The sequence below is a fragment of the Mucilaginibacter sp. SMC90 genome (assembly GCF_022811725.1).
GTDB lineage: Bacteria > Bacteroidota > Bacteroidia > Sphingobacteriales > Sphingobacteriaceae > Mucilaginibacter.
Genome location: NZ_CP094527.1, coordinates 3,688,846 through 3,744,671 on the forward strand (window position 1 = coordinate 3,688,846; position 55,826 = coordinate 3,744,671).

General features: G+C 43.1%; 67 protein-coding genes (2 of these 67 only partly in view). 55 read left to right on the forward strand and 12 right to left on the reverse strand.

Translation table 11 applies throughout. From position 1 onward, the window contains the following. The 15 genes from MTO98_RS15705 to MTO98_RS15775 form a co-directional block, all read left to right on the forward strand. On the forward strand, positions 1-1,039 hold the 3' portion of the coding sequence (locus tag MTO98_RS15705; RefSeq protein ID WP_243487570.1) for a GlxA family transcriptional regulator. The gene continues 44 nt to the left of window position 1, outside the view; the window shows 1,039 of its 1,083 coding nt (coding positions 45-1,083); its start codon lies beyond the left edge, outside the window; it ends in the stop codon at positions 1,037-1,039. An 18-nt stretch (positions 1,040-1,057) separates the two neighbouring features. Further along, positions 1,058-1,414, forward strand: coding sequence for a DUF3817 domain-containing protein (locus MTO98_RS15710; protein ID WP_243487571.1), 357 nt, complete (start codon positions 1,058-1,060; stop codon positions 1,412-1,414). Positions 1,415-1,437: 23 nt separating this feature from the next. Continuing rightward, positions 1,438-1,917: a hypothetical protein gene (locus MTO98_RS15715; RefSeq protein ID WP_243487572.1), complete on the forward strand. Its 480-nt coding sequence runs from the start codon at positions 1,438-1,440 to the stop codon at positions 1,915-1,917. Position 1,918: 1 nt separating this feature from the next. Beyond that, complete coding sequence (locus MTO98_RS15720; protein ID WP_243487573.1) at positions 1,919-2,557, forward strand: SCO family protein; 639 nt, start codon at positions 1,919-1,921, stop codon at positions 2,555-2,557. A 71-nt stretch (positions 2,558-2,628) separates the two neighbouring features. Next, positions 2,629-3,684, forward strand: a complete 1,056-nt coding sequence (locus MTO98_RS15725) for a cytochrome-c peroxidase (RefSeq protein ID WP_243487574.1) — start codon at positions 2,629-2,631, stop codon at positions 3,682-3,684. 47 nt (positions 3,685-3,731) lie between these two features. After that, positions 3,732-4,280 (forward strand): biliverdin-producing heme oxygenase, encoded by a 549-nt coding sequence (locus MTO98_RS15730; RefSeq protein WP_243487575.1) that lies wholly within the window; start codon positions 3,732-3,734, stop codon positions 4,278-4,280. Positions 4,281-4,375: 95 nt separating this feature from the next. Further along, positions 4,376-4,837, forward strand: a complete 462-nt coding sequence (locus tag MTO98_RS15735) for a hypothetical protein (RefSeq protein ID WP_243487576.1) — start codon at positions 4,376-4,378, stop codon at positions 4,835-4,837. A 59-nt stretch (positions 4,838-4,896) separates the two neighbouring features. Beyond that, entirely contained in the window at positions 4,897-5,220 is a 324-nt protein-coding gene (locus MTO98_RS15740; protein ID WP_243487577.1) for a DUF3817 domain-containing protein, read from the forward strand. 70 nt (positions 5,221-5,290) lie between these two features. Continuing rightward, positions 5,291-5,581 carry a hypothetical protein gene (locus MTO98_RS15745; RefSeq protein WP_243487578.1) on the forward strand — a complete coding sequence of 97 codons (291 nt, stop codon included), beginning with the start codon at positions 5,291-5,293 and terminating at the stop codon, positions 5,579-5,581. Between the two features lie 29 nt (positions 5,582-5,610). Continuing rightward, a complete protein-coding gene (locus tag MTO98_RS15750; RefSeq protein WP_243487579.1) occupies positions 5,611-6,210 on the forward strand; it encodes a DUF4202 domain-containing protein in 600 nt (199 codons plus the stop codon). Positions 6,211-6,279: 69 nt separating this feature from the next. Continuing rightward, complete coding sequence (locus MTO98_RS15755; protein ID WP_243487580.1) at positions 6,280-6,672, forward strand: rhodanese-like domain-containing protein; 393 nt, start codon at positions 6,280-6,282, stop codon at positions 6,670-6,672. Positions 6,673-6,758: 86 nt separating this feature from the next. Continuing rightward, positions 6,759-7,256: a nuclear transport factor 2 family protein gene (locus tag MTO98_RS15760; RefSeq protein ID WP_243487581.1), complete on the forward strand. Its 498-nt coding sequence runs from the start codon at positions 6,759-6,761 to the stop codon at positions 7,254-7,256. A 60-nt stretch (positions 7,257-7,316) separates the two neighbouring features. Continuing rightward, positions 7,317-7,703, forward strand: coding sequence for a nuclear transport factor 2 family protein (locus tag MTO98_RS15765; protein ID WP_243487582.1), 387 nt, complete (start codon positions 7,317-7,319; stop codon positions 7,701-7,703). Positions 7,704-7,916: 213 nt separating this feature from the next. Continuing rightward, entirely contained in the window at positions 7,917-8,381 is a 465-nt protein-coding gene (locus tag MTO98_RS15770) for a hypothetical protein (RefSeq protein WP_243487583.1), read from the forward strand. A 157-nt stretch (positions 8,382-8,538) separates the two neighbouring features. Continuing rightward, entirely contained in the window at positions 8,539-9,156 is a 618-nt protein-coding gene (locus tag MTO98_RS15775; protein WP_243487584.1) for a TetR/AcrR family transcriptional regulator, read from the forward strand. A gap of 291 nt (positions 9,157-9,447) precedes the next feature. Here the strand turns inward: MTO98_RS15775 and gap are convergent, their stop codons facing one another. From gap to MTO98_RS15800, 5 genes are all read right to left on the reverse strand, one after another. Next, positions 9,448-10,425 (reverse strand): type I glyceraldehyde-3-phosphate dehydrogenase, encoded by a 978-nt coding sequence (gap, locus tag MTO98_RS15780; RefSeq protein WP_243487585.1) that lies wholly within the window; start codon positions 10,423-10,425, stop codon positions 9,448-9,450. A 91-nt stretch (positions 10,426-10,516) separates the two neighbouring features. Then, a complete protein-coding gene (locus MTO98_RS15785) occupies positions 10,517-11,581 on the reverse strand; it encodes a GlxA family transcriptional regulator (RefSeq protein WP_243487586.1) in 1,065 nt (354 codons plus the stop codon). Between the two features lie 222 nt (positions 11,582-11,803). Next, the gene (locus tag MTO98_RS15790; RefSeq protein WP_243487587.1) at positions 11,804-12,535 is read right to left on the reverse strand and encodes a hypothetical protein; all 732 of its coding nucleotides are present in this window, start codon (positions 12,533-12,535) and stop codon (positions 11,804-11,806) included. Positions 12,536-12,832: 297 nt separating this feature from the next. After that, positions 12,833-13,591, reverse strand: coding sequence for a LytTR family DNA-binding domain-containing protein (locus MTO98_RS15795; protein WP_243487588.1), 759 nt, complete (start codon positions 13,589-13,591; stop codon positions 12,833-12,835). Then, positions 13,572-14,186: a sensor histidine kinase gene (locus MTO98_RS15800; RefSeq protein ID WP_243487589.1), complete on the reverse strand. Its 615-nt coding sequence runs from the start codon at positions 14,184-14,186 to the stop codon at positions 13,572-13,574. The genes MTO98_RS15795 and MTO98_RS15800 overlap by 20 nt, the downstream gene beginning before the upstream one ends. 238 nt (positions 14,187-14,424) lie before the next feature. On the opposite strand from MTO98_RS15800, the gene MTO98_RS15805 reads away from it, so the two are divergent. From MTO98_RS15805 to MTO98_RS15865, 13 genes are all read left to right on the forward strand, one after another. Next, a complete protein-coding gene (locus MTO98_RS15805) occupies positions 14,425-14,571 on the forward strand; it encodes a hypothetical protein (protein ID WP_243487590.1) in 147 nt (48 codons plus the stop codon). Positions 14,572-15,109: 538 nt separating this feature from the next. Beyond that, complete coding sequence (locus tag MTO98_RS15810) at positions 15,110-15,511, forward strand: single-stranded DNA-binding protein (protein ID WP_243487591.1); 402 nt, start codon at positions 15,110-15,112, stop codon at positions 15,509-15,511. A gap of 68 nt (positions 15,512-15,579) precedes the next feature. Then, complete coding sequence (locus MTO98_RS15815; protein ID WP_243487592.1) at positions 15,580-15,945, forward strand: hypothetical protein; 366 nt, start codon at positions 15,580-15,582, stop codon at positions 15,943-15,945. A 3-nt stretch (positions 15,946-15,948) separates the two neighbouring features. Beyond that, positions 15,949-16,194, forward strand: a complete 246-nt coding sequence (locus MTO98_RS15820; protein ID WP_243487593.1) for a hypothetical protein — start codon at positions 15,949-15,951, stop codon at positions 16,192-16,194. Further along, positions 16,175-16,798: a PRTRC system protein E gene (locus MTO98_RS15825; RefSeq protein WP_243487594.1), complete on the forward strand. Its 624-nt coding sequence runs from the start codon at positions 16,175-16,177 to the stop codon at positions 16,796-16,798. Before MTO98_RS15820 ends, MTO98_RS15825 begins: the two co-directional genes overlap by 20 nt. 10 nt (positions 16,799-16,808) lie before the next feature. Further along, positions 16,809-17,024 (forward strand): PRTRC system protein C, encoded by a 216-nt coding sequence (locus tag MTO98_RS15830; RefSeq protein ID WP_243487595.1) that lies wholly within the window; start codon positions 16,809-16,811, stop codon positions 17,022-17,024. 52 nt (positions 17,025-17,076) lie between these two features. Continuing rightward, positions 17,077-18,174 (forward strand): hypothetical protein, encoded by a 1,098-nt coding sequence (locus MTO98_RS15835; protein WP_243487596.1) that lies wholly within the window; start codon positions 17,077-17,079, stop codon positions 18,172-18,174. Between the two features lie 12 nt (positions 18,175-18,186). Beyond that, positions 18,187-18,939, forward strand: coding sequence for a prokaryotic E2 ligase family D protein (locus MTO98_RS15840; protein ID WP_243487597.1), 753 nt, complete (start codon positions 18,187-18,189; stop codon positions 18,937-18,939). Beyond that, positions 18,936-19,757, forward strand: coding sequence for a PRTRC system ThiF family protein (locus MTO98_RS15845; protein ID WP_243487598.1), 822 nt, complete (start codon positions 18,936-18,938; stop codon positions 19,755-19,757). The genes MTO98_RS15840 and MTO98_RS15845 overlap by 4 nt, the downstream gene beginning before the upstream one ends. Before the next feature lie 11 nt (positions 19,758-19,768). Beyond that, positions 19,769-19,966 (forward strand): 3-isopropylmalate dehydratase, encoded by a 198-nt coding sequence (locus MTO98_RS15850; protein WP_243487599.1) that lies wholly within the window; start codon positions 19,769-19,771, stop codon positions 19,964-19,966. Then, positions 19,959-21,095, forward strand: coding sequence for a hypothetical protein (locus MTO98_RS15855; protein ID WP_243487600.1), 1,137 nt, complete (start codon positions 19,959-19,961; stop codon positions 21,093-21,095). Before MTO98_RS15850 ends, MTO98_RS15855 begins: the two co-directional genes overlap by 8 nt. A gap of 45 nt (positions 21,096-21,140) precedes the next feature. Further along, on the forward strand, positions 21,141-21,593 hold the full coding sequence (locus MTO98_RS15860) for a macro domain-containing protein (protein ID WP_243487601.1): 453 nt from the start codon (positions 21,141-21,143) through the stop codon (positions 21,591-21,593). 348 nt (positions 21,594-21,941) lie between these two features. Continuing rightward, on the forward strand, positions 21,942-25,856 hold the full coding sequence (locus tag MTO98_RS15865; protein ID WP_243487602.1) for a hypothetical protein: 3,915 nt from the start codon (positions 21,942-21,944) through the stop codon (positions 25,854-25,856). 138 nt (positions 25,857-25,994) lie between these two features. On the opposite strand, the gene MTO98_RS15870 is transcribed toward MTO98_RS15865, so the two are convergent. Further along, positions 25,995-26,273: a helix-turn-helix domain-containing protein gene (locus MTO98_RS15870; protein ID WP_243487603.1), complete on the reverse strand. Its 279-nt coding sequence runs from the start codon at positions 26,271-26,273 to the stop codon at positions 25,995-25,997. Between the two features lie 375 nt (positions 26,274-26,648). Here MTO98_RS15870 and MTO98_RS15875 point away from each other — a divergent pair, with 375 nt between their 5' ends. The 4 genes from MTO98_RS15875 (at position 26,649) to MTO98_RS15890 (ending at position 32,212) form a co-directional block, all read left to right on the forward strand. Further along, entirely contained in the window at positions 26,649-26,927 is a 279-nt protein-coding gene (locus MTO98_RS15875; RefSeq protein WP_243487604.1) for a hypothetical protein, read from the forward strand. Positions 26,928-27,067: 140 nt separating this feature from the next. Further along, a complete protein-coding gene (locus tag MTO98_RS15880) occupies positions 27,068-27,625 on the forward strand; it encodes a TlpA disulfide reductase family protein (protein WP_243487605.1) in 558 nt (185 codons plus the stop codon). Positions 27,626-27,633: 8 nt separating this feature from the next. After that, positions 27,634-30,831, forward strand: a complete 3,198-nt coding sequence (locus MTO98_RS15885; RefSeq protein WP_243487606.1) for a SusC/RagA family TonB-linked outer membrane protein — start codon at positions 27,634-27,636, stop codon at positions 30,829-30,831. Positions 30,832-30,841: 10 nt separating this feature from the next. Further along, the gene (locus MTO98_RS15890) at positions 30,842-32,212 is read left to right on the forward strand and encodes a RagB/SusD family nutrient uptake outer membrane protein (protein ID WP_243487607.1); all 1,371 of its coding nucleotides are present in this window, start codon (positions 30,842-30,844) and stop codon (positions 32,210-32,212) included. Between the two features lie 46 nt (positions 32,213-32,258). On the opposite strand, the gene MTO98_RS15895 is transcribed toward MTO98_RS15890, so the two are convergent. Continuing rightward, complete coding sequence (locus MTO98_RS15895; RefSeq protein WP_243487608.1) at positions 32,259-33,641, reverse strand: MFS transporter; 1,383 nt, start codon at positions 33,639-33,641, stop codon at positions 32,259-32,261. Positions 33,642-33,717: 76 nt separating this feature from the next. After that, on the reverse strand, positions 33,718-34,464 hold the full coding sequence (locus MTO98_RS15900) for an SDR family NAD(P)-dependent oxidoreductase (protein ID WP_243487609.1): 747 nt from the start codon (positions 34,462-34,464) through the stop codon (positions 33,718-33,720). A 13-nt stretch (positions 34,465-34,477) separates the two neighbouring features. Between MTO98_RS15900 and MTO98_RS15905 the strand changes: the two genes are divergently transcribed. Continuing rightward, positions 34,478-34,936 (forward strand): helix-turn-helix domain-containing protein, encoded by a 459-nt coding sequence (locus MTO98_RS15905; RefSeq protein ID WP_243487610.1) that lies wholly within the window; start codon positions 34,478-34,480, stop codon positions 34,934-34,936. A gap of 55 nt (positions 34,937-34,991) precedes the next feature. Here MTO98_RS15905 and MTO98_RS15910 read toward each other — a convergent pair whose 3' ends face one another. The 3 genes from MTO98_RS15910 to MTO98_RS15920 all read right to left on the reverse strand — a co-directional run bounded on the left by MTO98_RS15910 (position 34,992) and on the right by MTO98_RS15920 (position 36,575). Further along, the gene (locus tag MTO98_RS15910; RefSeq protein WP_243487611.1) at positions 34,992-35,315 is read right to left on the reverse strand and encodes a hypothetical protein; all 324 of its coding nucleotides are present in this window, start codon (positions 35,313-35,315) and stop codon (positions 34,992-34,994) included. A gap of 131 nt (positions 35,316-35,446) precedes the next feature. Next, complete coding sequence (locus tag MTO98_RS15915) at positions 35,447-35,875, reverse strand: MauE/DoxX family redox-associated membrane protein (protein WP_243487612.1); 429 nt, start codon at positions 35,873-35,875, stop codon at positions 35,447-35,449. 133 nt (positions 35,876-36,008) lie between these two features. Then, positions 36,009-36,575, reverse strand: a complete 567-nt coding sequence (locus MTO98_RS15920) for a Crp/Fnr family transcriptional regulator (protein WP_243487613.1) — start codon at positions 36,573-36,575, stop codon at positions 36,009-36,011. Between the two features lie 177 nt (positions 36,576-36,752). On the opposite strand from MTO98_RS15920, the gene MTO98_RS15925 reads away from it, so the two are divergent. After that, positions 36,753-38,021 (forward strand): aminotransferase class I/II-fold pyridoxal phosphate-dependent enzyme, encoded by a 1,269-nt coding sequence (locus MTO98_RS15925; protein ID WP_243487614.1) that lies wholly within the window; start codon positions 36,753-36,755, stop codon positions 38,019-38,021. A 67-nt stretch (positions 38,022-38,088) separates the two neighbouring features. Further along, entirely contained in the window at positions 38,089-39,270 is a 1,182-nt protein-coding gene (locus tag MTO98_RS15930) for a hypothetical protein (RefSeq protein WP_243487615.1), read from the forward strand. Here the strand turns inward: MTO98_RS15930 and MTO98_RS15935 are convergent. Next, positions 39,267-39,500: a hypothetical protein gene (locus tag MTO98_RS15935; protein WP_243487616.1), complete on the reverse strand. Its 234-nt coding sequence runs from the start codon at positions 39,498-39,500 to the stop codon at positions 39,267-39,269. The two genes, MTO98_RS15930 and MTO98_RS15935, sit on opposite strands and share 4 nt — an antisense overlap. 261 nt (positions 39,501-39,761) lie before the next feature. Here MTO98_RS15935 and istA point away from each other — a divergent pair, with 261 nt between their 5' ends. The 20 genes from istA to traM form a co-directional block, all read left to right on the forward strand. Continuing rightward, the gene (istA, locus tag MTO98_RS15940) at positions 39,762-41,285 is read left to right on the forward strand and encodes an IS21 family transposase (RefSeq protein WP_243487617.1); all 1,524 of its coding nucleotides are present in this window, start codon (positions 39,762-39,764) and stop codon (positions 41,283-41,285) included. 50 nt (positions 41,286-41,335) lie between these two features. Beyond that, on the forward strand, positions 41,336-42,085 hold the full coding sequence (gene istB, locus MTO98_RS15945; RefSeq protein WP_243487618.1) for an IS21-like element helper ATPase IstB: 750 nt from the start codon (positions 41,336-41,338) through the stop codon (positions 42,083-42,085). A gap of 644 nt (positions 42,086-42,729) precedes the next feature. Further along, complete coding sequence (locus MTO98_RS15950) at positions 42,730-43,662, forward strand: hypothetical protein (protein ID WP_243487619.1); 933 nt, start codon at positions 42,730-42,732, stop codon at positions 43,660-43,662. Between the two features lie 157 nt (positions 43,663-43,819). Next, complete coding sequence (mobC, locus tag MTO98_RS15955) at positions 43,820-44,197, forward strand: plasmid mobilization relaxosome protein MobC (protein WP_243487620.1); 378 nt, start codon at positions 43,820-43,822, stop codon at positions 44,195-44,197. A 275-nt stretch (positions 44,198-44,472) separates the two neighbouring features. Continuing rightward, positions 44,473-45,429: a relaxase/mobilization nuclease domain-containing protein gene (locus MTO98_RS15960; RefSeq protein ID WP_243487621.1), complete on the forward strand. Its 957-nt coding sequence runs from the start codon at positions 44,473-44,475 to the stop codon at positions 45,427-45,429. A gap of 11 nt (positions 45,430-45,440) precedes the next feature. Then, on the forward strand, positions 45,441-46,082 hold the full coding sequence (locus MTO98_RS15965; RefSeq protein ID WP_243487622.1) for a ParA family protein: 642 nt from the start codon (positions 45,441-45,443) through the stop codon (positions 46,080-46,082). Continuing rightward, entirely contained in the window at positions 46,066-46,380 is a 315-nt protein-coding gene (locus tag MTO98_RS15970) for a hypothetical protein (protein WP_243487623.1), read from the forward strand. The genes MTO98_RS15965 and MTO98_RS15970 overlap by 17 nt, the downstream gene beginning before the upstream one ends. Next, on the forward strand, positions 46,377-46,658 hold the full coding sequence (locus tag MTO98_RS15975) for a hypothetical protein (RefSeq protein WP_243487624.1): 282 nt from the start codon (positions 46,377-46,379) through the stop codon (positions 46,656-46,658). The genes MTO98_RS15970 and MTO98_RS15975 overlap by 4 nt, the downstream gene beginning before the upstream one ends. Before the next feature lie 29 nt (positions 46,659-46,687). Further along, entirely contained in the window at positions 46,688-46,948 is a 261-nt protein-coding gene (locus MTO98_RS15980) for a DUF4134 family protein (RefSeq protein ID WP_243487625.1), read from the forward strand. A 132-nt stretch (positions 46,949-47,080) separates the two neighbouring features. Continuing rightward, complete coding sequence (locus tag MTO98_RS15985; protein ID WP_243487626.1) at positions 47,081-47,386, forward strand: DUF4134 domain-containing protein; 306 nt, start codon at positions 47,081-47,083, stop codon at positions 47,384-47,386. Between the two features lies 1 nt (position 47,387). Beyond that, positions 47,388-47,675, forward strand: a complete 288-nt coding sequence (locus MTO98_RS15990; protein WP_243487627.1) for a plasmid transfer protein — start codon at positions 47,388-47,390, stop codon at positions 47,673-47,675. Next, positions 47,653-50,070: a TraG family conjugative transposon ATPase gene (locus MTO98_RS15995; protein WP_243487628.1), complete on the forward strand. Its 2,418-nt coding sequence runs from the start codon at positions 47,653-47,655 to the stop codon at positions 50,068-50,070. Before MTO98_RS15990 ends, MTO98_RS15995 begins: the two co-directional genes overlap by 23 nt. 1 nt (position 50,071) lies before the next feature. Beyond that, a complete protein-coding gene (locus MTO98_RS16000) occupies positions 50,072-50,737 on the forward strand; it encodes a hypothetical protein (RefSeq protein ID WP_243487629.1) in 666 nt (221 codons plus the stop codon). Next, entirely contained in the window at positions 50,734-51,396 is a 663-nt protein-coding gene (locus tag MTO98_RS16005) for a hypothetical protein (RefSeq protein ID WP_243487630.1), read from the forward strand. Before MTO98_RS16000 ends, MTO98_RS16005 begins: the two co-directional genes overlap by 4 nt. Then, on the forward strand, positions 51,393-52,052 hold the full coding sequence (locus MTO98_RS16010) for a hypothetical protein (protein WP_243487631.1): 660 nt from the start codon (positions 51,393-51,395) through the stop codon (positions 52,050-52,052). Before MTO98_RS16005 ends, MTO98_RS16010 begins: the two co-directional genes overlap by 4 nt. Continuing rightward, positions 52,049-52,828, forward strand: a complete 780-nt coding sequence (locus MTO98_RS16015; protein WP_243487632.1) for a hypothetical protein — start codon at positions 52,049-52,051, stop codon at positions 52,826-52,828. The genes MTO98_RS16010 and MTO98_RS16015 overlap by 4 nt, the downstream gene beginning before the upstream one ends. After that, a complete protein-coding gene (locus MTO98_RS16020) occupies positions 52,825-53,976 on the forward strand; it encodes a plasmid transfer protein (RefSeq protein ID WP_243487633.1) in 1,152 nt (383 codons plus the stop codon). Before MTO98_RS16015 ends, MTO98_RS16020 begins: the two co-directional genes overlap by 4 nt. 61 nt (positions 53,977-54,037) lie before the next feature. After that, entirely contained in the window at positions 54,038-54,652 is a 615-nt protein-coding gene (traK, locus tag MTO98_RS16025; RefSeq protein WP_243487634.1) for a conjugative transposon protein TraK, read from the forward strand. After that, on the forward strand, positions 54,630-55,037 hold the full coding sequence (locus tag MTO98_RS16030; RefSeq protein WP_243487635.1) for a hypothetical protein: 408 nt from the start codon (positions 54,630-54,632) through the stop codon (positions 55,035-55,037). Before traK ends, MTO98_RS16030 begins: the two co-directional genes overlap by 23 nt. A 1-nt stretch (position 55,038) precedes the next feature. Continuing rightward, positions 55,039-55,826, forward strand: the 5' portion of a protein-coding gene (gene traM, locus MTO98_RS16035; protein WP_243487636.1) for a conjugative transposon protein TraM. Its footprint extends 358 nt past the window's final position; 788 of the gene's 1,146 nt are visible here — the first part of the coding sequence; the start codon lies at positions 55,039-55,041; its stop codon lies beyond the right edge, outside the window.

Genomic DNA, 55,826 nt, shown 5'->3' on the forward strand with positions numbered 1-55,826 from the left:
AAAAGTTGTAATTATTGCGATGTCCGGTCGAATGATGATGGATTTTGTCGGGCCTTCTGATGTTTTTACAACAACTAATCTTTTCTTAAAGCGCTCAGGTCTTGCCGAAGGTTATGAGGTACATATCGCGGCGCCAACTGCTAATAAGCTAATTGTCACCGGCTCGGGTGCTGATATATCATGCCATCTAAGTGCTGTAGAGATCAGATCACGGATCGATACCCTGATCATTTCCAATTATGAATCAGAAGATTCGATACCTGAAGATTACGACCCATTTTATAAATGGCTATCAAAAAGGACGGATAAAACTACAAGGAGGATCGCGTCGGTCTGCGCAGGCACCTTCGCACTGGCAAAGGCAGGTCTGATCAACAACCGTAAAGTGACGACCCATTGGACATTGAATGAAATACTTCAGCAAAGTTATCCTCAGCTAATTGTGGATACCAATCCTTTTTACACGAAGGACGGACATATATACACTTCGGGCGGTGTTTCTTCCGGGATCGACCTTGCATTGGCTATGGTAGAAGAAGACTATGGAAAGGACGTAGCTATACAGGTTGCGCGTGAACTTGTCGTCTATTTATACCGTCCAGGAAATCAAAGTCAATTTGGAAGCCTGCTTCCTTCTGTTGAGAGAACAGGTCTGAGTCAAAAACTGCGCAAATGGGTACTTGAAAATTTAACCGAATCACTGGATGTCAAACGCATCGCGGATCACCTGAACATGAGTCCACGCAATTTTACCAGGGTATTTCATAAACAAACCGGTATGCCGCCGGCAAAATTTGTAGAGAAGGTAAGGGTAGAGCAAGCCAGGAAATTACTGGAGGACACGGATAGTACGCTCGAAAATGTTTCAGAAACCTGTGGGTTCGGAGCCCTCAGTTCCATGCGCCGGACATTTCTGAGATTACTAAATACAACCCCTTCGGATTATCGCCGCGCCTTCCGCTCGACATTAAATGATCTGGGTCTTGGAGAGCATTATCCCATCAATGTGAATTATATTGATCATACTGACAATCATTAATTATAACAGAACACATTGATGGAAGATATTTTTGGATCACCCCTTTTACGTTTGAAGATCAGCGCCTACGCGGTAGGCTGCTCTCTATTACTTTTAATTGGTATCGCTCTTCCGCTTAAAATATTTTTAGGACAACCCAGTATGTTGTGGTTCATTTCTCCGTTTCATCTCGCACTGACCTGCTGGTATTTTATGAATAGTTTTCAGGTCGTAGAAGAATTTCAGTGGAAATTTAGCAAAACAACCTGGACAATTCTGATCGGTTGCCTTATACCTTTCGGCACCTTTATCGTTGTCCGGAGTGTGCTCAATAAAAACAAGCTATTGTCCAGGGAGGAGCGTTCCTCAATAAGTTCCACTGCTGAGCAAGTATAAATGAAATTAATTAATTAGATGAAATGCATAAACTTAGAACATACTACCTGGTATCTTCCGTGATCGTAGCCCTGATACCGGCCTGTAAAGGATCAACTAATGAACAGGATCCCCGGCAAAGTATCCTTTCTAAGCATGATGAATTGATGCAAAAAGGCGAACAGGCCATGACGATCAAAATGCAGCTTGATACCTTGCAATTAAGTCACTTTACTTCCGGCGGTCTTGGAGAGGATACCATTCCATTAGCTCAACAGAAGAAAGACGTCAGGTCTTCATTGATAAAGGCGGATGAGACCATGGAAGATTGGATGCATCACTATAAGGCGGATTACAAGGGAAACTCGACCAAACAGACCAGAGCTTATTTTGATACAGAGGCCGAAAAGTTAAAAAAATTGGACGGGTTATACGACAAAACTATTACCGAAGCCAATACACTGTTGCAAAAGCTCCATGTCCCTGTAGCAGGCGCAGATCATAGCAAGAAAATAAGTAAATAATATGAATAAAGCATACTACTTGTTCGCCTTGGCCATCGTTTTTACAGCATGTAAAGAAAGACGCCGAACACTTCCCATTTTTGGTCCCCACCAACCAGTAGAACGTGTCGTTAACGGAGCTAAGATCGTCGATACCGTTTACCAGACCATTCCCGCGTTCAAATTTATTAACCAGGACAGCGCCGTAATTTCTAACCATGATCTCGATGGTAAGATCTATGTGGCTGATTTCTTCTTTACTTCATGCCCTTCCATTTGTCCGGTGATGCACCGTAACCTGATGAAAGTATATGAAAAATACAAAGGGAACGACCAGGTCATGCTGCTGTCTCATACTATAGATTATAAATATGACCTTCCACATGTCCTAAAAAAATATGCATTGAAATTAGGCGTTGATGGCCCGCAATGGCAATTCGTGCGTGGCACAAAAGACAGCGTTTACACGCTCGCTAAAAAGAACTACCTCGTTTCCGTTGGCGAGGACGGCCAAGCACCTGGCGGGTATGTACACCAGGGCTATCTCGTGCTAGTGGACAAACAAAAACGTGTGAGAGGTGCCTATGATGAAACTGATGCGAAGCAGGTTGAGCAGCTATTGAACGACATGGACATTTTGATTGCGGAAGAAAAAAAGTAAGTGATCAGCGCTTTGCAGGCCTGCTGAGACGATCAGGACCTGCGCGCGATCTTTAGTTACGTCGGGGATTAATGAAGAAAAAATTGATAATTATCATCGTACTGATCAATGTGATCATCGGCTATTTTGCATTTAATCTCAAGCCGGCTGAGGTCAACTTTGATGCTAAAGAGGAAGATGTTCAACTTAAGGTGCCTGCTAATTTTCCGAAACCGGTCTATGATGTAAAGGGAAATAAATTGACGCCGGCCGGTTTTAAATTGGGCCGGATCCTGTTCTATGACCGGCAGCTATCGCTTGATCAATCGATCTCCTGCGGATCGTGCCACCAGTCAAAAGCGGCATTTGCAAATTTTGCGCGCCCGCTGAGCAGGGGGATCAAAGGTTGTACAGGAGCACGCAATGCACCTGCGCTATTCAATCTTGCCTGGCAACGGGAATTTATGTGGGACGGACGTTTGGACCAATTAGATCTGACCTCCCATAATGCACTGACCAATCCATGCGAAATGGCCAATGATATGAACCAGATCATAGCCAGGCTTCAGGACTTACCGATGTATCCTCCGCTTTTTAGAAAGGCATTCGGCGATCCGACGATCACGCCGAAAAATATGATGAGGGGCCTGGCGCAATTTATGGCGGCGATGGTCTCAGCAAATTCCAGGTACGATAAACATATCAGAAATGATCCGGGAGGCACTTTTTCAAAGGAGGAAGAATTAGGATATGCAGTTTTTAAACTAAAATGCAGTTCGTGCCACCGTGAGCCGCTTTTTACTGACCATAGTTTTCGCAACAACGGATTGGAGATATGGTCGGCTGATAAAGGCAGGGATAGCCTGACGCATAGGAAAGGCGATATAGGGAAATTTAAAATACCATCCCTAAGGAATGTTGAGGTTAGTGCGCCTTATATGCATGACGGACATCTTGAAACTCTGGAACAGGTGCTGGCGCATTATGCTCATGGCGTAAAGGCAAATCCAAATCTTGACCCTGAATTAAAAAAGAACGGGCGGTTAGGCATTTTGCTTAATAGCCGGGAGCAGCAGCAAATAATTGTTTTTTTAAGGACCTTAACGGATAAAGATTTTATTAGTGATAAACGTTTTCAAAACCCATGATCAATACTTGCCTGTACGAGCGTTGATCCTGATCTAATTTAATACAAATGATACAAGATGTTTTAAGAGACCGGTCTGCTGTGGCGCACCGGCAATTGGAAAAAATAGTTGTTAGTCGATTAAAGGCCATAAAAAACAAGGAAGATTACGCCGATCTATTGAAATATTTCTATGCGTACTTTTCTCGTCTGGAGCAGGTGATCGAGCCATATTTAAATGAAGATATCTTACCCGACAAAGCAAAGCGCCGAAATTCTAAATTCCTGGCCGATGATATTGTTAGTCTTGGTCAGGATCTAGATGAGTTACCGATACCGGTAGTACCGGAGATATCCAATGTATGCCAGGCACTGGGCGCTTTGTATGTGATGGAAGGTTCGGTCATGGGTGGTTCCGTTATTGTCCAAATGCTGGCTAAATCGGGCATAACTAAAGGAGTTTCTTTTTTCTCCGGATACGGTCCCGACACAGGTTCCATGTGGGAGTCATTTGTAGCGGTCTTAAATCAGAATGTTCCGGCGTCTGAACAATATCTGGTCGTTGAAACGGCCATGGATACTTTTCACTGCTTCGCTTTATCATTCAATGAGATTTAATAATTTATTTGAACCTATATCAGCAAGTATGCAAGACAACAATGTCATTTTTTTTGTCTAAAAGCATACTACCTGGTATGCAAATTATATTGAACATGTTTCCTATACTTATATTTCTTCATTCTTTATGGCGCTGGCTCGTTTTAGGTAGCCTCGGCTATTCTATATATATCGGCTACCGCGGGAAAACCGGTAAATTAAATTACAATGCATCGGTCAACCAATGGCGGCATTGGACGGCCACCATCGCGCATGTGCAACTTTTGCTCGGCATGTCTTTGTATTTTCAAAGTCCGGTGGTGATGTTCCAAATGCTGGATTCCCCTGGAAAGCTACTCAACGAGCAAACCTTTTTCCGCTATTATCATCTCGGCATGATGATGCTGGCTGTCGTATTGATCACGATCGGATCAGCTAAGGCAAAACGGCAAAAGACCGATGCTGAAAAATTCGGAATGATGCTTACCTGGTTCACCCTCGCATTGGTGATCATTATTATCGCTATACCCTGGCCGTTCTCACCTTTGGCCAGCCGGCCTTTCGTGAGGCCGTTATAAAAGATCGTTTTCATGCTTATAACTGATAATTGAACAATAACCCCTTAAACATACAGAACATGATTAAGAACCTCTTAAAAACCCCGGTCGGCAGATTGCGACTCTTAGGCTATCTCGAAGGCACCACCCTTATATTCTTAATATTTATTGCCGTGCCATTTAAATATATCGCAGGTGATCCAGTATTGGTTAAAGCCGTTGGGCCGATTCATGGCCTTTTATTCCTGGGGTTTATATTTATTACCCTTAGCGTTGGCGTAGAACAGCAATGGAAGTTCCAGCGAACCACCTGGAAGGTGCTGCTTGCGTGTGTGATCCCATTTGGCACTTTTTACATCGACCGTTTGATCACGAAGGATCAGGCATCTGAAACCGGTGGGTGAGGTGATGAGGTTCAGGAGATCGAAGTATGCGGTCGTTTTAGCCTGGTAACAATAATTATTTCTATACATCATGAAAAATTATATAAAGATCATCAGAAAATATTTAAGTATCCTGCTCTTATTGCTTATGACCGGAACGGTTAAAGTGGCTAGTGCGCAATGCGCCCAATGTGTGGCAACGGTGGAATCGAACAGGCAGTCAGGAAACGATGCACTCGCAAAGGGTTTAAATAACGGCATCATTTACCTGCTTTGTATGCCTTATGCCGCGATTGCTATCGTTGGATTTGTATGGTACAGAAAATTCCGCAAAAAAGCGATCACCTTAAGCGTACCCAGCGAAAAACTAAATCTTAACTAACGTCATAAAGGGTTTAAAAAAGTATTTATATGAATCGACTGCAACACGCTTTTAACCTGTTTGATGAGTACAACCAAAAAGACCCTCGTTGGATCATCTGGAAAAATGAGGTATATCCCCAGGAATACGCTTATGCATTGATGCTGAATGAATGGATTTTATCCCTTCAGCCGGCTTCTGGTGAAGAGCTGTTACTGGCATCCCGTTGCCAACATATCGGCAGATGGGAAATTCCTCGTAACTCTTATCCGGATGGCAGGGAGGCTTATCTCAAGTGGAGAAAAGACCTGGCACTTCATCATGCTCACATAGCGGGTTCATTAATGCAACAGGCGGGTTATGACAGGAGGAAGATCGACCGGGTAGGAGAGATCATTCTAAAAAAAAGGATCAAGCAGGACGATGAAGTGCAAATTATGGAGAACGCTTTGTGTTTGATATTCCTGGAACACCAGTATGAAGAGCTTCGGCAGAAATATCTTGATGAGCCGGAAAAAATGATCAATATTCTTTACCGGTCTCTATTAAAGATGAACAAACACGGCCACGCCGTAGCAAAATTGATCACTTATTCTAACGCTGGACTTGATCTGGTAATGAAGGCCCTGGAAAGGGTCGGGCATAACTGAGTCCCTGGACTTTTCAGCGGTCTTCGTTCTGATCTAATTTGACTGAGCAAAACCATTTAAATTTTTAATATGAAATATTTCGTTTTTTTTGGCATGGTTGCCCTATGTGTGTTTTTTATATATAGAATGTTCACTACTTCCACGGATGACCACACCATGGAGAACATTCTCGCTAAAGATCCGGTGATCCTGGATGTTCGTACACCCGAAGAATTTGCCAGCGGTCATCTGGAAGGTGCGGTGAATTTTCCATTAAATGACCTGGAAAAAGGTACACCGATAACCCTTGATCACAAACGCCCGATCCTCACTTGTTGCTCGCATGGTGTGCGAAGTGTTCAGGCTGCCGAATTATTGCAGGCCAGGGGATATAAAAATGCAGTAAATGGAGGTGCCTGGACCAATCTACAAATGATCATGGATAAGGGACACTCTACGGCGACCGCGATCAAAAACGAGTGATCACATCAACACATTAAATAATAACTAAATAAAAGATCATCCAGAGGGAAATAGCCCTCTGGTGCTAGAAAACAATAATAGAAAATATGAAAAAGGCATTTATAGTATTACTTAGCATTTGCTCAACAGTTGTTTTGGCACAGGATAAAGCCAAAAAACCTAAATTCTTTGTTTCTTCACTTACCCATAAAAAAATGGATAAAATTCAAGCAACTGACGCGGCGGATAAAAAAGCCATTTTAACAGTGATCCAGACTTATATTGAGGGGTTGCGATCAGGACGAACAGATCTCTTAAAGAAAAGCTTTTACAAGGACGCCATCATGTACGGCTTTTCGGCTGAGAATGAGATCACAGAAGGAAGCGTTCAGCATCTTTACGAACTGATCCAAAAAAATGGAGCGCTTGCGAAGGTAACTTCGGTAAACAGCATTTTGCACCAGACCTCCAATACTGCCTCCGTTCTTGCCGAATTGAAAAACACTTCTCCCGATCACAATTCAACAGATTACCTATCCCTAATGAAGATCAATGGTGAATGGAAGATCATTTCAAAGGTCTACCACCTGTCGATCGCCAAATAATAAATTTCTTAACTATTTGATCATCTCACAAGGTCCAAATGGCCTTTATACATTTTAATTATGCCAGCTAATAAAAATAACAACGCTATTCTTGATTATAACAACATACTTGATGTTGCGCGATCGTATGTTGAAGGTTTAAGAACCGGTAATGTGGATCAGCTAAAGGACACCTTTCATTCTAAAGGCCTCATGGCAGGGTTTATGCCGGATGGTCAGTTGATCACCGAGCTACAATTTCTTTATGATTTTACGGCGGAAAGCGGTGAAGCGCCTGAGGTAAAAGCACATGTGAGCATTTTGCATAAAACCGATACGGCAGCTGTTGTGCTGGTCGAACTGGAAAACTTACAAGGCGGTGTGGGCTCAACTGATTACCTTTCTATGTTGTTGATCGATGGTAAGTGGAAAGTGTTATCAAAAGTTTTTAACCTGTATTGGGGATGATCACCATGGTAAGATCAGGCGCGGTATTTTGGTTCCATCCGGTTCCGTTCCTGATCGTCGCTTTGCTTGGAGAAGGCTGATCTCAGCCTTCTTTATTCATTTGTCGATCTTTTAAATTCTTTGACGTCTGGCGTTAGCAGGCCATAGGAGTTGCTGACCTGCTTTCGGGTCGTTGGAATTTAAATTTATGGTTTTACATCAAATTGCTGTATTATGCTATTTCAAATATTGTTGATCTGTCATTCCCTGCTGAGGTGGTTGATCCTTGCAGGTTTGCTTTATACTTCCGGAAAGGCCCTACTTAACCTGATCACGGGTATTCAACCTACTCGATTTCAGATCAGGCTTGCGAAATTGACCCAACATTGGATATTACTCGCGACAGTAATAGGGGTATTATTATACTTAAATAGTCCGCTCGTGCATGATTATTTACATCACAAAAATGGTTCGCAGAACACCAGGGAATCAAGTTTTTTTGGTTGGATGCATCCACTCGCCATGTTGATGTTGCCTTTGATCACCTCCGGAGCTATGTTCATTATAAAAACAAGCAGAACAAATGATTATACCCAATATATCCTGATGAGGTATTTTGGCGTGGCATTTATGCTTGCAGCGGTCAGCATACCATGGCCGGTATTTGATCTCGTACATCGACCATTGCTCCGTATATAATATGCACGACCCTGTGCTATCGTTTATGGGCTAAAGCTATGTGAAAGTTTATTAAAGCCTCAGATCAACTTTTGCTGATCAGATGCCGGTAAACGCGTATCTCAACATATAAGATAGCTGTGTTCCACTGATCATAAGTAACAACTAACACCTTATCATGAAAGACAAAGAATTAACAAAGCGTAAATTAATAGATGCTGTTGGCGCCATTATTAAAACCAGAGGGTTTGGTGGCATTCGCATCAGCAAAGTGGCCCGGCATGCGGGTGTCGACCGGAAATTGATCTATCGGTATTTCGGTAATTTGAATAATCTTACAGAAGCTTACATCGTTGAGAACGATTACTGGATGCTTTTCGCAGAAAACCTAAAGAAAATGGCAAACGACATCGATGACAGCAACGCTCAATCGCTAATCATAGAAATCTTGCAAAACTTGTTCAAATATTTCTCCAAAGAACCCAAAATGCAAAACCTGATCCTTATGGAACTTACTGGTTCCAGTCATGTCTTGCGCAGTATTCATAACGTACGCGAATCCATAGGCCAAGATATACTGGAAAAGACCGATCGCCATTTTGAGAATTCAAATGTAAATTTCCGGGCCGTTGCGGCGTTACTGATCGGCGGCATCTATTACACCATATTGCATACTTTAGCAAATGGCTATGATTTCGCGGACGTAAACATGGCAGAGGAGGATGGCATGAAAGCGATCTCAGATGCGCTTGGCAAAGTGATCAACTGGGCCTTCGAAGCTGCAGAAAAAAAATAAATTTACCCCGCCCAACGGTTCGAATTTTTACCAGGGCATTCCCTGCGGTCGGGCTTTTCACTATATCTTCTGGCGAAGGATGCCGTTTCAATCCCTAATGCGATGCCACCCTAGCCGATCCGGGTATTTTGCCAAGGCATGTTGCATGCGTTCTTTGATCGTCCTCTTTTGATAACGAAGTAGAAGCAGGTCATTAGCAGCATCAAGACTTGGATGAAATTTAAAAAGCCCATAGTATTTTTTTACTACGGGCCTGTAATTGCTGGTCAGTATTGAAAACTCAATAACCGATTACAATTCGGAGATCAGTTCGGAGATTCTGTTGGAAATTCCGACTTCGTTATCATACCAGGCGACCACCTTAACCAATTTGCCGATCACCTTGGTCATGGTTCCATCAACGATCGAAGAATGCGTGTTGCCTAAAATATCTGATGAAACGAAAGCCTCCTCCGTATACTGCATAATTCCTTTTAATGAAGTGTCAGCATAACGCTTTAGTACTTCATTGATCTCTGCGGCTGTCACTTCCTTTTGTAGGTTTATCGAAAGGTCAACGATAGAACCATCGATCACCGGAACGCGATAGGAATAGCCATCCAGTTTTCCTTTCAGATTAGGCAATACTTCGCCTATAGCTTTAGCGGCACCGGTGGTGGTGGGAATAATATTAGATGCTGCAGCTCGTGCCCGACGCAGATCTTTATGGGGCGCATCCTGAAGATTCTGGTCAGCGGTAAAAGCATGCACCGTTACCATATATCCAGATTCTATGCCGAACTCTTTATCCAGTACCTGCAAAACAGGTGCGATACTGCCGGTTGTGCACGAGGCTGTTGAGTAGATCTGATCATTACCGATCAGTTCGTTATTGACCCCGTGAACGATCGTTTTTACACCGCCGGTAGCGGGTGCTGTGATCAAAACTTTCTTTGCTCCGGCCCGGAGGTGTGCCTCAGCCGATGTTTTGTCGGTAAACCTGCCGGTTGACTCGATCACTGCATCAATATTCAATTCGCCCCACGGCAATTTTTCAGGATCTCTTTCACTCAATAATTTAATGCGCTTTTCACCAACGACTATATCGCCTTTATCGGCTGTTACTTCTCCTGGAAAACGGCTGTGTGCAGTATCATATTTCAGTAGATGTACAAGGGTTCCAATATCGGTCAGATCGTTGATGGCAACGACTTCTATATCTGATTTATCCTGCAATGCGCGCAGGGTCATTCTTCCGATCCTGCCAAATCCATTAATAGCGATTTTCATGTTATTGATTTTATTTTGTTATTGGATAGGGCATAGAGATTCCATGACGTCAGATCTCATATCTGAAGTTCGGTTCAATGCCCGTTTTTAATTAAACTGTTTCAGCAATCTCATTGGCCTCATTGGAAAGCATGCTTTCAACACTGAAGTCCTTCAAAGAGGTCCGAAAGGCGCGGCGGTAATCTGACGGTGTGGTATTCAGGTGTCTTAAAAATATCCTGCGCATACTGACCAAGCCACCCAGTCCGCAAAGTTCCGCTATCTTTTCTAATGATACATCCGAATCTTCCAGGTATTTCCTGGCTGACTCGATCCTGATCTTTTCTACAAATTTTGCCGGTGGCATACCGGTATCGCGATGAAAGACCCTGCTGAAGTTCCGTGTGCTCATATTCAGTTGAGCAGCGATCTGATCAACATCCAATTTTTCAGTAAGATGCTCTCCGATCCAGCTTTGGGTTTTTTGACCAATATGTTCACGCTCGTAGATAGGCAAGAGGCTGCCAAACTGCGACTGGTAACCTGGTCGGCTTAAATAAAAAACCAGTTTACGGGCCACACTGATGGCTATATTTTTATTATGATCTTCTTCTACAATGGACAAAGAAAGGTCGATTCCCGATGAAACACCTGCTGAGGTATAAACATGACCATCCCTTGTAAAGAATGGGTTAGCATTGACTTTCACATCCGGATAGGCTTTCATCAGGCGCTCGCTGGCTTGCCAGTGAGTGGTGGCTTTTCGCCCGCTTAATATCCCTGCTTTTGCAAGGACGAATGCTCCGCCACAAATTGACGCGATACGACGGGTATTATGCTCATTGCGGGTCGTTAACCATTTATAAAAAGGTGCGAGGGTTTCCTGCTTGCACTCTCTTGAATCATTTCCTGCTACGATCAGTGTATCAATATAGCCTTGGATCTCGCCAACGAACAGATCACAGGTAATGGTCATCCCGGCAACACTTTCCAGCTTTTTATCTGGAAATGGAGCCACAACTTTTACATCATAACCTCCCGGTGTACCACAACTTTCGAGGTACTTATCAGCATTAGTAAATACGTCCGTTGGTCCGGTAAAGTTTAGCAGCATGCCGCTCGACATAGCAACGATGATGATCAACTTTTTTTCCGTTTTATCAGCTCCCTGATCCATATTTCAAATTTAGGTCTTTTATAGTTTGTCACAAAGGACATAAATTATACAGTTTCGGCCAAATTTAAGAAGTACTCAACTGGAGTTTCACTTTGTACGCTGGTCAAAGTTTAGTGATGCTTTAAACTCAGATAAAGATTTAAAGCGGTTAATGATCTGCTATGGTCAGAAAACAAAAAAAGCAACTTCATTGAAGTTGCTTTTTGCGTGAAGTTTTAATTGTTATTTTTTTGAGTAGTTTGAATATTCAGTTGCCGTTTGTACACTAACTGCTTGGCCTAAAAATTTAGAATCCATGCTGACGCTCTCACTGGCGGGAAAGTAACGCGCTCCGGGATCTTTCTTGATGAAATTTGTAACGACCTCAAATCGATCTGCTTTGAGCGGGCCAAGTTTAACGGGTTTTTCGTTTTTGATTTGTTGGCGCTCAGGTTGTTTGGTGCCGGTATTGATCGTCACAAACACCCTGCAGTCTTTTAGAAATTCGGCATCTTTCGAAATAGAAGAAGCATCTGCTTTATAGCTGAAAACAATTTGATCAGCAGCATCTTTTTCAATTTTAAAGCTGGCATCATCTGTTTTATTTGCTGATTGCTTTTTAGCTTTATTCTTACGAAAAGAATTGATATCGGATCTCGATGGCAGATTATTATCTACCGAAATGACCGTCCATTGTTCATCTCCTTGCTGCGAAGGATCAAATTTGGCCACGACCTCTTTGGTCTTGCCATTTGTCGTGGTACTCTCTTTTACTGTATACGAATAATCGTCCGGAACCCGGAGATTGGCTGGTTCAAGTACGCTTTGATCAATGCCATGTTTGGACAGTACATCAGCTACCACCGATTTTTGGGCTGAAGCGATCATCCCCGAGCTGATCATCACTAAAAGTGTAACAAGGCTTCTTTTTGTAAATCCGCTGAATCTGATGTTTTCAATTTTGTTGTTTTCCATTGTCTATTTATTTTGAATTATCTGTAGGTTCTTTATTGAAAAGCAACGTTAACAGGTAGTTCTGGTCGCTTTTCATTAACCTTTCGGGGACAAAATTAGTCGTCAATTGATCTCTTGAAATACGAGTGCGGATGAATACGCCAATCAGCCTGTCGAAGCATCCGATCAGCGTTTTTAATCGTCAAATAAGATGATTTAAAATAGAAAAATAGGGTTCAACGTTTTATTGGATATGCTTTTATCTTTATAGTCTACAATTGCAAAGCCAGCCTATCGGCAAGTAGGAGACTTTGATAGTTATTGCTCTAACCATCTTAAGAATTCTTGAGATCGCTCGCGGCTTACAATTATCTTTTCAGGTGTATCGCCAATGGTTTTGATCAGTAACCTTCTATTAAAATAATGCTCTAAATCTTGTATGATCTCCCGATTGATAATGAATTGCCGGTTTGCCCTGAAGAATATTTTCGGATTCAGCCATTCCTCGATCTGATCTATGGTGTAATTTGCAGCGTAACTACCACCGTCAGCCTGCTGAAGCGAAACCTTGCCGTTTGCCACGTAAACATATTTGATCTCAGATGTCTTGACAGGAATGATCTTTTCACGAAAATGTACCAAAATTGACTGCTTATAATTCGTGTCAAGCAACCTCATAGCATTTTCCAATTTTTTGGATATATCACCATTTGCAAAATGCGTCTTTACGCGCTGGTATTTTTCCAGGCTTTTTTTGACCATTGTTTTATCCAACGGTTTGAGGAGATAGTCGATCCCATTACTATCGAATGCCTGAATGGCAAATTCATCATAAGCTGTACAAAAGATCACCGGAGTAGCTAATTGAACCTTTTTAAATATTTCAAAACTCAATCCGTCACCTAGCTGGATATCGGCAAATATGAGGTCAGGTAGGTCGTTGTTATCCAGCCATTTAATAGCGGCGGTTACAGATGTGAGTATGGCCGAAACATTTATCGATCTGTCAAGACTTTCTATAATAGCTCGCAATTCCGTGGCGGTCGTTAATTCGTCTTCAATTATTATTATTTTCATGAAAGGTCAATGGTAAAAAAACGGTAAAACGATCAGGTTGGGCTTTAACTATGATCTCAGCATTAAGTAGCAATTTGTAACGCTCCCGGATATTCTGTAAACCTAAACCCAACCCCTCAGGCGGTGTGATCTTTTCCCTTCGGTCATTTATTACGGCAAGGTAGTTATTGGTGTCAATATGCAGAACTATTTGTAATGGCGACTCATGAGAAAATGCATTATGTTTTATGGCATTCTCGATCAGCAATTGCACTGATAATGGGGGGATCTTTACACACGAATATCGTTCAGGAATTTCCATCTGAATTTCAAGTGCTTTACCAAATCGCTTTTGTTGTATAAATACATATGCTTTCACAAATTCCAGTTCTTCACTAAGTGTAACGATCTGCCGTTCGCCGCTGACCAACAGGTACCGGTAGATAGTTGACAAATGCATAATAAATTCTTTACTGGTCTCATCAGGTGTCAATCCTTTAAGTGTGCTCAGGGAATTGAATAAGAAATGAGGACTTAATTGTTGCTGTAGACCGATCACCTGCGCCCGTAAATTGACCTGTTTCAACTGTTCGATCTCCAGACGGGACCTTTGCAATATTTCGCTAGTAAAAACTACATGGTACACAACATAACAAATAATGCTGACGAGGATGCAGCCAAGGAATCGGGTCTGGAAACTGGATCGCTGTGCCGGGACGATCAAATGTTTGGGAATCAATAATTCCGCGAGATAATCTAGGATCAGGACTGAAAAGGCCGCAATAGTTATACTAATGACAAATTTGTAGTATCCAGGCCAGGATTCCGGGGACCTGATCTTTATTTCTGCCTGAATGATCCAACAGATCAGCAACGAGATCGACGAATTAAACATCAAGGTGATCGCTTGCGGCAATGTTGGCACTTTTGAACTGTTGTATTGTGTGTACAAGACGGTGAGGTTCAATATCAGAACAAGAAGCAGCCAATATTTAAGATGATATCGCTTGATCATTGCAACTAGCATTGGAAATAAAATAGATCAAAAATACGAGATTTTACGTGTGCTATCCGCCTTTTCGGTTTCTATTTTGCTCGTTTTAACGTCCATTTTGGACGGTTCATGGATAATAACACTTTTTAAAATATAAAGGGGTCTTTCAAATGCCTCCGTTTGATCGATGCAGGCGCAAATATTGAAATGAAGATGGAGAAGTTATTTCTCATTTCTGTAATGGCTATAATTTGTAAATATTGAATGGAGGATATTCTATAAACATTTTTAGTCGAAACGGGTAAAAAGCGCAGCTAAGGTCTTGCCGTATTCCTTTTTTGGAGTACGCCAAAAGACTACGGCATAATGGCTTGGCTCGTACCTCTCCAATCCACCCTTCGGGACTTATTCCGTTTCCTTTTGGCTATGAGCCGGCACTTCCTATGGCTTTCTTTTTTCCCTTTTTCTTTTAAAAATGATCAAGAAAGCAAAGCGAGATAAGGAAAGCGAAACAAACAGATTTAATCATTTAATTAAAAAAAGCCATGTTATTCACAGGAAGAATTACCGCAGACGCTCAAACAAGGACAGTTTCAGGCGACAAACAAGTGACCAATTTTACCGTAGCCCTGAACCAACGCTACAAAACTAAGGCAGGTGAAAAAAAGGAAAAGACCGCATTCGTCAATTGCGCTTACTGGGTAAACCCCGGCCTTGCTGTTTACCTGACCAAAGGCGCAATCGTTGAAATTTCAGGATGGGTGGAAGCCCAGACCTGGGAAACCCGTGAGGGCAAAGTACAAGCTGATCTCGTTTGCTCGGTAGATAACGTAAAATTGTTCGGTTCAAACGGCACTAAAGCCGAGGATAAACCCGCCGACAAAAAGAAAGCAGCTAAGAAAGAGACCGCTGCTGCGGGTGCAGATGATGATGACCTGCCATTCTAAGATCGGTCACAGCACCCCTTATCGGGGTGCTGCTTTTGACCCATTAATAGCATTAAAATTAGCAGATCATGGAAAACGCATTTGATACCAACGCACTTTTACCCGTTTGGGAAGCCATCGGCAAAAGCAACCCTTGGATAGCCCAGGCCAATGACCCCGCATTTGACCGCACCTTACTCAAACAGGTTGATGACCTGACCCAACTGGAACTCCTGTTTCAGTACGGTAACTGGTGTTTGGGTCAGGGTTTCTATTATCAAAATCTCTGTTTCATCAACCAAGTAGATGGCGGTGACGAGTGGCTGACCATCAAGGATGATTACGCCTTTGAAAGTATTACGTTCTCACGCATTATCGGGGACGGCAAGTTTACGGAATACATCGACCGTCTACTGAATGCGACCAAAGAACAGTGTATCAACTTAACCTATTAAGCCATGAGTGTACTAAGTGATAAAACAGAACGCAAAGCCATCAAGGTACTGGCTAATACCCTGCGATTTTTTCAGGACACCGACCTGCTGTTCGTCAGCGCAGCCGATGCTTTTGCCATCAGGCATGCCGAATACATGCTTCGGGCGGTCATTGAAAGCAACGGCTATAAAGCCCGCTACCAAAAAGGAAAAGGAACAAAAATTTTAAAGAACAGGAAACCAAAATATTATGAAAACGAACTTTTTTGAACATATCAGCGCCCTCGAATTTCAGGGCGCACTCAACCTCAATCTGCTTAAAAATACGGAGGGCTTACTGACCGTATCCGTGTACCTGCCCAATGCTTCGGCTGATACCGCAGGTAACGTGATACCGCCTATGATACTCAAAGGCATGGCTTCAGAACTCGATGAAGGCTTTTTTGAAGCCATCGCTGTGCCTGTCAAACAGACCGCAGGGCTGTTCGCCAACTTGGATGCTTATCAGCAGAGCCTGAAAAAGGCGGGTGATCTTTCTAAAGCGGAACAGGATAAAAAGAACAAAGCCAACAAAGGCAAGGCTACACCTAATGCAGCCACCGATAGCGACGATGATGATAACGAGGAGGAAACCGAGAACCTGTTCACCGCACAGGTGAATGAGCAAAAGGCTTTGGCTGAAAAGAAAAAGGCTTATGATAACGCCATCGCTCAGGTATTGGAATTGAGCAAGCAGTTCAAATACGAGGAAGCCATCAGCCTCATGGAGACCTTTGCAGATTACACCGTAATGGCTGACGAGGTAACCGCCAAGATTGCGGAACTGCAAAAGCATCAAGCCAAATACGAAGCATTTATTAAAGAATTAGCCTAATTCAAACGTCATGGAAATTACCAAAATAAGCAGGGTATTCCTGCACAAACAGAACGGTCAGGAGGTGCGTTTGGCAGACCCCGGTGAACAACTGACCAAAGAGGATGTACGGAACTTTTACGCCAATATTTACCCCATACTCACCACCGCCAAAATACGTGGCCCCGAGTTCAGGGACGACGAAATGCAGTACCATTTTGAAACAAGTATGGGAACGAAAGGCTGAATATGAAAAACAAGGTGATCAAAAAAAACAAAATAGATAAGGAGAGTGACTTATGGAGGGTGTACGCACAAATTGGCAGCTTCGCCATCAGACTGGACAGGCTGCCCGACGCAGTAGAAATACAACGAAACCCGCCAAGAAGCGCTCCCCCCGAATTAGTGGTCATGGTTTTCTGAACCATAGCTTTAAACCTTTTTGGCTATTCAATGGCAATATCGAAAGAGCGGAAACGGAGTTTTTCCGCTCTTTACAGCACCTCTGTAACTACTATGACCTGCTGCTGCCCCAAACGGGTGACCTGTCGTTTCCGCAGAATATCTACAGGTCATGGGAGGTCGTAGCCGAAAGGGTCAAAGCCATTGATAAGAAGCTGAACTGCATCATTTTAAATGATGCTGAACATGAAGCGGTTTTGGCAACCACTACCCAATTCGATACGGGCAGGACACTGTATTACATTCCTGTTAAACCGCTATCCAAATGGACTGCGGATGCAAAATACAAGCAAGTCGCAGAGGTGGTGACCGCCATCTTCGCTTACCTGTACCAAGTAGCGCAGATACCCATGTATTCAGAGTACGGCACGTTCCTTTCTGACCAGTACAATTATGTAGAAGAGATGATCAACGAGGATATGAACGAGGATGATAAGGAGGAAATGGTCTACAAGGAAGAACAACTGGACGAACTCTTTACCCTCAAAAATACGGGCATCCATATCGGGCGGTTGATAGGGGACAAGGCGAAACTTGACGCAATGGAGGATACGGTGTTGGCTTACGCCAATGCGGACGAGCGGGACAACGATCTGGCCATCTTGGCCATCGAGTTCGTGCAGTTATACAAGGCTTATCCCGACCGCAGCATATTTGATGCCATTCGCCCTGACCTTTATTATCCCGAAGTGAATGAACGTATCAAAGCGGAAGAATACATCAGTTTTTATTGGAGTGGCAGCGACAGCATTATCGAAACGGTCATGTCGATGATCGATTGCAGTTTTCAGGAAATGGGTATCACCGACGAACCGATCGATGTAGTGATATTCGACCAAACCGACATCGACACGACCGAAAGTTTCGGTTTCGAGAGCCGCTTTTTTCCTTTGCTTGACAGGCTCTGCACTTTCCTCAACCCCTACGATAATTAAAAACGATCCATCATGACCAACATCAGCGAGAATTTTAATGACCAGTATGCCCCTGTAAAGGCGATATTGATATACCAAAGCCAACTGAACGTTAAAGACGAATATGGCTACGAAGCAGACCGCAATGCACAGGTCTATGTCGAAAGCTATGATATCAGCAAACAGGGCAAACCCATCAATGCCCACCCATTAAGCCTGACTGAAATGGTGTCCCTTAGCAAGCTTTTTCAAAGTACCGAAGAACTGAAAAGCCTGTACCTCAAACCTAAAAGTTTATTACCCGCCAACATCCTGTATTTGGATGCGCAGACCGAGGGTTATGCAGTTTGGTACACACCACCAATGGAGACAGAATTATTCTTTATACAGGACTTGGGCATCCCGTCAGGCAAGGCTCATATCCCTGCAATGGTTTGGAAAGCAAGCAAAAACAGCCTGAACATCTATGCGCTGAAAGGCAAAGGCAAGCCGACGGCCAACTCATCCCTCTATCATGCACCGTTCTTTAATATTTATGAAAATGGTAATGTCTGTATGGGTACGGTGAATATCGCCATCGATCGCTACACCCGATTGGAGGACTTTATCAACCTGTGGCAGTTATATTTCTTCAATAGTTATTTCAGCCACACCATCGGTAGCCATCAGGGTGCGAAGTCGGACTTGGTTTTGCTATGGCAGCAGCAGGTCGCTTCGGGCAAAACCTTTCCATCTGACCAACTCAATAAACACAGGAACTTAACCTTACAATCCATTATCAAATGAAGAAGCAAGCCACCGTCGCTACACCGCTAATACCCGTACACATCGTCCAAAAGGAATTGTTACAACCTTATAACCCGATCGCTGTCAATCTGATCGGGGCGGGGGGAACAGGCAGCCAAATGCTGACCGCCCTCGCAAGAATGAGCCAGGCATTAAATGGCCTGAACCATCCCGGTTTTATGGTTACCCTGTTCGATGATGATACCGTACAAGCCCCGAACCTCGCAAGGCAACTGTTTACCACAGGGGAATTGGGGCAGTTCAAGTCAGTTGCACTCATTAATCGGGTGAACCGCTTTTTCGGTCTGAACTGGAAAGCGGTAACGGAACGTTATGATAAGGATTATTGTTCCATCGCCAAGGGTATGGCACCCCTGACCATATCCTGCGTAGATACCGTAAAGGCTCGTTTTGAGATAGCCGATATATTGGATATTTATAAAAAGAATACCGCAGGTCATCGGGACAAACCCCTTTACTGGATGGATTTCGGGAACAGTAAGGAAACGGGGCAGGTACTGCTGTCTACTATCGGTGATATCAAACAGCCATCATCCAAACAGTTCAGCCCCACAGCTAACCTGCCCTATGTGACCGATGAATACAAAGACCTGCTGATAGCTTCCGAACAGACGGACAATACGCCAAGCTGTTCGCTTGCCGAAGCTTTGGCTAAGCAAGACCTGTTCATCAACTCGGCATTAGCCAATTTGGGTGCATCACTGCTTTGGCAGATGTTCCGTGAGGGCATCCTTTACCATAAGGGCTTTTTTCTAAATCTGAAAGAGTTCAGGACACAACCACTTAAAATAGCTTAAACCCTTTTGCAATGCACATCATAGATTCAGAAGGAAAGAAGATCGAAGTGACCGATCTCGATTTGGCCATTATGCAAGCCGATGATTATCGGCATTACAGGTTCAGTGATCCAGCCTTGATGCAGCACCCGCTGTATGATTATTGGGAAGATTTCTATCAAAAGTTGCTCACCCTGCAAACGCAGGTCAATTCTCAAATAGATGGTTAAGATCAAGGAAGGGTATGTGATGAACGCGCGGGAAAAAGCGGAGTTCGAAAGGGTGGATGCGCTGCCCCGCAAAAAGTCGGGAACGGTCGCCTACTATTATAAACCGCAAACCAAGTACCCGCCAAGGATATATGTCTTTATGCACGCTGAAATTTGGTGCGACCGAAACCGCCGTCCGATGGGTTTGCAATACGCTTTTCCATTCCTGACCCGCCCCATGAACCATGAAGAAATTGAGTATCATCATTTCGATATTCGGCTGTGTTACCACCAGTACGAGGATTGGGGCAAACTTATTTACGCAGAGGAGCAGGAAGCGGAACGATTGGATGCTGAAAGGGCAGGATCGGGAACAGCTTTCTTAGCGGAACTAAAAGGTTATCAACCTAAATATCCGCTTGCAGGGGCAACAGCATTACCCAAGCAAAAAACAGTCGTTAATGTGCCTGATGAGGAAACCCAAATGATCAGAAATCTGATCGAAAATGGTCAACACTATTCAGTTGCCGAGGTCGGCAGGTTGTTGGATGAGGAACAGCATGGACAGAAAAGATTGCCTGTTTTGATATTACTAAGGGAGTTGTACAAGAACTTGGCTACCCCTGACAGCGAACCTCTGCAAATTACTGCCGAGCAGGTGGAGCAGAAAGCAACTTTATCTTTTAACCGCACACGCAGAAACTTGGCAAGGCGGGTTTTCAAACGCAACCAGCTTTTCGCCTTGTCAGAAATTCAACGGTACTACCCCGATTACACGCAAACCCAGTTGGAGGCTGACCTTAAAACCAAGCGTAGAAAGGAGCGGGGAAAAAAACATAAACCTGTTGTCGATTACAGGCGCTGTCAGTTGGAAAAACTGGCCAAACACCTTAAACATGATCACTTATCGGAAAGAGAATATCAACAGACCTGCTGCCGTATCGTGATCTTACAACAAGCGCATGATTTGCGTCTGCCCATTCCCAAAACGGTTAGCTACAACAAGCGGTCGGAGGTATATTCCTTCCATTGGAAAACAAGGGAAACCGTTATCAAATCATTTGTGCAGCAAGCCAATTCCGAAGGCATGACCCATGAGCGACTGGCAGTCATCCATCAGCAAATGACCAGTTCCAATTATAGCTTTTAACACTCATGGCAATTATATTATCTTCACAACCAAAATCAGCAAACGATGCTCACTTATCACAAAGGAGATCTATTAAAGGACAATGCTGAAGCATTGGTCAATACCGTCAATACGGTCGGTGTAATGGGTAAGGGTGTTGCCCTTGCATTCAAAAATGCTTTCCCGCATAACTATCTGGTGTACCGAACTGCTTTTGCTTCCAAACAACTGGCCATTGGCAGGTTACTTGTCGTTCATGACGAAAATCTGTTGTTAGGAAAAAAGATCATCATTAACTTCCCGACCAAGACCCATTGGAGGTTGCCGTCCGAATATACCTATATCGTTCAGGGATTGACCGCCCTGCGTAATTACCTGAATGAAAATTCGGTGGCTTCTGTCGCCTTACCTGCGCCCGGCTGTGGTAATGGCGGTTTGGATTGGGGAAAGGTCAAACCGCTGATCGAGGAAAATATGGGTGACCTGAACGTTGATATCAGGGTTTACGAACCATTGTAAGTGGGTGTAAAATTCCCGGCGCGCCGTTCCGCCATATTCTCAATAGATCGAAAAAGGCGGCCCGGCTGACTAAGTATGCTTAACTTTCACAGGAATCCAACCTGCTGCGCTACGTTGCTTTCTTGTGAAATAAAAGCGTTAGAATTAATTTGGTGATCTGTGCTTTACTTTCCTGAATTGATAAAGGTTTTAATTTGAAAAAGACGCTGTCTTTATGACATCTAGCTTAACATTATTAAGGTGATTTTGTCGATATTTCTGCCTTTGAAATTAAATATTTGGCACTGGCATTTGCATTGACATTGGTTAACGTCTATGCTTTTTGTATCATCATTTTAAACCTATTGCATGAATTCAACCGATACCAGAATTGTTACCTTAAGCAACAAGATCGCTTCTTATTCTAAGGAATCGCTGAGCTTTCCAAAATATACTGACCCGCATAAAATGGGTGACGATCTGCGATATAATATAAGCGCATCGATTACAGACCTTGCGATTGCTTTAATGCCGACGCCCCTGACCGCTGAACAGATCACTGGTATTATAGATATTTTTAACGCAGCCCATAAAACCAATTTCACCATCCAGACATTTATGGGCAAAGGTTGGCTAAGACTGATTAATGAAACATATGTTATCGTTTCAGCAGTAGACACCCATTTACTCCGTTTGAACAATCCGAAATTGTTTAAGGAAACAGTTACGCCGGATGAATATAGAGTGGAGATTAACTGCTTACTTTCCATATATCAGGCTAACAAAGCCAATATTAAAAGGTCGCTTACTATCCGGCAGGTAAATGATATTATTCATAAACACAATCCGGGACTGAATGCTGATTTTTTTGTTTCTAGAAAGATACTGGCCGTCAATGGTCAAGGGAACTTTTATATTAATGATGGGAACAATTATATCGACCATCTAAAAAATAGAGTGATCAGCCTGGCTTGGTTCAAAATTACGGCAACAGGTGTCACGATGGATTCCTTCCGGAAATTTCTGAGGTTTATAGACTTTATTCATCGCTGGCCTGATAAATTGGCCGATTTCATTTCTTATGAGCACATCCAAAAGATAAGTCAGTTCTCTGAGGATCTGTTAAATAGCGAGGAAGATCTTTCAGATCCTGAAAAAGAGATCCTTAATGACCATTTAGACCGCGAATCTTATAAGCAAGATTCATTTACACCGCTTATCCCCAAATTCCAGTTTGTTGATCAGGGACCCTATGAATTTTTTCAGCAATTGGAAGACTTCAGTGGTTACCATCATGACCTGTTCAGCCATGAAGAATCACGATCAACCTATTTATTGTTGCTGAGGTTCATCCTACAGTTTGAGCATTCCCAGGAACCTTATCACCGGGTAAAACGGTTGCTTATAGAACATAAGAATCCATTCATTAAATACCAATTACTGCATGTGATCAAAAATAATTTTCCGGAAGTGTTGGCTTATTTCTTAGACGATCAGCAATTAGCACCACTGTTTTTTCAGGAATTAGATGATATCACGATAAAAGAGGAATGGTTAAAAACGCACGCATCCTATGACGAAAATTTCGCCGTGGCCAACCGTATCAAAAATGATTTATGGATGGAAGCTTTTGATCTCTATGTTGACATGGCATGTCATGCATCCCAACCGGGTGATTTTGCAAAGGGTTTGTTGGTTGCGCTGACCTACGTATCAGGTAAAGTGTTCAGCTTTAATATTCATAATTATCAGCGCAGTTCGGAACTACACAAGATGTTCAGGCAACGCTACGGTGATGTAGTTAAAATATTAAAGAATGCCCGCATCCTTTATTCCAACAGTTATCCTAAACCGATCAATACCCCGTTGCTTTCCGCTTTGGTACTACCGGAAATGCTTGATCTGATGAACAATGCCCTAACATTTCCACAACAGAATGAGTTTCTTCATATAGAGGCTGCTACCCTAGACGCTTATATTGAAATGCTGCGTTTGTCTGACGAGGATTTTACCAATGATGATCTTTATAACGATGAGAATGGCAGGTTATCTAAACTGAATGAACAAATAACGGAGAAGCTCTATAAAAAGCTGGTTTATTATTTCAGCGTCCGAGAAGTAGAGGTGTATAATTATATCGATGATCCTAAAAAAAGGGTAGTAAAACGCGGTGTTGGCGACTTCGGCTTAGAAATAATCGATTTCGCCTTGCTGTTCCTGCATTTCCAGCGAGATGGGCTGATCTCTAAATTGGATGATGCCTTCAGAGGGCATCTTTCTTTTAACCTGGATAGTGCGAAATATTTTGAGCATGATCGCGCGGAGGCGCACAAAGTTGCCATTTACCTCAAGATCCTTTTGGTCGCATACCTGAGTATCAACAAACGCAAGGATACTTCCGAATTACTCAATTACCCTATCGCAGAAACACTCCGAAGCCTGGAGACTTTGATCACACATTATGCACTGGCATATAATAAAGATGATGAAGGCCAGGGAAAACACGATATTTTTTCGTCAAGCCGTTATTACTTTTACAGTGATATTTACAGCCAGTCGCTGACGGTGTTGCTTAATCTGGCATTAAATAATTTCCCTTTAAAGGAGGCAAAGACCTTTATCGATCAGTATTTCGACGCCAGCGAAGATCTGAGTAAACTTTTTGTAGCGGTTAACCGCATCGAAGACAAAAATATTAAAGCTGAACTTTCCGCAAAGATCGAGAAGGTGGATGCAGCAGCTTTCGTTGACAAAGTATTTTCTATCACTCAGTTAGAGTCAATATTAATTGAGATCGTTAATTCCCGCACCCTGTATAAATATGCAGCGCCATTTTTGAAGGTGATCGAAGATCATGCCGCCAAAAGAAATGTTAACACACCGGAAAAGCGTTCATTCCTTTTTACCATGAAACTGTTGCTGGCATTGAAGCAAAAAGATACTGAAGGCATCAAAAATCTTCCGTTGCCAAAGAACCCCTTTAACGGGGCGGATAACAACGCGAAAGAACAGGCACGTAAACAATTTTACCTGGGCCTGGATCAATTCTATAATCATAAAAACTATATAGAAGCGGTCAGGATATTTACTAATTTGTCAGCCCAATACCCAAAAAACGCAGAATACGCCTTTTATCTTTACCAGGCCAGCGCATTCAGGGACCTACATAATGATCAGGCCAGCGATGCGAAAACCCGATGGGATGCTTTCAAAGGATCATTAACAGAACAGGAAAAACCACTCCTGAACCCGTTCAGTGATCAGGGTAGCGGCATAGACATTTTATATTTTGCGTGGAACCAGGACGATATCAAGTTTGATCAGATCGTCAATACCTTAACACCTATATTCCTATATCAGGAGGAACTGATCACTCCTGTCTATAAAAATTATGTTCGTCGTGGTATGCCGGATGTGGCATATGCATATCTAAATAACGCTATTTCATATATTAAAGATTCCGGTGAAGAGGTTGCCGCCGATATCGAAGAACTGAAAGATAATGCGGTCGATGATAAGCTGATCGAGAAAATAAGAGCCACACTTTCAGATCTGAGAAACTTGCCGGCGATAAAACTTCCGCTTGTGCTACCGCCGATATTGAACAGTAAAAGAAAACTCGGTGAATTCATTTTAGGTGAAGTTATCGGCGGTATGCGGATCATGCGCAAAAAGATCAAAGCCGTCGAAAGTATCGTTAAGGAAGATCACTACAATGATGTTTTTTTGGCGACGCTCAGATTGAGGTTGCCAGTTTACGGTTGGGAAATTGCCGACCAGGAACGGACTGGCCAATCAGGTTCGGGAAAGGATGCCGGTGAAGCGGATATTGTTATCAAAGCTGCGGGGCATGAGCTGGCTTTATTGGAAGCTTTGAATATGAAAGGCAAGAACGTAAGTAACCTGGAAAAGCACGTACTGAAATGTGTTGAATACTCCCGGGATCTCAGTGCTTATTACATCGTAGTATATTACCTTGGTAAACGAAGTGATTTCAAAGACTTTTTGGACACTTACAAAGCCGATATCTCAGCGATAAATTACACCGCACCTTGGGAACTCGATAAGGCTAAAGGATTTGTTGATATGACCGATGATTTTGAAAATTCGGAAAACATGTATATCGGCAGAACCCATCACAGAACCAAAAAGGAATTATATCATGTAGTGATAGATTTAAGCAAGCCGGATAAAGTGGTCAAACCTATAAAAGCTCCTAAAACCGCTAAGCCACCCAAAGGACCAAAACCAAAGAACGGAACTTCTACGGTAGCTGTTTTTTAATTCACATGTTCATTTCTGAACAAATGCTAAAATTATAAGCACTCAATAAAGTTATATTGCACAAAAGGCCGCTGAAAAAGCGGTCTTTTGTATTAGTGATTTATCATGATCAGTATTCTTCAGCGATCAAAAAGCATTTTATTTACCTTTTCTTTCTTTTCGAGTAGGTGGATTTTTCGAAATATCAAAATCAAAATCTAAAAGTTCTTTTGGATGAACTTCTAAGGCATTTGCAAGTGCTTCTAAATTGGATATGGTAAAATTACTTTTGCCATTCAGCATTATCCAAATTTGCTTTAATGTAAAACCGGTACGATCGACGATATCTTCCTGAACTATACCTTTTTGTGCACGTATCTCATCAATTCTCTTAGTGACTTTATTAATAAATTCTTGATTTCGATACTTTTCTGTCATGCTCACGTAAAGCAAGCATCAAACACTATTTTTTATTACGTTGATTTCGACTAATAAAATATTCTTTTTATTATATTTGGGAAAGAATAAAAGCTAAATAAATCCATAGGCGATTAAATCACTTATGTTATTTTTGCGAATACTTCGAAAATATTGAAGCATTCGCTTTGAGTCTTGCTCCGGAAATTACGACTTTCTACAGAGCGCAAGATGAGAAGCCGGAATGCCCATGCTACAGGCATGGGATTCCCTTCTTGTTCGTGCTCATGGGCGTCGTAACCCTCCGGAACGATAAGTTGGGAACCATGCCTGTAGTATTATCCAGAAATTAATCTCTCTTGCAGACTCCTGATAATGAATTTTTAAATCATTAAAATGGACGCGAATAACGCACTTCCTAAAATGCCAGAATTCAATTCCCTGACGGAGATCATGGAGCGGTTCAACACCGTGCCTTATGATCAATTCCAGGCTGAATTGAATGATTGGTTTTATAGGAATCTGGCTAAAGACCAGTGCGCCAACGAACTGCAATCTTCTGAAAACTCCTGCATTGAAAAGCTCCCAGCTTTAGTCTCTGAAATTTACCATCACGCTGAATTACTTGGCGCATTGTCAGAAGCTAAAATCATATCTGGGAATGAGATCAAGTAAACACATCGTATGGCGATTGGTCATCTGTCCACCAGAATGACCCGAGGATAATGGCGACCCGGCAGTTAATAGTTAAAAATCCGGGTTGCCGTTATCCTGTGCACTTGTCTTATTTCTAATCATTTACAACGAATTTCTTAATGAAAAAATTAACGATCTTGATCGTATGGGCATGCTATTGCCTTTACTTTCCGGCTTTTGGCCAAACAACTACACTTGGTCCATATCTTCATGTAGGCGATAAAATGCCGGATATGGTAATATCCAATGTATTAAACGCTAGGGAAAAAACAATTGATCTGGCAAAGCTTAGGGGCAAAGTTATACTATTGGATTTTTGGAATACATTCTGTTCATCCTGTATAGAAGGGTTTAGTGACCTTGATTCTCTTCAGCACGTTTATCCTGACAAGCTAAAAGTCATTCTTGTCAATCCGGGAAATGGCGATACCCGAAAGGGTATTGATATCGTGATAAAGCGTACCAAATCATGGTCGAATTACGGATTTGATCTGCCTATTGTTTTTCCAGGCTCATCAGTGACATCCTTATTTAAATTCCGTGGCGTCCCACACACCATTTGGATCGGGGAAGATGGGACTATCATTGCCATTACCGGTAAAGAGGATGTAACCTCTAAAAATATAGCATTAGCTATAAATGGATCCAAGTTGAACCTTAAAGAAAAACAAAATTAACCATGATTATGAAATATAGATTAATCATGTCTTTTTTATTCATGTGCGCCTGTTCTTTTTCCAGTCAATTAAAGGCCCAAAACGTTTTTCTTTATGGAGAAGTACGTTCAGAGTCAGGACAACCGATAGCCGGGGCAAATTACTCTTGGACAAGGAATAAGGGCGGTGCTGTAACAGATGCAAAAGGACATCTTAGAATATATCAGTTTTTCGAAACTGATACTTTACAAGTATCGCATGTTGGTTATCAAACGGTATTAAAAGTTATAAATCATGCAACACCGACGCCATTTATCATAACGCTTAAATCATCAACAACCGAACTTAAGGAAGTTAATGTAAGTACCGGCTACCAAGTGATTCCTAAAGAGAGAGCCACAGGGTCATTTTACCATCTAGATAATAAGATTCTTGATCAGAGGGTAAGCACCAACATTATTGACCGATTGGATGGGATAACTAGTGGGCTGATCTTTGACAATCACGATGTCAATCAAAAAACTATTCAAATAAGAGGATTGAGTACGCTTAATTATGACGCGGCTTCTCCCTTGATCGTTTTGGATAATTTTCCTTATTCGGGTGATATAAACAATATCAATCCTAATGATATAGAAAGTGTTAGCGTGTTGAAAGATGCTTCTGCAGCATCCATATGGGGAGCGCGGGCAGGTAACGGTGTTATCGTGATCACCACAAAAAAAGGCAGACTGGGGCAGTCGTTGGCCATTAATTTCAATGCAAATTTGACCATTTCCCCAAAGCCAAATCTTTTTAAGGCCAACCAATTATCGGTCCCTGATTATATTGATCTTGAAAGGCAATTATTTAAGGAAGGTTATTATGATAACGCGCTGAATGATCCGTCTTATCCTGGTATCTCAGAAGTTGTTGACCTTTTGAATAAACAGGGCAATGGAGAAATAAGCGATGCGGATATATCATCGCGCTTAGATAAACTTCGATCACAAGACGTAAGAACTGAAATGCAGCGATATCTATATCGTCCGGCTGTAAATCAGCAGTATTATTTAAACTTTTCGGGATCAGGTACAAATGTTCGCTATTTATTCTCAGCAGGATATGACAGGAACTTGGCTTCACTTCGAGGTAATAGCGGAGATCGAATTACGCTTCGCTCCAATCAGCAGATCAGTTTAACATCAAAATGGACATTGCAAACAGATATCTTATTAACCAGATCGACAGGTCAAAGTAATAGTCCCGGTGGTTATGGTAATTACAGGACATTTAATTCAACGATTTCACCCTACGCGAGTCTGATCGACGCTCAAGGAAATCCGCAGTCTATTGATATCTATCATAGCAGAGCATTTACCGATACTGCCGGTAACGGAAAATTGTTAGATTGGAAATACAGGCCATTACAGGAGTTAGCCAATAATGACAATTCGAACAGCAATAATGATGTGCTGATGAACATCAATACTAATTACAAAGTCTTTAAGTGGTTAACTGCAGATCTTAAAGTGCAGCATCAGCAATCATGGAATAATAGCAGGCAGTTAAACAATATAAACTCTTATTATGCCAGAGATCTGATCAATACCTTCACGCAATTAATAAGTGGGCTTCCTTCGTATATTGTTCCCAAAAACGGCATTTTAAATTCTATCGAGGGAAATAGCAGGCAGGATGCGATCCGTGGTCAATTAAATTTTGATCAATCGTGGAGTTCTGACCACCGTCTAACAGGAATTATTGGTGCTGAGATCAGGGAGACAAAAAGTATTAGTGCCTATCAGACGATTTATGGCTATGATCCCTATACACTGACAACCCGTGCAGTGGATTACGCGAATTTATACCCAACCTACGATGAGATAAACGGTGATAGCTATATACCATATGGTACGCGTTTTTCATCTTATAATAATCGCTTCGTATCCTTATTTGCCAATGGAGCTTATACGTATCGCGATAGGTATACTTTATCAGCCAGCGCGAGACGTGATGCATCGAATCTGTTTGGCGTTAATACTAACCAAAAATGGAACCCTTTGTGGTCAACAGGTCTACTTTGGCATGTCGATCGTGAACCATTTTACAAAATCGGATGGCTTCCTCAATTGGCAATTCGTTTAACCTATGGTGTTGCCGGTAATCTTTCTCCAAATGAATCTGCTCTGACCAGAATCACCTATTTCGATGCGTCACGGTCACCAATAAGATTACCTTACGTCGGCGTTAATTCACCCGCGAATCCTTATTTAAGTTGGGAACAGGTAAAGACACTAAATGCTGGTGTAGATTTTAGCTTGTTCAATTACAGAGTTACCGGCTCACTGGAATACTATACCAAACATTCCGATAATCTGATAAATGGTGTAATTACCGATCCGACCACTGGATTTTCAAATGTTAACCGCAACTCAGCTGCCATTTTTACCAAAGGCGCAGATGTGGTCATTAATAGCGTAAATATTGATGGACCGGTCAGATGGAATAGCTCATTGCTTTTCAGCTATGTCAATTATAAGCTTACAAAAAACCTTTCGCCAACCAGTACCGAAGGTTTGGTCAGTGATGGTACCTACATATTTTCTGTCCTTGGTTATAATCCCTACGTAATCTCCAGCTATAAATGGGCCGGGCTGGATCCAAAAACAGGAGATCCAATGGGGTACGTCAATGGTCAGATCAGCAAAGATTACTCAGCTATCGCCAAGAATCCCATTGAACAGCAAATCGTGAGCGGATCCGCCGTGCCAACTATTTTCGGCTCCTTAAGAAATACCGTCGGCTATAAAGGGATATCGATCGCGGCAAATATCACTTATCGTTTCAATTACTATTTCAGAAAACCTGTTTCAAGTTACTCAAATCTGTTAAGTACCGGAGTCGGATATCAGGATTATGGAGATCGCTGGCAAGTCCCGGGAGATGAACAGAAAACAAATGTGCCGTCTTTTATTTACCCTGCTGATGGCATTCGTGACCAGTTTTATCACTATGCAGATGTCAACGTTGGAAAAGCTGATAATATCAGGCTGAAAGATATCTACATAAGTTATGACGTGCCTTTACCTAATAGGAAACACATAAAAAAATTACAGGTGTATCTGTTTGCCGACCAATTAAACCTGATCATTTGGAAAGCCAATAAATTCGGTATCGATCCTGACTTTATCTATGGGATCAAAACACCTGCGGCTTATTCGATTGGGCTGAAAACTAGTTTATAAACTTATCAATATGAAAATTTTAATCAACCTTGCAATGGGCCATTCCCGGCTATTACTGCTCATCATATATTTAGGCCTGACCGTTTCCGGGTGTAAAAAATATCTTGAAGCGAAACCTGATCAATCCATTGCTACACCTAGCACTGTTGAGGATTTGGAAGGTATCTTGAATAATTACGCATTTATCAATGCACGATATCCATCAGCCGCCGAGGTGAGCGCAGATAATTATTACCTTAAAGGAAGTGATTGGTCTTCACTGATCGACATTCAGCGCAATTTGTACACGTGGCAAAAATATGATTTAATAGGAGGGGACTATACTGCCCCATATTCTGCTATCGAGTACGCAAACATTGTGTTGGATGCGGTGCCTAAAATTCCTCTGGGTGATCGGAACCGTTTAAATATTGTGAAAGGAAATGCCCTTTTTCTACGGGCGTCCTATCATTATGCACTTGCACAGCTATATTGCAAGGTATACCTAAGTTCTAGTGCCTCAAAAGACCTTGGCATACCACTCAGGTTAAATTCTGATGTAGCGATGAAACCAAGCCGTTCCAGCGTCTCTCAGACATACACTGCCATTATTGCTGATCTTCAGGCGGCATTACCTTTATTACCATTACAGGCAGATGCAAAATACCACGCAGGTAAGCCAGCAGTGTTCGGTCAGTTAGCTAGAGTTTACCTTTCCATGAGTGACTATGATAACGCCGGAAAATACGCTGATTCGGCAATTAATCTTTATAGTAAACTTATCGATTACAATACCGTCAGCAAAACTTCTGCTATTCCATTCGTCCAATTTAACGATGAGGTGATCTATGATGCACGAACCGCAGCGCCACAGGCGCTCGCCAATTCACGTGCGAAGATTGACACCAGCCTCTATAGATCCTATGCTGCTGACGATTTGAGAAAAGTTGTGTTATTTAAGGCCAATGCGGATGGAAGTTATGGCTTTAAGGGAAATTATACAGGTCAAAACAATGCGGCCGTTTTCACAGGAATCGCCACTGACGAATTGTTTTTCATCAAAGCAGAATGCGCAGCAAGAAATGGAAAGACCAGCGAAGCATTGGTCGCATTAAATAAAGTGTTATCGACACGTTGGAAAAAGGGAACTTTCGTTGACATTACAACCACCGACAAGGATCTTTTGCTTGAAACAATTCTGAGCGAACGTCGAAAAGAGTTGGTATTTAGAAATCTTAGATGGACAGATCTCAGGCGGTTTAATCTCGAACTGACATATAATAAAACTTTAGTGAGAAATATAAATGGAACAGTTTATTCGCTTTCAAAAGGAAGTGACCGCTACGTATTGCAATTAGACAGGTCGGCTGTAGAGATCAGCGGATTGCAACAAAATCCCTAAAAAAAAGGCCGTATCATTGCAATACGGCCTTTTGCATTCTCTTCAGTTATTTAACTTTCCAACATAATATCGCTGCTATACTTAAAGATAACCCAATCGCTCCGGTAGATAAGCCGAAACTGAATTGAATCCCAGCTGCATTTGCGTTATCTGGTGCAAGTGTAAAGAAAAGTCCACCTATTACCGCAACGAAAACAGCTGCGCTGATTTGCAGCGTGGCACTTACCAGTCCAGATGCCAAACCGGAAAAACGTGGATCAACCTGGTCTACGTTTAATCGTACCAGTGCAGGAACCGCAATACCTTGTCCAAGTCCTATGATAAACAGCGGTAGATAAAGGATCGATGTAATACCGTTCAGGGAAAGCGTGGCGGCGAATAGTAATCCGGCGACTTCAAGGATCATTCCGAAGGCTGCCGCACGGGACCCCAGCCTACTAACGATAAGCTGGGTGCACCAGGGGCCAATGAAGAAACCGATCCCAAGTGGCAGAATGGCTAAACCTGTCGCGAGTGTATTATGTCCCAGCGCTCCCTGTTCATAAACTGCGAAGATCAGGAAGAAGGAGGCGAGAGCATAAAAAAAGAAAGCTGCCGTCAGGCTCTTTCGTAATCCGCTTTTCTTAAGTAAAGAAGGATAGATCAATGGCGAGGCACCGTTTGATTCCATCTTTTTCTCGTAATACCAGAAAGCTGTTAACAAAGGAATACTGGTTGTCAAAAGGATGACGCACCACCATGGCCAATGATTTTCGCGGCCTTCGATAAGCGGAAGGACGAATGCTAAAAGTCCGGTTGCGAGCAATATGGCACCGGGAACGTCCAACTTATCATATCGGTCCGCACGGTTTTCCCTTAATAAAACAATTGCGGCTGGTATCGCAAGAACGATCACCGGCAAATTAATGAGGAACACGCTTCGCCAGCCAATTTCAAAAAGGTCTGCTGATACCAGCACGCCTCCTAATAACTGACCGGCCGCAGAAGCCAGTCCGAAAGTCGCCCCATAAAAGCTAAGCGCCCTGTTCTTTTCTTTCGCAGGGAATATAGCATGAATGGATGCCAGAGATTGTGGACCCATGATGGCTGCCGAAACACCTTGTAGCAATCTGCCTGCTACTAGTATAACGGCCGATGGTGCAAATCCGCATAAGGCAGAGGCAATTCCGAAGCCAAGCATCCCTATAATGAACACACGCTTTCTGCCATATATATCTCCTAAGCGGCCTCCAAGTATCAATGTAACGGCGTATGCAGCAGCGTAGGCGGAAACCACCAATTGCGAATCAGCGGGTGAGGCATGAAGGTCTTTACGTATAGCAGGAAGCGCTACATTTACAATAAAGAAATCCAGCGGTGGTAATAATGTACCCGTCAACAATACAGCCAACGCCATCCATCGACGGGAATCTACATCAGTCTTTTCCATAGTCTTATTTGAGAAAGAGCCTCCTTCAGGCAAGGACGACTTTATTATTTTTGATCGCCAGTGACGATTTAGGGTATTAGGCGTTAAAACCGCTATCAGCTGTGATAAATGAGCCGGTGATGTATTTACTTTCGTCACCAGCCAAGAATGCTACGAGAGCGGCAATACCTTCAGGGGTTCCATATTCGGGTAATGCCATTCTTGTCCGAAAGTAATCTGCAAGCTCTGTGTTATCAGGGTTCATATCTGTTGCTGTCGGCCCGGGCTGAACAAGAGTTACTGAAATACCTTTAGGTCCAAGGTCGCGTGCTAAAGCCCGGGTAAATCCCTGGAGAGCTGATTTACTCATGGTATATAATGTAGTTTGCGGCATTATGGCATTATCACCCATATTGCTTCCGATCGATATGATCCGACCGCCTGATTTAAGATGTTTGACCGCTTCTTTTGCAGCTACAAATACAGCCTTTACATTAACATCCATAAGTTCGTCGTAGTCTGCGATGGTCAGCTCGCTAATGTCTTTTAGAGTTAAAATGCCCGCATTGTTTACTAAAATGTCAAGTCCACCGAATTCAGAAACTGTTTTACCTACGGCATTGATCACATCATCTGCATAACGGCTATTTGCTTTAATTGCCAGTGCCTTGCCGCCGCCATCTTGAATTTTTGACACCATGCTAGCTGATTTTTCAGCGGAACTGTCACTTGTGTAGGTAAATGCAACACTTGCTCCGTCATCGGCTAAACGGTTTACGATCGCAGCACCGATTCCTCGGCTTCCGCCTGTTACTAATGCGATCTTATTTGCTAATTTTTTCATTTAATATCTGTTTTTGAAAATTATTGGCAAACGTACACGCAAACTTTTACTTTTGTATGTTAAGCATAAATTGTTAGGTACTAACAAAAAAGTAAGTATGAGAAAAGAATCTTCTACGAACGCCCTTAATGAAAGGCGAATTACTGATAGCTGCGGAATGGCTAATACATTACACGTCATGGGTGGCCGTTGGAAGCCAGCTATATTGTGCCGTTTAATGCATGGAAAAATGCGTTACAATGAACTCAAAAAATCTATAGAAGGTATATCTGAACGAATGCTGGTTGCCCAATTACGTGAATTAGAACAGGATGGGATCATCACAAGGGTTATTTATCCTGAAGTACCACCGAGGGTGGAGTACCATACAACGGAGTTAGGAAAAACGATGCATGATGTTATAAATGCTATGGCTGACTGGGGAAACATGTATCGAAACGTTACGGAACCGGTGGATGCCGGGGAGAGATGACCCATGTTTCATCTTAAAAAAAGGCTGCCATAGTATTCTAGGGCAGCCTTTTTTATTAATTTTTCATATCAATGCTGGCATTTGCAGGTGAATGTGCCTGCTGTGAAGACCAAAGATTGGCCTTTTCGGCATTGAATTCGGTAGCTACCGGTGTTTGTCCGGCAGGGCGGCTAGTGGTGAGCGTTACACCGCAAACGTCAGTTGCGCCGCTGCAGGGAGTTAATGTCGAGCTCTGATAATTGCTGGCATTTTGTATATCCGCTTGCAAAGTGGAGGCAGAGGTGTAAACATAAAAGTTACTGTTTGCTTTTTTGGTTGTAAATGCACTTGCACTAACAGCGATAACGATGGCTAATACGCCTAAAAGTTTTCTTTTCATTTTGATGTCCGCTTTTATAGATCAAAAAGCGATAAACTTAATTTATGATAAATTGAATTGATTCAAGATCTCTCGGGATCCAACCGTGTTCAAGCCTAAACTATCAGGAATTGAACAATTTAAGCATGTGCTTATTTGCCAATGAACCTCCTTTCTTTCAGATCTATTAGTAATCCATATATGCTGACGGACAGAAATAGTAAATTGAAAATAAAATGCTGTTGCCAGTTCAATTTGCTGATGATGCCGCCACAGGAACATGGAACTTTTCCAAATGCGCCAGTCATAGCCAACCCCACATATCCTGTGAATATGAGCATCAATACAGTTGCTGAATAATAGCCGAAGGTTCTGGTTATTTTAAATAACAAGCTTATAACTGTGGTTAGTTCTGCTAATGGAATAATGATAATCAAGGTATTTATCGACCAGCCTGGGAAGGGCTGACGAATCATTTCAAGCTTATAAGTGTCGATGTCTGACAATTTGCTTATCGCAGCATAGGAAAACATCAGGATCAGTAAAAAGGAAATAAGGTCAGGCAGATCGGAGCGTTTCATTGGTTTGAATTTTAAATCAAATCTCTGTAGCTTGAAACTAAACGGCGATGAGATAACCTACAAAACAGTTGATTATATGATACAATCTGAGGGAATTAATTCACACAAGTTTGTGATAATGATCACATAATGATTAGTGTTTACCCATTAACCTGGCCAAAGTCTCCCTTGACATGTTGAGATAGGAGGAAATATACTTTGCCGGACTTTTTTGGAAAATTACTGGATGGTTCTTGAACAGGCGTTCATAGCGTTCGTTGGCTGGCAGGGTAAGAATATGCTGCCTTTCATGTTCTTCTATGCGGCTTTTTAGTAAAGCATATTTGATCAGTAGCGATGTTTCAGGTAATCGCCTGTTCAATTCTATCAGATCGACATAACTCAAGGCGATGGCCTGAGTTGATTCCATAAACTCTGTGTAATAAAAGGAGGGGACCTTGTAATACCCTTCATACGAAAACAACAGGTCTCCACTGTTCCAAAACCTGACGGTATGGTCCTTGCCTTTCCGGTCGTAATAATATCCCCGGGCAAAACCGCTTTGGATCAGGTAAAGGTTTAACTCAACCTGACCGGCAGCGTGAATGATCTGCTTGGGCTTATAAATTTCCAAATGCGTCATTGCCGTAAGTTCGTAAGAATAGCTTTCGGAAAAGGTTCCGGCTTTTTTTAGTATAGATTCTATTGCATCATTTATCATCGTGTGAAGCATCCGGGAAATTAGGTTCAGGATCGCTCTAACCATCAAAATTATGGGACAAAAAATCTAAACTTGGGACATGACTTATATATATTAACTAATTGTTAATGAATTATTTCCATGTCTCATTTTTACAAAAAATCGGGACTTACATTTATTCCATAAAATCGATAGAGAATGAATGTAAACTTTGAAAATGCTAGTTTTAAGGACTTTGAGAATATACCCGGTCAAAGCCTGTATGCCACCACAGATGAATTCCATAATTACTTAAATTTCTTAAGAAGCAACGGACATCTTAATTACCGGATCGAATCCATATCCCCGGTCGGACCGGAGATGGACCTTTTATTGCCAGGTGATCAACACACTACCAGATCTGTCTGCCTGGTTTCTAACGATTACCTAGGTTTTAGTCAGCACCCTAAAATTAAAGAAGCGGTTATAAAAGGCATCACCAAGTTTGGAACCGGATCAGGCGCTTCTCCTGCGATCGGCGGGCATTTTATTTACCATAAAATATTGGAGGAAAGAATTGCACAATTCTATAAAAAGAAAGAAGCTATTCTTTACACCACTGGTTATACAGCGAATAGCGCTACCCTACAATGCCTTTTGCATAAGGAAGACCTGCTCATATTGGATATGGCCGTTCATGCCAGCGTTTACGAGGGCGCGCTCAACACCAATGTCAAAACGTTTCTGCACAACAACCTGGACATGCTGGAACAGGTCCTTAAAAATGCGCAGGAAAAATACCGCACAAAAATGGTGGTTATTGACGGCGTGTATAGTCAGGATGGAGATATCGCACCAATAGGTGAGATCGCCGACCTGGCCCATAATTATGGTGCTTATTTAATTGTTGATGATGCCCATGGGATCGGTGTTTTGGGAAAAACCGGGAGAGGTGTGATCGAATTGGATAACTCCTTCGATAAGGTGGATATTATAACCGGTACTTTCAGCAAGGCTCTGGGAAATATCGGAGGATATGTTTTGGGGGAACCTAATCTAATAGAATACCTAAAATATCAATCGAAGCAGCATCTTTTCTCAACGACCGCAACACCTGCCATTTACGGAATTCTTAGGGCGATCGAGCTGGTTGACGAAGAACCGGAATGGCGCTCAAGGCTTTGGGCCAATATCAACTATTTGAAAAACGGTCTGATATCAGCAGGTTTTGATGTTGGCACAAGCGCTTCAGCAATAATTCCGGTAAAGATCGGGGACATTCACAAGACCTTAGAAGCCGGAAGATTGTTGCTGAAAGCAGGAATATATACTAACCCAATCATGTATCCTGCTGTATCGAAGAAAAATGCCAGGATACGCATGAATGTTATGGCTACGCACACTTTTGAGCAACTCGGCCGCGTTTTGGAGGCCTTTATTGAAATTGATAAAAAACTTTCCATTTCGATTCACAAGACCACAGTTTAAAAGATCAATCTTATCGTCGTTTGAAAACGACACTTCTGATGTACGATGGTTAAAACACATTTATTTTATGAAAAACATTTCGGTTCGTCTGCAACAATTCGTTACCGAATCGCTTCACCCGAAAGCAATAGTCGGACAGCGGTTTACTTTCAACGAATTTGAAAAGTGGAAGCAATTTATAACCAAAGAAACCAATGCACTATACTTAAGTTCTTCTAAAATACAGTTTACAAACCGGAAGAGAAAAGAGGCATACATTATAGATATATTGAATGAACTCATTTCAATAAGTAATACGGTTAATGGGTATCTTTTCAAACAATCCCGTATTTGGAAAAATATGCCCGAAGCATCAGAGATCAGGCAAGGCTATGTATTTACATGCCTTGCCTTTGAAAACCTGATCGATAAGCTCGTTATTAAATATCCTGAGATTGCTGAAAATACCAGGCTTTCGGACTATACAATACGTAGTGTCAGAATAGATTTAAAACTACTACTGACAGCAACACAGAAACATCTGGTTGGGCATTTTATTGAACAGGATATTTTAGCGGTATTATTTGAAGGGATTTCTGATCTCATAAATCTACAACCGCTCGACCAAGCTCACGTCTCATACTTAAGAAAATTGATGAGTAGCATAACGGCCAGAAGGTTTGAATCTGCAAAAGTCTTGATGGATTACCTGATCATTAATGACTTTAACGTGCCAAGCTTTTTTCTTTTTTGCGTGAATAATTGGTCTGACCAGCTTTCAGACTTGGATGGTTTATTGGAGCAAAGAGAAATGATTCTGGAAACCAAAAGCCATCTTTTCGATCTTACACTTACCAAAGGCCTTAAATTTCCTTTTGCCAAACAGCGTTTCTATAATGAACTTAATAATTATTTGTCAGAGAAATACTCACTGGTAAAGGAAAGATTAAAGATCAGAACACAATTTGTGGCTGCTGAAAATGCAAGACCCCGAGCTAAACGGGTACTGATCAACTTATCTGTAGCACAACTCGGCTTATTTATCAGGTTACAGGTTGAAAAGGGTATTTTGGCAAAAGAACATATCGGTGAACTCTTTGCCTTCTTTGCCAAACATTTCTATACACCTAATACGGATATTATATCAGCTGATAGCCTTCAGAAAAAATCATCGGACGTGGAACACGCAACAGCCGTTAAACTGAAAGGACACTTGATCGCTATGCTTAATTGGTTGAATACTCATTACAACCTCTCAAACTTTAATTAGGTTTCCAGCGTCCGTTTTTGAAATTCTTTTAGTAGTCCCTGGCCTTTTAGCATGTTCAGCATTTCGGCATACCAGGAATAGGTAAAATCCCGGTGGGATTTCAATTTAGCTAGATTTACCGTCATCAGATCATTCAGATCAGATAATCCCAACTTTTCAGCGCGCTCGACAAACTCACTCGCCATTCCGAGCTTGAAAAATGAAAATTTAAGTTTTTTGTCTTCCGTCATGAGAAAAATCTCTGATCCGCAATGCGTAATCAAATTTGCATTTTTTATGGCAAAATCAAAAATCAATATTTAAAACGTGGAGATTCTGATGAACCTGACCACCTTATTCCGGATTTAGCTGACCACCTGTTCCGCTCCCTGTTGACCAGGGTATTCCGGCGGAAGCTGACCACCCCGATGTTGTAGCAAATGTTGTCCTGGCGGCCCATGCTGGAGGTGGTATAACACCCCTCGATAAGCATGGCTAACCCAACGATCAACATGAGTAAGATTAGAAAGATACTGAAGCTGTATAGCCAGGAACGGAGCATCATGGCGATCTCCGCGCAGGCGGACGCTTCCCGCAACACCGTCAAGAAGTATTTGGCGGCTTTTAAGACCACCGGCTTTACTTTCGATGAAGTAGATGCCCTGAATGATAAAGAGCTCGAGGAGCTCTTCGGAAAGGCCAAGGAGGCCAAACCCAACGCGCGTATGCAATCCATGCTGCGCTGCTTCCCCCACGTCGATAAAGAACTTAAACGCACGGGCGTGACCCGTTTTATGCTTTGGGAGGCCTATGTAAAAGAGTTTCCCAACGGCTATCAGTACAGCCAGTTCTGCTTTTATTATAACCAATGGAAGGCCCGTGTCAACCCCACGATGCATATGGATCATAAGGCAGGTGATAAGCTGTATGTGGACTTCGCGGGTGAAAAGCTGAGCATCACAGATAAAGATACCGGCGAGATCATCCCTGTAGAGGTCTTTGTGGCCATCTTAGGCGCCAGCCAGTTAACCTATGCGGAAGCAGTACCCAGCCAGCAAAAGGAAGACTTTATCTCGGCCTGTGAGAATACGCTGCACTATGTCGGTGGTGTACCCGCGGCCATTGTACCGGACAACCTCAAAGCTGCCGTAACCAAGAGTAACAGGTATGAACCCACTATCAATGAGACCTTTGAGGACTTCGCAGAATACTACGGAACGACCATATTACCAGCGCGGGCGTACCGCCCGCGCGACAAAGCACTGGTAGAAGGTGCGGTAAAGATCCTCTACAGCAAGATCCATGCACCATTGCATAAGGAGGTGTTTCATACGATACAGGACCTTAACAAAGCCATATTGGCTTTGTTAGAAGTTCATAACACCCAGTTTCTCAAAGGCCGCAATTACAGCCGCCGCCTCCAGTTCGAAGAGATCGAAAAGCACACGCTCGCCCCGCTGCCTGTACAGCGCTACCAGTTCAAAAAGCAATTCCATGCCCGGGTGATAAAGAATGGCCATGTCAACTTAGGCCCTGACAAACACTATTATAGCGTACCCTACAGGTTTATCGGAAGGCGGGTCAAGCTTATGTATTCGCGAACCACGGTGGAGATCTACTCCAACTATGAACGGATCGCCCTTCATAAACGCGATAAAGCCCCTTATGGCTATACTACCGACGAGGACCACATGGCCAGCACGCACCGCTTCCGCAGCGAATGGACACCGGACAAGTTCCTGAACTGGGCTTCCTCAATCCACGAGGATGTACGTCTTTATATCCTGCATATCCTTGAGCGCAAGCAACATCCGGAACAGGCCTATAAATCTTGTTTAGGCGTATTGACCTTCGCCAAAAAGGCCGGAAACGAACGCCTGACCATGGCCTGCCAGCGTGCGCTCAGCTATGGCGTATATAACTACAAAACGATCCAGTCTATCCTGGAGAACAAGATGGAGACCTATGAAGAGAGCATCTTCGCGGACGAGCTCCCTATGCCCAGCCATGATAATATCCGTGGTGATTACGAATAATAAAAGCAACCATTTACACATAAATCATATACAAAAAACAACCTAAGACAATGAATGAAAGTACATTAGACAAATTGAGAAAGATGAAGTTCTTCGGCATGTTCCATGCTTTTAAAAGCAGCCTGGAGACCGGTAAAACCAATGACCACACCGCCGATGAACTCTTAGGCATGCTGGTCGATGCCGAATGGGACGACCGCCAGAACCGCAAGATCGAACGCACCATCCAGGGTGCCAAGTTCCGTTATAAAGCCTCTATCGAGGATGTGAACTATCATGCCAGCCGCAGCATTGACCGCAACCAGGTAATGCGCCTGGCCGAATGCAACTTTATTGACCGTTTCGAGAACGTCCTGATCACCGGCAGTACCGGTATTGGTAAAAGCTATATGGCCTCCGCCATAGGCTACCAGGCCTGTATATTAGGCTATAGGGTGTTCTATGCCAGTACCGGTAAACTCTTTGCCAAGCTGAAAATGGCCAAGGCAGATGGTTCCTATATAAAGGAGCTGGCCAGGCTGGAACGCCAGCAACTCCTCATATTAGATGACTTCGGTATCCAACCTTTCGATGCCCAGAGCAGGGCCGCCCTGATGGAGCTGATCGAGGATAGGCATGGCAAGACCTCACTGATCATCACCTCACAGCTACCAGTCAGTAAATGGTTCGAAGTAATAGGGGAAAAGACCATTGCTGATGCCATCCTGGACCGGATCGTCCACGATGCCCACCGTATCGAATTAAGAGGCGACTCGATGCGCAAAAAACGCAGCACCGAACCTGAAAACGTCTATGCCTGAACTATGCAAATAAATCCCTATTTTTGACCCACGCTTTGACACTATTTGCTACCTCCCGGTACAGTAAAAGTGGTGGTCAGTTTGGCCCGGAATGGGATGGTCAGTATCATCAGAACATACATTTAAAACGTCCTACATGGATGTTATGCGCCATTTTTTAAGCGTATTTACCTAATACATTAACCTCAAAGCATCGACCTCTTAAGCATTTTTGGATTGTGAGCATTCTGCTCATCAATAATGGGGAAGAAAACTCCTTCACCCCCTTTCACTGTTTCAGCGTTCCTTAAAAATCGTGCTTTGTCCCCACAATATAATAGCTGTAAGCGCTCGGCTTACAATGCTCTTTGACGTATGGGGATGAAGCATTATCCTGCTAATCACAGGAAATTTTGCGAAGCTGAGATAATATCAATATTGCGAAAGCGCATTGGCAGGCGATAGCCCGGATCGTAGGATCTGACGTGAGTAGTCCCGAAAATATGCTGGCAGAAATGAATTGCCGGGGTCGTTACCCGCTGCCAGCACAAATCCCCGAATCAGGAATTTAGAACATGCACAGCTGTCAAAAAGCTGTTCACCACCGAAATAAAATATGAAAACATAGGCGAAGGCCACAATCCATCATACATAAGATTTAAGATATGTCCATACAACTCGCAGCAAAAGAACTGAAAGATCGTGCCTCTTTGGTCGATTTTTTAAGCAGATTGGGCCATCAGCCCGTTAGAAAAACAGGTAGGGAAAGAATATACTACAGTATGTTGCGTGAAAATGATACCAAACCATCTTTTAGCGTCAATGATGAATTGGGTGTTTGGTTCGATCACGGAACCCGTCAAGGTGGAAATATTATCGATCTTGGAATAGCTATTTGGCATAATGCCTCATTTGGCGAGGTAGTCGAAAAGATCCAGAGCCTTTGTAATTTATCAGTCATCGAAAAAAGATCGGCGAGGCCACGGATCGCTGTTAAGATCCCAAATTATGTAGTAGTAGAAACAAAGCCGATAGGATGCCATCCTGCGATCACCGAATATCTGAAAAAGAGAGAGCTTTACGAGGTTGGAAAAGAATTTCTGACGGAAGTCTACTATTTCGTTCAGAATGAAAAAGGCGAACGTAAGAATTATTATGCCGCAGGGTGGAAAAATCAAAGGCATGCCTGGGAGGTTAGAAATAAATATTTTAAAGGTTGCCTTGGTCACAAAGCGATCACCTTCATCCAGGGGCATCCCAAAAAGGTTGTTGTTTTTGAAGGATACCTTAATTTTCTGAGCTGGAAAGCAGGCCACCCGGCGGATGAGCATAGTGCTATCGTTCTGAACACTGTGGCTCTTCTGAATGAGGGTATTGAAAAAGCAAAAAATTTCACCTTCATTGATACGTTTTTCGATAGGGATGAATCTGGTCTGAAAGCCTCAAAAGAATTTTTAATGGCACTTCCGTATGCAATTGACCGTTCAACAGCTTATGAGGGCTTCAATGATTACAATGACAAGATCGTTGCTATTGCCAAAAGATCGGAACACATGAATGATAACTCAATAATCGAGAAGTCTAATTTTCTACGTTAGTTTCAAAAATCAATTATTTGATAAGGGAAAATCACTTTGATTTTCCAACGGCAAGATGTCTTTTTGTCGGACAAAAAGGATCTTGCCCTCCGGGGGATTCGAAAACTCGCAACTCGTTTTTTATGGAGGATTTGTAATGGCGACAGGAAGGCCTCAAATGGGATCCGGAAGAAAGAACAAAAAAATAGATGCGCGATTCACGGAAGAAGAATATAACCTTATCCTTTCACTGGAAAAAACGCTGGGCATTAGCAAAACTGACCTGATTCGTAAAAGGGTCTTGGATAATGCAGGAACGGTCGTCGTCAATGCCAAAGAGCTGATCAAAAGTCTGGATAACATTTTTGCCGAATTGGGAAGGGTTGGGAACAATATCAACCAGTTGGCCAAACATGCCAATACGTTAAAGCTTAAAGGCCTCGTCTCTTCTTTGATCATCGAACGGTTTAATACCTACTTCGAGCAGCACCTTAAAAATCAACAACAACTGGAGATCACTTTACGAAAGGTGATCAGGCTGGCAGGCAGATCTTAATGTTTCTGGTGATATATGGATATAGTGTTAGCCAGTTTCATCGTTACGCCGCTCATTAGTTGTGCTGTTACATAGTTATGTGGTTAGGTTGTTATCCCGTTGTACTGCTATTAGGTTGCTCCGATAGCCGGATATTAGATTATATGATTACTGGGTTCTGTTGCTATGCCGATAGGTTGTAACATGGGTATAGCGCTATCAGGCTATATAGATAGTGTGATACTTGGTTGTAATGTTACATCGTTCTACAGCTATTCCGTTCTACGATACATGATATGATCGTCAAAATCCTTTCCTCATCAGCGAAATTCAGTGGTGTGGTTTACAATACGAACAAAATCGACCGGAATAAAGGCGAACTGATGAAAGTAGCCAATTTTGGTTCTCTTCAGGGCCTTGGCCGGTTAAGGCCGCAGGACTATATCAATTACCTGAAAATGATCGCCGCACAGAACAGCCGCGTGAAGAAACCTCAATTTCATGCGGTCTTATCGGCGAAAGGAAGATCATATAACAGTAAAGAGCTCACAAAAATCGCTATAGAATGGCTGGGAAAAATGGGTTATGGTGATCAACCTTACCTGGTTATTTACCACAAGGACACCGACAATAACCATGTGCACATGGTGTCCGCACGAGTAGATAAAAAAGGTAAAAAGATCAATAGTGCCTACGAGAATCTTCGCGCTATTGTTAACCTTAAAGAAGTTCTCTCTTTAGATACTGCCTTCGCTTACAATTTCAGCACACGCGCACAATTCTTTATGGTTACAGAATCACTCGGCTTGCCAGGTAAGGAAGCTGATGAAAAAGCGATCAGTGATCAGATCAAAAAATATCAACGTCCCGATCAGCGTATCGGCGAATTGCGTGAATTATTTCAACAATACAAAGGTCGTTCGGACTTTAGATCCTGGATTTTCGAAAAATATTATATCGAACTTTTATTCCATAATGCAGAAGGTAAACAACCGTATGGCTATTCGATCATAGACCATAGTGAAAAGCTGGTTTTAAAAGGTAGCGAAGTATTAGCGCTTAAGCACCTGAAGATAGATGCTGCAAATGAACCGCCACCCTTGAAAGATCACCTAATAAGCACTTATGAAGCTGAAGGATATACCCAAGCTGATTCGATCCGTCCTATATGGATCGCTGGCGATGTTGATGACCAGCAAGTACATGGCATGCGCCGTCGGCGGCAAAAGAAAGCAAGAACCAATACCCGTTAATTTATATTGTTATGACCATTATAATTGGAAATCAAAAAGGTGGCGCCGGGAAAAGTACCATCACACTTGTACTCGCCAACTATCTCACGCAGGCGAAAAAATGCCCTGTAACCGTGATCGATATGGACTATCAGCAGTCCATATCCCAGAAATACGAAAAAGCTAAGATACTGGAGAACCGGGAGCCTTACGAAGTGCTTTCCGCCACATTGGAAACTTTTCCGATCTTGAAGGACGTCATTATGAAGAATGATAAGGATGTCGTACTCATCGATCTTCCCGGAAAGTTGGATGATGACGGCCTGCTGGCCGTTTTTAATTCCGCGGACCTTTTTATCTGCCCGTTCGCATATGACGAGTTCACGTTTGAAAGCACGATGTTGTTTACGGTTGTATTGCGTAAAGTAAATCCGAAGATCAAAATGGTTTTTATTCCGAACAGGATCAAAGCCAATGCCCGCTACGAGATCATGCTGGAGGTAAATGCCCAACTCTCCAAGTTTGGGGTGATCACCGAGGTGCTTCCCGATCGTATCGACTTTCAAAGAACAAATACCTTCCAAACCCCAATGTCACTGTATCCGGTAATTATCCCGGTTTTTGAAAAAATATATGCTGATTATTTATATGGAAAACATGAAATCGCTGGCTGACCAGCTCAGGCAGGAATTGTCAAAGCCTAATGATAAGGCCATCAAAAAACAGCGTAAAGCAGAGAAAAGGTTTGAGGCAGCCATATTGGATGCCATCCTGGCTTATGATACCAGTGTAAACAAAAATATGGTACACGTAAGGTTCGATGAAAAGACCGTACGAACCATGAATCAGTTCAAGATGGCTACGAGCGTAGATGTTTCGAAACTTGTCGCTTTTGCTGTCAAACATTTGCTCGATACACAACCCGAGATAAAAGCAATTATTAAACACTTTATTCAAAACAATGACTTATGAATTGGATCAAATTTATCCTTTGGCTCAGCGGTCTTTACACCGCTTATTACCTAATCCTGATCGCTTGGGATAACCTGCGTAACAGACAGGTAAACATAGCAGATGAAACGAAGGAATTATCATTTTCGGAAGATATCGAAGCGATATCACTCAAACCAGAATTGACAAGTGGGGAGATCGGATCTTCACTATACGCCAGCGGCGGCGTATCGCTTAAAAATATGTTCAACCTCTGCCGCGATGAAGCAGTAGAGTATATTAAGCAAGTGAGCTTTTGAGGTACTTTTATCTGATCCTGGCCTACTGCTTGGCCGCCTCTACCGCTTCGGCTCAACCCGGAATTAAAGAGATGCAGCAGGCCCAACAGAATCTCCGATCGACTTTTTTTTCAGCTTTTGACCTGTCTCTGGTCATTGCCGGCATATTCGGCATCGTAGGGGCTTTACGCATTTATAAGAATGTGCAGATGGGTAAAGAAAGATTTACTGCGGATGTTTCCGCCTGGTTCTTTGCCGCATTATTCATGACGCTTGCCGGTGTATTTCTCCGTGCCATTTTTGGCATCTAGCGACGTCGACCTAAATCATCACACTCGTGTGTATCCCATAAGGTGTATTTCGTGATCTGAACGCCTGTCAACATACCAGCCATTCTCAACTGGCTTTAAAAGATCTCCGCTTCCATTTTTTTCTCCTTTTTAATGTTTAACAGAACAAAAAAACTGTGGGCATCGGCAGTGCTGCTTGCTCTTTCTGCGCCTGTTTTCGCGCAAAATGGTGTTAATGGTTTGAACACCGCTACCACGACCTTGAAAACCTACATCGCTCCGGTCACTAACATCACGCTTGTTATTGGCGGGATCGTTGGTATTGTTGGGGCTATCCGCGTCTATTCCAAATGGAACTCCGGCGATCAGGATATTAACAAAGAGCTGATGGGCTGGGGAGGATCCTGCGTGTTCCTGGTCGTTTCCGCTTTGGTGATCAAAGCCTTTTTTGGCTTATAAGATGGCCAGAAGATTTGCTGTTTATAAGGGGCTGCAGAAGCCCCTTATTTTCAAGGGCTTTAAAGGGAAATTCATTTACTGGGGAATCGCCTCCTTACTGACCGGATTGGTCGCAGGTGCATTAGTGATGTCATTGATCAATATGTGGCTTGGCGCGCTCGTACTTATTGGCTGCATAACCGGAGGACTCCTCTATACCGCATCACGTCAAAAGGGCGGGCTGCATGTCAAAAGCAGGGTCACAAACATTTTAATCCTTAATCATTATGGCCGCAAAAAACTTATTTAATATACCGTATGCCGGGATCGATAAGGCCGGGGAATATGATTTGCTCATTGGTTTGAATGGCGATTTTTCTATCGTCATAGAAATGAATAACCCCGTAACCCGTTACGCGGCCGACCCCTCGTCTTATGAAGAGTTTCACCGCCTGCTGATCAACATGGTCAAGGTTTTGGGTGAAGGCCACATCGTTCAAAAACATGACATCATCAGTCGTAACCGTTTTCGATCCAAACCTGCAGTTGAGTACTTACAAAAACATTTTAATGAACATTTCGAAGGACGGGAATGTCTTCGGATATCAACCTACTTAACGATCACCCGCCAGGTCAAAAAAGGGGCTTTTTATAGCTATGATGCCAAAGCTGTCCGGGACTTTTTGCAGATTGTTGGAAAAGTCCTTGATATCCTGCCTGCTGCCAAGCCAATAAATGAGGCCAGTATCAACCATTTGGTGCTCCAGCTTTTGAGTATGGATTTCAGTAACAAATCCATCGCGCTGGAAAATCTTTTACCGACCGACACAGAGGTGGGTATGGGTGATCGTGCTGTCAGGTCCGTCAGCTTGGTCAATATTGACAGCATTGATCTGCCACCGGAAATAGCAACACATATCGAGTTGAATGAGCGCGAAAGCACCCGGGGATTTCCGATCGATCTGATGTCGTTTTTATTCAGGGTTCCTGCATGTGAGGCGATCATTTATAATCAGGTGATCGAGATACCGAACCAATTGGTGACGCTGCGTAAACTAGAGCAGAAAAAGAAACGTCATGCGGGTATCCCTGATCCGGCTAATCAATTATGTGTCGATGATATCGATCTGCTATTGATTGACGTTGCCCGGGAAAATCAGCTCCTGGTTAATGCTCATTACAATATCCTCATTTGTGCACCTAAGGATGTGATTCATAAGTCAACCAATTTTGTAGAAAGTTCACTGTTTCAATTAGGTATCATACCTAGTAAGAATGCATATAACCAGCTGGAGCTTTTTCGAACGGCTTTGCCGGGCAATGGTTCTGAGCTTAAAGTTTATGATTGGTTCCTGACCACCTGTGATGCGGCGATGTGTTTCGTTTTTAAAGAATCACTACCCCGGGATGAACCTTCTGATTTCCTGCTCCGCTTCACGGATAGACAAGGTATACCTATCGGTATCGATCCGGCAGACCTGCCGATGCGAACGGGACGGATCAATAACCGGAACAAGTTTGTTCTGGGCCCGAGTGGTTCAGGAAAAAGCTTTTTCATGAACGCGCTCATCGAGCAGTACATGCTATACAATATGGATATGGTCATTGTAGATACCGGTCATTCTTATTCCGGGCTTTGTGCCTATTACAATGGGAAGTATATCACTTACACGGATAAGAAACCGATCACCATGAATCCTTTCGCTATAACGCCTGATGAGTATAATATTGAGAAAAAGGATTTTTTAGTCACACTCATCTGCTTGCTGTGGAAGGGAGCTGAGGGGCACATCAGTCAGATCGAACGGGATGTGATCGCTCACACGGTCAGCGCATACTTTAGCTATTATTTCTCGTTAAAAAGCCCTGAACTGAATTTTAATAGCTTCTATGAATTTGCGCTTAAAAAGATCCCCGAGATCAAAAAGGAGGAGCAGATCCCTTTTGATTATGATGAATTTAAGTATGTGCTGAAAAAGTTCTACCGGAAAGGGGAATTTGAAAGTATACTCAACGAACAGGCAGATTCATCCCTTTTTACCGAACGCTTCATCGTTTTCGAGATCGATTCGATCAAGGAGCACCGGATCCTTTTCCCGATCGTTACGCTCATTATTATGGATGTTTTTATCCAAAAGATGCGTAACCGCTCAGACCGGAGAAAAGCACTGGTCGTTGAAGAAGCCTGGAAAGCGATCGCAAGTCCTTTGATGGCAGGATACCTCTTATATCTCTACAAAACGGTAAGGAAGTTTTGGGGCGAAGCCATTGTGGTCACCCAGGAACTCGGAGACATTATTGGAAACAGTGTGGTCAAAGACAGCATCATTAACAATTCTGACACCATCTGCCTGCTTGACCAAACCAAATTCAGGGATAATTACAACGAGATCTCCAGCCTCTTATCAATAAGCGAAACGGAAAGGCGTAAGATCTTTACCATTAATCAATTGGATAATGCCGAGAACCGCGGCCGGTTCAAAGAAGTTTATATCCGTCGCGGTGCAACAGGAGAGGTCTATGGGGTGGAAGTCTCCCTTCACCAATATCTGACCTACACGACAGAGAAACCCGAAAAATCTGCGGTGGAAAAGTATATCGGGAAATTTGGCAGCTATGCCGAAGGCCTTGATGCATTTGTCAGCGACCTTAAAAGCAGTGGCCGGGCTTTGCCGGCATTTATTAACCTGGTAAATAATTCATAAGATGAAAAAGATATTAATTACACTGGTATGCAGCTGCTTGGCAGCTGTAAGCCATGCCCAGTCGCTTGTCATCGACCCCGCTGTTTCCGGCGCGATCGCGATCAGCTCATCGACCATCAACGGGCAACTCAACAATACCAATAACAAGCTTGACCTGATACAAAAGGGGCAACTGGCGGTAAGCAGCCAGCTGGTCATTGTGAATAACCTTCAGAACAAGATCTATCAGGGATTGAGTCAGGTCGCCTCTATTATCAGCAATCTCACTACCGTTAAGGATATTGCTGAGTGTGGCATCGATATCGTATCGGATGTACAAAGTTCGATAACCCTTGCGAAAAGTAACCCTGCATTACTACTGTTTGCAGAACAAGGGGCCAGGGATTTTAAAACACGGGCCACGGCACTGGCTGCTGAAGTTTCGGCATTCGTGCTCAAGGGTGGCAACAATAATTTGATGGATTCAGGCGAACGGGGAAAGTTGCTGAATCATATCGCCACGGAGATGCGGATACTTCGCGGCATCGCCTATGGTATGAACAGGGCCATGTACTGGGCAAAGATTGAAGGCATATTCAGATCATTGAATCCATGGGCTGAATGGCAGAACCAAGACGTGCGTATCGCAAACGAAGTATTAAATAATGCCAAATACCTCAAGCCATGATTCGTTCGATCACTCTAGCCTTCTGCCTATGCTTTGCAGTAACAGTATACGGGCAGCAAAAAACGTTAAATATTCCGGGTATTCATCAATTGGTTGCTCAGTCACAGTCCGAAAATCAATTTCAGGTGAGCGCGCGTGACAGGCAGGGGTTGGTCAGCGCAAATGAACAGGCCAATCTGACGATCTTAGCCAAGATCAAGGTGACCTATCGCGAATTACAGCAACGCTACAATGCGTTAGGCACGGCGATCAATTTAGCGGATATAGGTTTCTATGCCAGCCCAATGGTTAGTCGCATCGTCAGTAACCAGGCGCAGATCATTCAGTTGGTACAAAAGAACCCGGCCCTTTTAGCGATCGGCTACCAGGCGGAATTACAGTTTGCCAGACAGGCGAAGGACTTGTTTAGTTACGTTGCCGGCCTGAGCCTGTCCATCGGCGATGTGAATCAGATGAAAGCCTCCGATAGGAAGATACTTTTTGATTACGTGCTATCAGAACTAAGCAGGATCCAGGATCTTTCAGGAAATATGCTGAGTATGCTTCAGTATTCCAGCCTGGCCTCTTTGCTCAAAGCGGCCAACCCTTTTCAAAATTTCATCGATGCAGATATCGCTATCGGCAAAGAGATCATTCAAAACGCAAAATATCTCAAATGATAAAATGGATACTATGCCTGTTGTTATACAGTAGTATTGCGCAGGCGCAGCGTGTCGTGATCGATCCATGGCATGTTAATGCGGTTACGCAAAATGCCGCGGTGCGGGGAAGTGCTGAAGCTGCCCATGACCAATATCTGGGCAAGATCAATAATAATCTAAATGACCTGAATACCAATATGGGTTCGGTGGTTGTCGCTCAAACCATCATCTATCAGGCCTTATCAAATGTGAATTCTGGATTAAAGAACGGACTTGCTGTTAAAAATATGGCTGTTATTATCGCAGATATGACCAATTATATTCAACAGGCACTGGCACTCGCAAGATCAGACCCCGCCTTGCTGCTTTTTGTGAATAATACGACAACTCAAATGCGCAACAGGGCGACCACGCTCGTTAGCGACGTTTCCGGATTCATCTTAAAAGAAGGCAATAATGTCCTTGCAAATTACGGAGCAAGGGACGAATTATTGCGTAAGGTCACTCAGGAATTACAGATACTGGACGGCCTTGCTTATGGCGCTTGGCGCGCCATGTTTTGGGCAAAGGAGCGGGGTGTAATTAGTTCCGTTAACCCGTTCGCAGAGTTTATCAATAGGGACAAGATTTTTGTAGCACAGATCATTCAAAACGCAAAATATTTAAGAAAATGAAAAGCATGATTTTATTACCGCTGCTGCTATTGAAAATGGCATGCAACTGTTCTGCCCAGTCGATCGCACAGGATCAAAGTATTCGTTATCAGCAAGAACGTATGGTGTACCTGCAATGGGATCAAAACAAATTCACGCCTAAGGCAGGTTTCCTAAGCCTTAACCCATATTACTGGCTCACCTGGGGATTATTTCATCCAGGTTATCACAATAAGGATCTGCGTCCGCTGAGTGCAGGCGGCCCACAGACGCAACGCCTGGCACTGGTCGGTGCATTGAATGCGACCGATAAGAAATACAAATTACAATCAGATACGGTCCGGAATACTGCCTTGTCTGAGATCGCGAATCAATCCGGTCTTGTCAGCGGTGCTGATCCATTATGGATGCTCTATTATAAGAACCAACTTTCACCTGTCCTCAACAACTCAACTAGTTCTATCCTCCAGGGTCTTTCGCCACAGGTATCAGCCAAAATGATAGCGGAAGGCCTTTACAGCTGGTACAAAAACGAGATGGATATGCTGAAGCAAAGGATAGATGCCGCACACAGCACGGACATGGACCGCGGCCAACGAATTATGGCTTATCATCGTTACCTGATGGAATACCGGGCTTTAGCCGGGGTCTGGGCGATCAGGACATCCTCTGCCCGATCAACGATCGATATGGCGAAGCAGCAGCAAAAGCTCAAGACGAACCAGATCGACGTACCGGCATGGACGCCACGATCAGATATTGAGATCGCTAATAAAGTATTAAAACATGTACAATGAAAAAGACGATCATGTTATTGCTGACGTGCCTGGCGGCATCGTCGGTTTTTGCCCAGACCGGTGGCGTAAACAACACGAAAACATTGGAGTTTTTGCAGGGAGAAGGTGTGTATGAAACTGGTGTTATGGTTTTCCTGAAAGGTCTGAAAGATTCTGTTTGGACGCATTTCGATCTTTTTATTGCTGATGCAAAAGCGCTGGCGGCAATTTTTATGATCATTTATTTCGCTATAAAAAGCTACGAGATGATGGTCGGTGATAAACAACTGGAGATCATGCCGCTTATCCGTCCGTTCGGATTGGCTATGGTCATATTCTGGTGGGGAACCTTTGTGAAAATAATCGCATTTCCAACGGACCTGGTCACGAATCAAACAGAACAGATGTTCGAAAGCGAGCAAACCATCGTCAATGATCTTCGGCTGAACAGGGCAGGCCTGATGCTCGCGGTAGCTAATTCATTATACACGTACCAGGCGCAAACTCAGGTAGCTGAAAAGGAAAGTGATACCTGGTATGGACAGGCCTGGGATGCCGTTTCCAGTACCGTCAAGCAAGGTATCAGCACGGTTGTTTCTCCAATACTGGAATTGAAGAATCGTTTACAGGTTGGTATGCAACTCTTATTTTCCCAAATGCTTGAAATTATCGGGATCTGGATATTACGCATCGCGGTTTATGTGATCTTTATGATTCAGATCATTTACTCGACAATTCTCATTATACTCGGTCCTTTTGCAGTCGCCGTTAGCATATTGCCGGCATTTCGCGATAGCTTTAGTACCTGGATCGCAAGATTTGTATCGGTCAATTTGTACAGCGGTATCGCTTTTCTGATCATGTATCTGACCGGTCTGATGCAGGAATATGCCCTAACATCCGAGATAAGTAAATATAAAGAACTCGTTGGTGAAAACGGGACTACCGCTAATCTGGAAAAGATGGCTTACTTTGCCGGAAACGGACTTTTATCTTTCGGTACGGTGATCATTGTATTTATCATTGGCGCGATATGTATGTTCACTGTACCCAGCATATCGACGTGGATCATTTCAACCTCTGGCATTAGTTCCGCGACCTCTACGTTTGGCCGAAGTGCAGGAACCGTCATCGGTGTAGCACGCCGCGCGTCAGGTAGTTTACTCTGACATCAACACCTCATTCATTCGGCCGCTTTGATCCAAAGCGGCCTTTTAATTTGTATGCTATATGATCATAAAAAACATCGAAGCCAAAATACGGCTTGCGACCCTTATCGCTATAGGTAGTCTGGTCACCGCATTGCTCATCGTCGGTATGAACTGCCTTTATGCTTTTAAGATGGTGGCCAATGCTCAGAAAAGTATTTACATACTTGATAAAAATGTCCCAATACTGGCACGTCAAACAGATATGCAGTTAAACCGGCCGGCGGAATACCGTGCCCACGTAGACCTTTTTCACTCCCTGTTCTTCTCCCTGACACCAGATGACAATTACATGGAATACCAAATGAAAAAAGCCATGTACCTGATCGACCAGTCCGGAATGCAGCAATACAATGATCTGAAAGAGAACGGATTTTTCAATTCGATACTTTCATCGAGCTCGGTACTCACGCTCCAGACCGATTCTATTTCATTGGATCTGCCAAGGAAGTACTTCCGTTATTACGGCAAGCTCAAGATCGACAGGAGGAGTTCTACCGTGATCCGCTCCCTGGTTACAGAAGGCTATCTGAAAGATATCCCCCGCAGCGATAATAACCCTCATGGGACGCTGATCACTAACTGGAAAACCTTAGAAAACAAAGACCTTCAAGATGTGGAAAAGAATACATTCTAACCGCGATCCCAGGGATACGCTGTATTCGGAGATCCGCCGCGAATTCGGAACCTATTTTTCCGCCGCCGGTAACGGTTTGAAAAGCTTATTAAATGCTTATCCGAAATTTTCATTGGTTTCTATGATCGTCCTGATGCTGATCTCAGCAATACTATCCTTCACGATTTTCAGGCATCCTGAGCCAATGAAATTGGCTAAAGCTCAACCCGTAAATCCCATTGGGGATGGGTTTAGCCAGATCATGGAAACCGCTGTAAAGATCAAAATAAACCTTCGACTGAAACAACGGATAGATAGTCTTAGCGCACGGAAGCAATTAACCACTGCTGATAGCCTTGCACTGGGCAATGCATTGGATAGTCTTCATCTCCTTCAAAATCAATGATATGAAAATCAATTTTAAACAACCCAAATATATCTTGCCGCTGGTGTTGCTGCCATTCATCTTTCTCTTCTATTATGCCTGGCATAGCAGCTTCGACAAACCGCAACAAGATAACGGCCCAAAAGCGGGGCTTAACCCCAATGTCGGAAATGTATCCGCAAGTATTACCAAAAAGCAGCTGGCAGATAAACTCGATGCATTTAGAAATACCTATAAGGACGCGGAGGGGATAACTGCAGTTGCTGTCATTCCCAAAGAAGCCACTAGCAACCCTTCTTATCATAATGAGTTCTCTGAACGGGAAAGGAAGATGCTTGATTCGATGTCTAATGCTTCAAAAATTAAGGAACTGGCTCTGGCTAATACGCTGCGCGGTCAGCAATTGACAAAACCCTTTGTCGCCGCTCGGGTCCAACGGGTCAAAAATGATTCGCCTCCGGAACCGCGTGAAAAAGACCCGATGGAACTCTTCAAACAGCAAATGGCTGTAATGGATAGCATTACCAAAGCTAACGACCCGGCTTACAAGGCCGAAAAGCTGAAGCAAGATGCGGCTGAAAGGGTGGCGAAAGAAAAAGCTGCCAAGATCAAACTGACCGTTGTTCAGGCGGAGCGTCCCTCCTCGGATTTCAATACTGTCTTTCCCAATCAGCGTCAAAGCTTTATCAGCGCTGTTATTGACGAGAATATCACCGGCTATGCGGGCTCCAGGTTAAGGCTTAAATTATTGGAGGATATTAAAGCAGGTGAAGTCTTAGTATCAAAAGGCACTTATTTGTACGCAGAGAT

What these genes read in the sequence shown, in the direction of transcription:
- MTO98_RS15850 (WP_243487599.1), top strand. Translation starts at nt 19,769, where the DNA reads ATGCACATCATAGATTCAGAAGGAAAGAAGATCGAAGTGACCGATCTC.
- MTO98_RS15880 (WP_243487605.1), top strand. Translation starts at nt 27,068, where the DNA reads ATGAAAAAATTAACGATCTTGATCGTATGGGCATGCTATTGCCTTTAC.
- mobC (WP_243487620.1), top strand. Translation starts at nt 43,820, where the DNA reads ATGGGATCCGGAAGAAAGAACAAAAAAATAGATGCGCGATTCACGGAA.
- MTO98_RS16000 (WP_243487629.1), top strand. Translation starts at nt 50,072, where the DNA reads ATGAAAAAGATATTAATTACACTGGTATGCAGCTGCTTGGCAGCTGTA.
- MTO98_RS16030 (WP_243487635.1), top strand. Translation starts at nt 54,630, where the DNA reads ATGTGGAAAAGAATACATTCTAACCGCGATCCCAGGGATACGCTGTAT.
- MTO98_RS16020 (WP_243487633.1), top strand. Translation starts at nt 52,825, where the DNA reads ATGAAAAAGACGATCATGTTATTGCTGACGTGCCTGGCGGCATCGTCG.
- MTO98_RS15965 (WP_243487622.1), top strand. Translation starts at nt 45,441, where the DNA reads ATGACCATTATAATTGGAAATCAAAAAGGTGGCGCCGGGAAAAGTACC.
- MTO98_RS15755 (WP_243487580.1), top strand. Translation starts at nt 6,280, where the DNA reads ATGAAATATTTCGTTTTTTTTGGCATGGTTGCCCTATGTGTGTTTTTT.
- istB (WP_243487618.1), top strand. Translation starts at nt 41,336, where the DNA reads ATGAATGAAAGTACATTAGACAAATTGAGAAAGATGAAGTTCTTCGGC.
- MTO98_RS15990 (WP_243487627.1), top strand. Translation starts at nt 47,388, where the DNA reads ATGGCCAGAAGATTTGCTGTTTATAAGGGGCTGCAGAAGCCCCTTATT.
- MTO98_RS15820 (WP_243487593.1), top strand. Translation starts at nt 15,949, where the DNA reads ATGAGTGTACTAAGTGATAAAACAGAACGCAAAGCCATCAAGGTACTG.
- MTO98_RS15935 (WP_243487616.1), bottom strand. Translation starts at nt 39,500, where the DNA reads ATGACGGAAGACAAAAAACTTAAATTTTCATTTTTCAAGCTCGGAATG.
- MTO98_RS16010 (WP_243487631.1), top strand. Translation starts at nt 51,393, where the DNA reads ATGATAAAATGGATACTATGCCTGTTGTTATACAGTAGTATTGCGCAG.
- MTO98_RS15970 (WP_243487623.1), top strand. Translation starts at nt 46,066, where the DNA reads ATGAAATCGCTGGCTGACCAGCTCAGGCAGGAATTGTCAAAGCCTAAT.
- traK (WP_243487634.1), top strand. Translation starts at nt 54,038, where the DNA reads ATGATCATAAAAAACATCGAAGCCAAAATACGGCTTGCGACCCTTATC.
- MTO98_RS15795 (WP_243487588.1), bottom strand. Translation starts at nt 13,591, where the DNA reads ATGAAAATAATAATAATTGAAGACGAATTAACGACCGCCACGGAATTG.
- MTO98_RS15840 (WP_243487597.1), top strand. Translation starts at nt 18,187, where the DNA reads ATGACCAACATCAGCGAGAATTTTAATGACCAGTATGCCCCTGTAAAG.
- MTO98_RS15765 (WP_243487582.1), top strand. Translation starts at nt 7,317, where the DNA reads ATGCCAGCTAATAAAAATAACAACGCTATTCTTGATTATAACAACATA.
- MTO98_RS15995 (WP_243487628.1), top strand. Translation starts at nt 47,653, where the DNA reads ATGGCCGCAAAAAACTTATTTAATATACCGTATGCCGGGATCGATAAG.
- MTO98_RS15865 (WP_243487602.1), top strand. Translation starts at nt 21,942, where the DNA reads ATGAATTCAACCGATACCAGAATTGTTACCTTAAGCAACAAGATCGCT.
- MTO98_RS15725 (WP_243487574.1), top strand. Translation starts at nt 2,629, where the DNA reads ATGAAGAAAAAATTGATAATTATCATCGTACTGATCAATGTGATCATC.
- MTO98_RS15735 (WP_243487576.1), top strand. Translation starts at nt 4,376, where the DNA reads ATGTTTCCTATACTTATATTTCTTCATTCTTTATGGCGCTGGCTCGTT.
- MTO98_RS15860 (WP_243487601.1), top strand. Translation starts at nt 21,141, where the DNA reads ATGCTCACTTATCACAAAGGAGATCTATTAAAGGACAATGCTGAAGCA.
- MTO98_RS15785 (WP_243487586.1), bottom strand. Translation starts at nt 11,581, where the DNA reads ATGGATCAGGGAGCTGATAAAACGGAAAAAAAGTTGATCATCATCGTT.
- MTO98_RS15745 (WP_243487578.1), top strand. Translation starts at nt 5,291, where the DNA reads ATGAAAAATTATATAAAGATCATCAGAAAATATTTAAGTATCCTGCTC.
- MTO98_RS15950 (WP_243487619.1), top strand. Translation starts at nt 42,730, where the DNA reads ATGTCCATACAACTCGCAGCAAAAGAACTGAAAGATCGTGCCTCTTTG.
- MTO98_RS15975 (WP_243487624.1), top strand. Translation starts at nt 46,377, where the DNA reads ATGAATTGGATCAAATTTATCCTTTGGCTCAGCGGTCTTTACACCGCT.
- MTO98_RS15920 (WP_243487613.1), bottom strand. Translation starts at nt 36,575, where the DNA reads ATGATAAATGATGCAATAGAATCTATACTAAAAAAAGCCGGAACCTTT.
- MTO98_RS16015 (WP_243487632.1), top strand. Translation starts at nt 52,049, where the DNA reads ATGAAAAGCATGATTTTATTACCGCTGCTGCTATTGAAAATGGCATGC.
- MTO98_RS15835 (WP_243487596.1), top strand. Translation starts at nt 17,077, where the DNA reads ATGGAGGGTGTACGCACAAATTGGCAGCTTCGCCATCAGACTGGACAG.
- MTO98_RS15715 (WP_243487572.1), top strand. Translation starts at nt 1,438, where the DNA reads ATGCATAAACTTAGAACATACTACCTGGTATCTTCCGTGATCGTAGCC.
- MTO98_RS15775 (WP_243487584.1), top strand. Translation starts at nt 8,539, where the DNA reads ATGAAAGACAAAGAATTAACAAAGCGTAAATTAATAGATGCTGTTGGC.
- MTO98_RS15810 (WP_243487591.1), top strand. Translation starts at nt 15,110, where the DNA reads ATGTTATTCACAGGAAGAATTACCGCAGACGCTCAAACAAGGACAGTT.
- gap (WP_243487585.1), bottom strand. Translation starts at nt 10,425, where the DNA reads ATGAAAATCGCTATTAATGGATTTGGCAGGATCGGAAGAATGACCCTG.
- MTO98_RS15925 (WP_243487614.1), top strand. Translation starts at nt 36,753, where the DNA reads ATGAATGTAAACTTTGAAAATGCTAGTTTTAAGGACTTTGAGAATATA.
- MTO98_RS15760 (WP_243487581.1), top strand. Translation starts at nt 6,759, where the DNA reads ATGAAAAAGGCATTTATAGTATTACTTAGCATTTGCTCAACAGTTGTT.
- MTO98_RS15895 (WP_243487608.1), bottom strand. Translation starts at nt 33,641, where the DNA reads ATGGAAAAGACTGATGTAGATTCCCGTCGATGGATGGCGTTGGCTGTA.
- MTO98_RS15870 (WP_243487603.1), bottom strand. Translation starts at nt 26,273, where the DNA reads ATGACAGAAAAGTATCGAAATCAAGAATTTATTAATAAAGTCACTAAG.
- MTO98_RS15710 (WP_243487571.1), top strand. Translation starts at nt 1,058, where the DNA reads ATGGAAGATATTTTTGGATCACCCCTTTTACGTTTGAAGATCAGCGCC.
- MTO98_RS16005 (WP_243487630.1), top strand. Translation starts at nt 50,734, where the DNA reads ATGATTCGTTCGATCACTCTAGCCTTCTGCCTATGCTTTGCAGTAACA.
- MTO98_RS15900 (WP_243487609.1), bottom strand. Translation starts at nt 34,464, where the DNA reads ATGAAAAAATTAGCAAATAAGATCGCATTAGTAACAGGCGGAAGCCGA.
- MTO98_RS15740 (WP_243487577.1), top strand. Translation starts at nt 4,897, where the DNA reads ATGATTAAGAACCTCTTAAAAACCCCGGTCGGCAGATTGCGACTCTTA.
- MTO98_RS15805 (WP_243487590.1), top strand. Translation starts at nt 14,425, where the DNA reads ATGATCCAACAGATCAGCAACGAGATCGACGAATTAAACATCAAGGTG.
- MTO98_RS15730 (WP_243487575.1), top strand. Translation starts at nt 3,732, where the DNA reads ATGATACAAGATGTTTTAAGAGACCGGTCTGCTGTGGCGCACCGGCAA.
- MTO98_RS15960 (WP_243487621.1), top strand. Translation starts at nt 44,473, where the DNA reads ATGATCGTCAAAATCCTTTCCTCATCAGCGAAATTCAGTGGTGTGGTT.
- MTO98_RS15720 (WP_243487573.1), top strand. Translation starts at nt 1,919, where the DNA reads ATGAATAAAGCATACTACTTGTTCGCCTTGGCCATCGTTTTTACAGCA.
- MTO98_RS15910 (WP_243487611.1), bottom strand. Translation starts at nt 35,315, where the DNA reads ATGAAAAGAAAACTTTTAGGCGTATTAGCCATCGTTATCGCTGTTAGT.
- MTO98_RS15845 (WP_243487598.1), top strand. Translation starts at nt 18,936, where the DNA reads ATGAAGAAGCAAGCCACCGTCGCTACACCGCTAATACCCGTACACATC.
- MTO98_RS15915 (WP_243487612.1), bottom strand. Translation starts at nt 35,875, where the DNA reads ATGAAACGCTCCGATCTGCCTGACCTTATTTCCTTTTTACTGATCCTG.
- MTO98_RS15890 (WP_243487607.1), top strand. Translation starts at nt 30,842, where the DNA reads ATGAAAATTTTAATCAACCTTGCAATGGGCCATTCCCGGCTATTACTG.
- MTO98_RS15815 (WP_243487592.1), top strand. Translation starts at nt 15,580, where the DNA reads ATGGAAAACGCATTTGATACCAACGCACTTTTACCCGTTTGGGAAGCC.
- MTO98_RS15855 (WP_243487600.1), top strand. Translation starts at nt 19,959, where the DNA reads ATGGTTAAGATCAAGGAAGGGTATGTGATGAACGCGCGGGAAAAAGCG.
- MTO98_RS15985 (WP_243487626.1), top strand. Translation starts at nt 47,081, where the DNA reads ATGTTTAACAGAACAAAAAAACTGTGGGCATCGGCAGTGCTGCTTGCT.
- istA (WP_243487617.1), top strand. Translation starts at nt 39,762, where the DNA reads ATGAGTAAGATTAGAAAGATACTGAAGCTGTATAGCCAGGAACGGAGC.
- MTO98_RS15875 (WP_243487604.1), top strand. Translation starts at nt 26,649, where the DNA reads ATGGACGCGAATAACGCACTTCCTAAAATGCCAGAATTCAATTCCCTG.
- MTO98_RS15830 (WP_243487595.1), top strand. Translation starts at nt 16,809, where the DNA reads ATGGAAATTACCAAAATAAGCAGGGTATTCCTGCACAAACAGAACGGT.
- MTO98_RS15750 (WP_243487579.1), top strand. Translation starts at nt 5,611, where the DNA reads ATGAATCGACTGCAACACGCTTTTAACCTGTTTGATGAGTACAACCAA.
- MTO98_RS15770 (WP_243487583.1), top strand. Translation starts at nt 7,917, where the DNA reads ATGCTATTTCAAATATTGTTGATCTGTCATTCCCTGCTGAGGTGGTTG.
- MTO98_RS15790 (WP_243487587.1), bottom strand. Translation starts at nt 12,535, where the DNA reads ATGGAAAACAACAAAATTGAAAACATCAGATTCAGCGGATTTACAAAA.
- MTO98_RS15825 (WP_243487594.1), top strand. Translation starts at nt 16,175, where the DNA reads ATGAAAACGAACTTTTTTGAACATATCAGCGCCCTCGAATTTCAGGGC.
- MTO98_RS15930 (WP_243487615.1), top strand. Translation starts at nt 38,089, where the DNA reads ATGAAAAACATTTCGGTTCGTCTGCAACAATTCGTTACCGAATCGCTT.
- MTO98_RS15885 (WP_243487606.1), top strand. Translation starts at nt 27,634, where the DNA reads ATGAAATATAGATTAATCATGTCTTTTTTATTCATGTGCGCCTGTTCT.